The organism is Antarctobacter heliothermus, assembly GCF_900188425.1.
GTDB lineage: Bacteria > Pseudomonadota > Alphaproteobacteria > Rhodobacterales > Rhodobacteraceae > Antarctobacter > Antarctobacter heliothermus.
In genome coordinates this window covers 1-52,372 of record NZ_FZON01000035.1, presented here as the reverse complement: position 1 = coordinate 52,372, position 52,372 = coordinate 1, and the positions used below count along the sequence as shown (strand labels likewise).

Annotated in this window: 53 protein-coding genes and 4 tRNA genes; 22 read left to right on the top strand and 35 right to left on the bottom strand. The window is 60.5% G+C overall.

Annotated features, from left to right (window positions below; translation table 11 throughout):
• On the bottom strand, positions 1–273 hold a 273-nt coding region (locus tag CHB90_RS16630), incomplete at its 3' end, for a transposase (protein ID WP_212591612.1).
• A gap of 9 nt (positions 274–282) precedes the next feature.
• On the opposite strand from CHB90_RS16630, the gene CHB90_RS16625 reads away from it, so the two are divergent.
• Positions 283–936: an HNH endonuclease family protein gene (locus CHB90_RS16625; RefSeq protein WP_245823277.1), complete on the top strand. Its 654-nt coding sequence runs from the start codon at positions 283–285 to the stop codon at positions 934–936.
• A gap of 166 nt (positions 937–1,102) precedes the next feature.
• On the opposite strand, the gene CHB90_RS16620 is transcribed toward CHB90_RS16625, so the two are convergent.
• A tRNA-Phe gene (locus CHB90_RS16620) sits at positions 1,103–1,177 on the bottom strand.
• A gap of 135 nt (positions 1,178–1,312) precedes the next feature.
• Between CHB90_RS16620 and mnmH the strand changes: the two genes are divergently transcribed.
• Positions 1,313–2,371 carry a tRNA 2-selenouridine(34) synthase MnmH gene (gene mnmH, locus CHB90_RS16615; RefSeq protein ID WP_089278983.1) on the top strand — a complete coding sequence of 353 codons (1,059 nt, stop codon included), beginning with the start codon at positions 1,313–1,315 and terminating at the stop codon, positions 2,369–2,371.
• Here the strand turns inward: mnmH and selD are convergent.
• The 21 genes from selD to CHB90_RS16510 all read right to left on the bottom strand — a co-directional run bounded on the left by selD (position 2,353) and on the right by CHB90_RS16510 (position 21,981).
• Positions 2,353–4,479, bottom strand: coding sequence for a selenide, water dikinase SelD (gene selD, locus CHB90_RS16610; protein ID WP_089278982.1), 2,127 nt, complete (start codon positions 4,477–4,479; stop codon positions 2,353–2,355). The two genes, mnmH and selD, sit on opposite strands and share 19 nt — an antisense overlap.
• Positions 4,480–4,544: 65 nt before the next feature.
• Positions 4,545–5,078 (bottom strand): chemotaxis protein CheD, encoded by a 534-nt coding sequence (locus CHB90_RS16605; RefSeq protein ID WP_089278981.1) that lies wholly within the window; start codon positions 5,076–5,078, stop codon positions 4,545–4,547.
• Positions 5,075–6,328 carry a CheB methylesterase domain-containing protein gene (locus tag CHB90_RS16600; RefSeq protein WP_245823276.1) on the bottom strand — a complete coding sequence of 418 codons (1,254 nt, stop codon included), beginning with the start codon at positions 6,326–6,328 and terminating at the stop codon, positions 5,075–5,077. Before CHB90_RS16600 ends, CHB90_RS16605 begins: the two co-directional genes overlap by 4 nt.
• A gap of 56 nt (positions 6,329–6,384) precedes the next feature.
• Positions 6,385–6,744: a hypothetical protein gene (locus CHB90_RS16595; RefSeq protein WP_089278980.1), complete on the bottom strand. Its 360-nt coding sequence runs from the start codon at positions 6,742–6,744 to the stop codon at positions 6,385–6,387.
• A complete protein-coding gene (locus CHB90_RS16590) occupies positions 6,741–7,127 on the bottom strand; it encodes a response regulator (RefSeq protein ID WP_089278979.1) in 387 nt (128 codons plus the stop codon). The genes CHB90_RS16595 and CHB90_RS16590 overlap by 4 nt, the downstream gene beginning before the upstream one ends.
• 9 nt (positions 7,128–7,136) lie before the next feature.
• Entirely contained in the window at positions 7,137–8,018 is an 882-nt protein-coding gene (locus CHB90_RS16585) for a CheR family methyltransferase (protein WP_089278978.1), read from the bottom strand.
• The gene (locus CHB90_RS16580; RefSeq protein WP_089278977.1) at positions 8,015–8,482 is read right to left on the bottom strand and encodes a chemotaxis protein CheW; all 468 of its coding nucleotides are present in this window, start codon (positions 8,480–8,482) and stop codon (positions 8,015–8,017) included. Before CHB90_RS16580 ends, CHB90_RS16585 begins: the two co-directional genes overlap by 4 nt.
• Positions 8,475–10,646 carry a chemotaxis protein CheA gene (locus CHB90_RS16575; protein ID WP_089278976.1) on the bottom strand — a complete coding sequence of 724 codons (2,172 nt, stop codon included), beginning with the start codon at positions 10,644–10,646 and terminating at the stop codon, positions 8,475–8,477. Before CHB90_RS16575 ends, CHB90_RS16580 begins: the two co-directional genes overlap by 8 nt.
• A 1-nt stretch (position 10,647) precedes the next feature.
• Positions 10,648–11,022, bottom strand: a complete 375-nt coding sequence (locus CHB90_RS16570) for a response regulator (RefSeq protein ID WP_089278975.1) — start codon at positions 11,020–11,022, stop codon at positions 10,648–10,650.
• Positions 11,019–11,303 (bottom strand): STAS domain-containing protein, encoded by a 285-nt coding sequence (locus CHB90_RS16565; RefSeq protein ID WP_089278974.1) that lies wholly within the window; start codon positions 11,301–11,303, stop codon positions 11,019–11,021. Before CHB90_RS16565 ends, CHB90_RS16570 begins: the two co-directional genes overlap by 4 nt.
• Before the next feature lie 480 nt (positions 11,304–11,783).
• Positions 11,784–13,985 (bottom strand): 3-hydroxyacyl-CoA dehydrogenase NAD-binding domain-containing protein, encoded by a 2,202-nt coding sequence (locus CHB90_RS16560; protein ID WP_089278973.1) that lies wholly within the window; start codon positions 13,983–13,985, stop codon positions 11,784–11,786.
• Positions 13,986–13,987: 2 nt separating this feature from the next.
• Positions 13,988–14,422, bottom strand: coding sequence for a hypothetical protein (locus tag CHB90_RS16555; protein WP_089278972.1), 435 nt, complete (start codon positions 14,420–14,422; stop codon positions 13,988–13,990).
• Positions 14,419–14,886: a cupin domain-containing protein gene (locus CHB90_RS16550; protein ID WP_089278971.1), complete on the bottom strand. Its 468-nt coding sequence runs from the start codon at positions 14,884–14,886 to the stop codon at positions 14,419–14,421. The genes CHB90_RS16555 and CHB90_RS16550 overlap by 4 nt, the downstream gene beginning before the upstream one ends.
• Complete coding sequence (locus CHB90_RS16545) at positions 14,886–15,347, bottom strand: hypothetical protein (protein WP_089278970.1); 462 nt, start codon at positions 15,345–15,347, stop codon at positions 14,886–14,888. Before CHB90_RS16545 ends, CHB90_RS16550 begins: the two co-directional genes overlap by 1 nt.
• Positions 15,348–15,529: 182 nt before the next feature.
• Positions 15,530–16,741: an acetyl-CoA C-acetyltransferase gene (locus CHB90_RS16540; protein ID WP_089278969.1), complete on the bottom strand. Its 1,212-nt coding sequence runs from the start codon at positions 16,739–16,741 to the stop codon at positions 15,530–15,532.
• Positions 16,742–16,757: 16 nt separating this feature from the next.
• On the bottom strand, positions 16,758–17,396 hold the full coding sequence (locus CHB90_RS16535; protein WP_089278968.1) for a glutathione S-transferase family protein: 639 nt from the start codon (positions 17,394–17,396) through the stop codon (positions 16,758–16,760).
• A 322-nt stretch (positions 17,397–17,718) separates the two neighbouring features.
• On the bottom strand, positions 17,719–18,843 hold the full coding sequence (locus tag CHB90_RS16530) for an acyl-CoA dehydrogenase family protein (RefSeq protein WP_170941093.1): 1,125 nt from the start codon (positions 18,841–18,843) through the stop codon (positions 17,719–17,721).
• 25 nt (positions 18,844–18,868) lie between these two features.
• On the bottom strand, positions 18,869–19,081 hold the full coding sequence (locus tag CHB90_RS16525) for a hypothetical protein (protein WP_089278966.1): 213 nt from the start codon (positions 19,079–19,081) through the stop codon (positions 18,869–18,871).
• 55 nt (positions 19,082–19,136) lie between these two features.
• The gene (locus tag CHB90_RS16520) at positions 19,137–20,918 is read right to left on the bottom strand and encodes an acyl-CoA dehydrogenase C-terminal domain-containing protein (protein ID WP_089278965.1); all 1,782 of its coding nucleotides are present in this window, start codon (positions 20,916–20,918) and stop codon (positions 19,137–19,139) included.
• Between the two features lie 34 nt (positions 20,919–20,952).
• Positions 20,953–21,354 carry a MerR family transcriptional regulator gene (locus tag CHB90_RS16515; RefSeq protein WP_089278989.1) on the bottom strand — a complete coding sequence of 134 codons (402 nt, stop codon included), beginning with the start codon at positions 21,352–21,354 and terminating at the stop codon, positions 20,953–20,955.
• Positions 21,355–21,603: 249 nt separating this feature from the next.
• The gene (locus CHB90_RS16510; protein WP_089278964.1) at positions 21,604–21,981 is read right to left on the bottom strand and encodes a MerR family transcriptional regulator; all 378 of its coding nucleotides are present in this window, start codon (positions 21,979–21,981) and stop codon (positions 21,604–21,606) included.
• Positions 21,982–22,117: 136 nt separating this feature from the next.
• Between CHB90_RS16510 and CHB90_RS16505 the strand changes: the two genes are divergently transcribed.
• The 7 genes from CHB90_RS16505 (at position 22,118) to CHB90_RS16475 (ending at position 28,034) form a co-directional block, all read left to right on the top strand.
• Positions 22,118–22,540, top strand: a complete 423-nt coding sequence (locus CHB90_RS16505) for a PaaI family thioesterase (RefSeq protein WP_089278963.1) — start codon at positions 22,118–22,120, stop codon at positions 22,538–22,540.
• The gene (locus tag CHB90_RS16500; protein ID WP_089278962.1) at positions 22,540–23,049 is read left to right on the top strand and encodes a PaaI family thioesterase; all 510 of its coding nucleotides are present in this window, start codon (positions 22,540–22,542) and stop codon (positions 23,047–23,049) included. The genes CHB90_RS16505 and CHB90_RS16500 overlap by 1 nt, the downstream gene beginning before the upstream one ends.
• A 90-nt stretch (positions 23,050–23,139) precedes the next feature.
• On the top strand, positions 23,140–24,483 hold the full coding sequence (locus tag CHB90_RS16495) for an MATE family efflux transporter (RefSeq protein ID WP_245823275.1): 1,344 nt from the start codon (positions 23,140–23,142) through the stop codon (positions 24,481–24,483).
• A gap of 223 nt (positions 24,484–24,706) precedes the next feature.
• Positions 24,707–25,951 (top strand): tryptophan synthase subunit beta, encoded by a 1,245-nt coding sequence (gene trpB / locus CHB90_RS16490; protein ID WP_089278961.1) that lies wholly within the window; start codon positions 24,707–24,709, stop codon positions 25,949–25,951.
• A gap of 402 nt (positions 25,952–26,353) precedes the next feature.
• Positions 26,354–26,428 (top strand) — tRNA-Met (locus CHB90_RS16485).
• Positions 26,427–26,499 (top strand) — tRNA-Ser (locus CHB90_RS16480). The genes CHB90_RS16485 and CHB90_RS16480 overlap by 2 nt, the downstream gene beginning before the upstream one ends.
• A gap of 386 nt (positions 26,500–26,885) precedes the next feature.
• Positions 26,886–28,034, top strand: coding sequence for a slipin family protein (locus CHB90_RS16475; protein ID WP_212591611.1), 1,149 nt, complete (start codon positions 26,886–26,888; stop codon positions 28,032–28,034).
• Between the two features lie 165 nt (positions 28,035–28,199).
• Here CHB90_RS16475 and CHB90_RS16470 read toward each other — a convergent pair whose 3' ends face one another.
• Genes CHB90_RS16470 through pth form a run of 3 tightly spaced genes read right to left on the bottom strand, consistent with a single transcriptional unit; the run spans position 28,200 to position 30,437 of the window.
• Positions 28,200–28,583 (bottom strand): DUF2237 family protein, encoded by a 384-nt coding sequence (locus tag CHB90_RS16470; protein WP_089278960.1) that lies wholly within the window; start codon positions 28,581–28,583, stop codon positions 28,200–28,202.
• A 13-nt stretch (positions 28,584–28,596) separates the two neighbouring features.
• Positions 28,597–29,748 (bottom strand): serine hydrolase domain-containing protein, encoded by a 1,152-nt coding sequence (locus tag CHB90_RS16465; RefSeq protein WP_089278959.1) that lies wholly within the window; start codon positions 29,746–29,748, stop codon positions 28,597–28,599.
• Positions 29,745–30,437: an aminoacyl-tRNA hydrolase gene (pth, locus tag CHB90_RS16460; protein ID WP_089278958.1), complete on the bottom strand. Its 693-nt coding sequence runs from the start codon at positions 30,435–30,437 to the stop codon at positions 29,745–29,747. Before pth ends, CHB90_RS16465 begins: the two co-directional genes overlap by 4 nt.
• 70 nt (positions 30,438–30,507) lie before the next feature.
• Here pth and hmuQ point away from each other — a divergent pair, with 70 nt between their 5' ends.
• Positions 30,508–30,822: a heme-degrading protein HmuQ gene (gene hmuQ, locus CHB90_RS16455; protein WP_089278957.1), complete on the top strand. Its 315-nt coding sequence runs from the start codon at positions 30,508–30,510 to the stop codon at positions 30,820–30,822.
• A gap of 142 nt (positions 30,823–30,964) precedes the next feature.
• On the opposite strand, the gene CHB90_RS16450 is transcribed toward hmuQ, so the two are convergent.
• A complete protein-coding gene (locus CHB90_RS16450) occupies positions 30,965–31,603 on the bottom strand; it encodes a 50S ribosomal protein L25/general stress protein Ctc (RefSeq protein ID WP_089278956.1) in 639 nt (212 codons plus the stop codon).
• A gap of 98 nt (positions 31,604–31,701) precedes the next feature.
• Between CHB90_RS16450 and CHB90_RS16445 the strand changes: the two genes are divergently transcribed.
• Positions 31,702–32,925 carry an MFS transporter gene (locus CHB90_RS16445; RefSeq protein ID WP_245823274.1) on the top strand — a complete coding sequence of 408 codons (1,224 nt, stop codon included), beginning with the start codon at positions 31,702–31,704 and terminating at the stop codon, positions 32,923–32,925.
• A 96-nt stretch (positions 32,926–33,021) separates the two neighbouring features.
• Here the strand turns inward: CHB90_RS16445 and CHB90_RS16440 are convergent, their stop codons facing one another.
• Both CHB90_RS16440 and trpA read right to left on the bottom strand, forming a co-directional pair.
• Entirely contained in the window at positions 33,022–34,185 is a 1,164-nt protein-coding gene (locus CHB90_RS16440; protein ID WP_089278955.1) for an alpha-hydroxy acid oxidase, read from the bottom strand.
• Between the two features lie 265 nt (positions 34,186–34,450).
• Positions 34,451–35,242, bottom strand: a complete 792-nt coding sequence (gene trpA / locus CHB90_RS16435) for a tryptophan synthase subunit alpha (RefSeq protein WP_089278954.1) — start codon at positions 35,240–35,242, stop codon at positions 34,451–34,453.
• 168 nt (positions 35,243–35,410) lie between these two features.
• Here trpA and ppk2 point away from each other — a divergent pair, with 168 nt between their 5' ends.
• Positions 35,411–36,406 carry a polyphosphate kinase 2 gene (ppk2, locus tag CHB90_RS16430; RefSeq protein ID WP_089278953.1) on the top strand — a complete coding sequence of 332 codons (996 nt, stop codon included), beginning with the start codon at positions 35,411–35,413 and terminating at the stop codon, positions 36,404–36,406.
• 3 nt (positions 36,407–36,409) lie between these two features.
• Here ppk2 and CHB90_RS16425 read toward each other — a convergent pair whose 3' ends face one another.
• Positions 36,410–37,054: a TIGR02453 family protein gene (locus CHB90_RS16425; protein ID WP_089278952.1), complete on the bottom strand. Its 645-nt coding sequence runs from the start codon at positions 37,052–37,054 to the stop codon at positions 36,410–36,412.
• A gap of 100 nt (positions 37,055–37,154) precedes the next feature.
• Between CHB90_RS16425 and CHB90_RS16420 the strand changes: the two genes are divergently transcribed.
• The 4 genes from CHB90_RS16420 to CHB90_RS16405 all read left to right on the top strand — a co-directional run bounded on the left by CHB90_RS16420 (position 37,155) and on the right by CHB90_RS16405 (position 41,478).
• Positions 37,155–38,525, top strand: a complete 1,371-nt coding sequence (locus tag CHB90_RS16420) for an MATE family efflux transporter (RefSeq protein ID WP_089278951.1) — start codon at positions 37,155–37,157, stop codon at positions 38,523–38,525.
• A 138-nt stretch (positions 38,526–38,663) separates the two neighbouring features.
• Entirely contained in the window at positions 38,664–39,038 is a 375-nt protein-coding gene (locus tag CHB90_RS16415; RefSeq protein WP_245823273.1) for a DUF805 domain-containing protein, read from the top strand.
• Positions 39,039–39,181: 143 nt separating this feature from the next.
• Complete coding sequence (ychF, locus tag CHB90_RS16410; RefSeq protein ID WP_089278950.1) at positions 39,182–40,279, top strand: redox-regulated ATPase YchF; 1,098 nt, start codon at positions 39,182–39,184, stop codon at positions 40,277–40,279.
• 209 nt (positions 40,280–40,488) lie between these two features.
• The gene (locus CHB90_RS16405; protein WP_089278949.1) at positions 40,489–41,478 is read left to right on the top strand and encodes an SLAC1 anion channel family protein; all 990 of its coding nucleotides are present in this window, start codon (positions 40,489–40,491) and stop codon (positions 41,476–41,478) included.
• A gap of 193 nt (positions 41,479–41,671) precedes the next feature.
• On the opposite strand, the gene CHB90_RS16400 is transcribed toward CHB90_RS16405, so the two are convergent.
• A complete protein-coding gene (locus CHB90_RS16400) occupies positions 41,672–42,586 on the bottom strand; it encodes an SPOR domain-containing protein (protein ID WP_089278948.1) in 915 nt (304 codons plus the stop codon).
• Between the two features lie 212 nt (positions 42,587–42,798).
• On the opposite strand from CHB90_RS16400, the gene CHB90_RS16395 reads away from it, so the two are divergent.
• The 6 genes from CHB90_RS16395 to CHB90_RS16370 all read left to right on the top strand — a co-directional run bounded on the left by CHB90_RS16395 (position 42,799) and on the right by CHB90_RS16370 (position 49,839).
• Positions 42,799–42,888, top strand: a tRNA-Ser gene (locus CHB90_RS16395).
• A gap of 719 nt (positions 42,889–43,607) precedes the next feature.
• Positions 43,608–44,651: a DNA adenine methylase gene (locus tag CHB90_RS16390; RefSeq protein WP_089278947.1), complete on the top strand. Its 1,044-nt coding sequence runs from the start codon at positions 43,608–43,610 to the stop codon at positions 44,649–44,651.
• A complete protein-coding gene (locus CHB90_RS26230; RefSeq protein ID WP_141135909.1) occupies positions 44,648–46,870 on the top strand; it encodes an Eco57I restriction-modification methylase domain-containing protein in 2,223 nt (740 codons plus the stop codon). The genes CHB90_RS16390 and CHB90_RS26230 overlap by 4 nt, the downstream gene beginning before the upstream one ends.
• Positions 46,867–47,433, top strand: a complete 567-nt coding sequence (locus tag CHB90_RS26225) for a hypothetical protein (RefSeq protein ID WP_141135908.1) — start codon at positions 46,867–46,869, stop codon at positions 47,431–47,433. Before CHB90_RS26230 ends, CHB90_RS26225 begins: the two co-directional genes overlap by 4 nt.
• Positions 47,426–48,544: an AAA family ATPase gene (locus CHB90_RS16375; protein WP_089278944.1), complete on the top strand. Its 1,119-nt coding sequence runs from the start codon at positions 47,426–47,428 to the stop codon at positions 48,542–48,544. Before CHB90_RS26225 ends, CHB90_RS16375 begins: the two co-directional genes overlap by 8 nt.
• Before the next feature lie 5 nt (positions 48,545–48,549).
• The gene (locus CHB90_RS16370) at positions 48,550–49,839 is read left to right on the top strand and encodes a 5-methylcytosine restriction system specificity protein McrC (protein ID WP_089278943.1); all 1,290 of its coding nucleotides are present in this window, start codon (positions 48,550–48,552) and stop codon (positions 49,837–49,839) included.
• Positions 49,840–50,015: 176 nt separating this feature from the next.
• On the opposite strand, the gene CHB90_RS16365 is transcribed toward CHB90_RS16370, so the two are convergent.
• The 4 genes from CHB90_RS16365 to CHB90_RS26805 form a co-directional block, all read right to left on the bottom strand.
• Positions 50,016–50,408 (bottom strand): hypothetical protein, encoded by a 393-nt coding sequence (locus CHB90_RS16365; protein WP_089278942.1) that lies wholly within the window; start codon positions 50,406–50,408, stop codon positions 50,016–50,018.
• Entirely contained in the window at positions 50,405–51,712 is a 1,308-nt protein-coding gene (locus CHB90_RS16360) for a recombinase family protein (protein WP_089278941.1), read from the bottom strand. Before CHB90_RS16360 ends, CHB90_RS16365 begins: the two co-directional genes overlap by 4 nt.
• The gene (locus tag CHB90_RS16355; protein WP_089278940.1) at positions 51,709–52,161 is read right to left on the bottom strand and encodes a DUF2924 domain-containing protein; all 453 of its coding nucleotides are present in this window, start codon (positions 52,159–52,161) and stop codon (positions 51,709–51,711) included. The genes CHB90_RS16360 and CHB90_RS16355 overlap by 4 nt, the downstream gene beginning before the upstream one ends.
• A partial coding sequence (locus CHB90_RS26805; protein WP_342744970.1) for a hypothetical protein occupies positions 52,158–52,372 on the bottom strand: 215 nt, incomplete at its 5' end. The genes CHB90_RS26805 and CHB90_RS16355, both read right to left, overlap by 4 nt.

Sequence of the window (52,372 nt, the reverse complement as noted above, 5' to 3'; positions counted from 1 at the left end):
CGCGACCGGAATATCCAACGGGTAGAAAAGTGCCCCGGCATCGGGCGACCACAAACCTTTCTTCTTCAACTCATGCCGCCAGGCGTAAATCTGTTGCCGCGTAATCTCGTGGCGCTGCGCCACTTGCGTCACCGTTTCCCCACCAACACCAGCCGACATGACAATTTCGAGCTTGTCCTCATCGCGCCAGAAACGCCGCCGCTCCACCCCAAGAATTTCACCACGCATCGATGACCCCGCATAAGACACGTCGTTAACGACGTCGTTAAACACGTGTCCTAGATGATCGCACCAGCGTCAGGCAGGCGGTGCCAATGGCGCGGTTACGTTACGCCTCAGGTGCGAGTTCCGCAACAACGCCCGTCCATCGCCGCCGAGTTCCTTGAAAACGGGGTATCGGTTGCAAGCTTCAAGGGCTACTTCTCGAAGAAGGCAGGGGTCAGCAGCCGGTTTCCCACCAACCGCGACGTTCGGCACGGCATCTTGAACGAGAACGCTTATGCGATTTCGACGCGCCCACGACTGACGGACATCCTGTGGGAACTGGAACTCGCAAGCAGGTCGAAACTCGCCGAGCAGTCCGACCAGCCCCCTAACCTGTGGGTCGAGCATGTCATGCCGCAGTCATGGGGCGATGACTGGCCCTATGAGGACGGATCGAGTGGACACCCCTCGGATGACGACTGCAAGGCCATCGCACGAAATGCCATCCTGCACACCTTGGGCAACCTTACGCTGCTCACTGGCGGTCTGAACATCTCATCGGGGAACAAGGGTTTTGATGAGAAGAAGGCGAAATTCGCCGAGCACACGGGCTTGTTCTTGAACAAGTGGTTCACCGGGAAAACGCAGTGGACCGAAGATGAAATACGAGAACGAGGCGAGCGGTTCGCAGACGCCGCCGTTTCCCGATGGATCGGTTTGGACGGAAGTTAGCTGTTTCCATCACACCGCCATACTAGCGTTGGCCTGCCACGCTGATCGGCAACGAGTGCCTGATATTCGGGTTCTGACATGCTACCCAAATGATACCCACAGCGTAATACGCGCTTATTAGGCGGCAACAAAATCGCGCCAAGCCATTGCTTTTATTTAGTAAAAGTGGTGCCCGGGGGCGGAATCGAACCACCGACACGAGGATTTTCAATCCACTGCTCTACCCCTGAGCTACCCGGGCACGGGTGAAGGACAACCTTCGGGTGGACGCGGTTTAGCCGAGGTCTGAGCCGGTGTCCAGCGGGTATTGCAACTGTTTTTTCATCCAGGGAAACCACCTCTTTCAAAGCCTGACGGCGCAGGCTACATCCACCGAATGACTTACATTGTGGACAGCCTCGAAACCTTTTTCACACATGGTTTCGACTGCGTGATCGACGTTCGGAGCCCGGCGGAATTCGCCGAAGATTGCGTTCCAGGGGCCATCAATCTGCCAGTGCTCGACAATGAAGAGCGTGCGCAGGTCGGAACGATCTACAAGCAGGACAGCCCGTTCAAAGCGCGCAAGATCGGGGCCGCTATGGTGTTTCGCAATGCCGCAGCACATGTCGCGGGGCCGTTGGCACACCATCATGGGGGGTGGCGTCCGCTGGTCTATTGTTGGCGGGGCGGGCAGCGGTCCGGCACCTTCACCTGGATGCTGCGGGAAATCGGATGGCGCGCGGAGGTGGTGCAGGGCGGGTACAAGACCTATCGCCGTCTCGTGACCCATGCCCTTTACGATTCCGCGTTGCCGCATCGCTTTGTCCAGCTCGGGGGGTATACCGGGACGGCCAAGACGGCCCTTTTGCCGCGACTGGCAGAGCGGGGGGTCCAGGTGCTGGACCTGGAAGGTTTGGCGCGACATCGCGGTTCGCTGCTGGGGGAGATGCCTGGTGGGCAGCCCGCACAGAAAGGGTTCGAATCCGATCTGATCCGGGCGCTGCAAGTGCTTGATCCAGCGTCACCGGTGGTGGTCGAGGCGGAAAGCAGCAAGATCGGCCAGATCAACCTGCCGCCCGCGCTGTGGGAGGCGATGAAAACCGCGCCCTGGATCGAACTCACCGCCCCGATCGAGGCCCGGGCACGGTATCTGGCCGAAGCCTACGCCGATATTCTTGCCGACGGTCCGCGCCTGAGCGAAATGCTCGCGCCGCTGCGGTTTTACCGGGGGCATGAACTGGTGGATCGTTGGGACGCAATGATTGCAGGGGGGGAGCGGCTGGCGCTCTGCCGGTCCCTGGCAGAGGATCACTACGACCCGGCGTACCGAACGTCCATGCGCGCGCAGTCGCCGCAGTTCATTCACCGCGAAGAGACAACCGCTTTGACGCCTCAGGCTCTGGATGCGCTTGCAGATCGGCTGGCGCTACACCTTCAGACGATCCGGATCTGACCAGTCTCATCTGTGATTCGGCCGATGTCGCACGCCTGATATCCCGCAGCGCGCAAGGCGGTCAGCCGCTTGCCCACGTCCCCTGTAACCGCCGCCAACAAACCGCCAGCAGTCTGAGGATCGATCAGCAGATCGTGTCGCGGCGTGGCGTCGAGATCAGGGAAAGGGGCGCGGTTGTCGGGATACAGGCTTGACCGGATGCCATTGGCAGACAGGTCCAGCGCGCCCGCCATCAGTGGCACTGCGCCCAGAGTCACCTCTGCACCCACGGCGGAATTCAGACAGATGTTGCGCAGGTGGCCCAGCAAACCAAAACCTGTGACGTCTGTCATGGCGTGGGCATCTAGGAGAATTTCCGATGCCTGTGCCTGCGACTGCATCATCAGATCCAGTGCCGCGGACACATCCGCGCCATGCGCGCGACCGGCCATTTCGGCAGCCATCAAAACGCCCGAGCCGAGGGGTTTGGTCAGGATCAACGCATCGCCGGGGCGCGCGCCGGCCAGTCCGACGGGCGTGTGATCGCATAGTCCGGTCACGGTAAATCCGATTGTCAGTTCCGACCCTTGGGAACTGTGTCCGCCCACAATTTCCGCGCCAGCGTTTGCCATCACCTCGCGGGCAGCGGTCATGATCTCGCGCAAGGTGCGCGTGGCCAGCGCGGGTGACATGCGCGGAAGGATGAGATTGGTCAGAACCGCGCCGGGTCGCGCGCCCATTGCCCAGACATCCCCCAAGGCATGCTGTGCTGCGATCCGGGTCATGGTCACGGGGTCGCTGACAAACTCTCGCAGATGGTCGGTGCTGATCACGGTCCGGGCGCCGCCGATGTCGATAACTGCCGCGTCGTCCCCGGGCAGTCCCCCCGGTTCCAGCGCTTGCAGCAACGCCGACTGACCCAGTTTGGCACCGCACCCGCCACACAGCACCTTGTCGCCAAGCGCCTCTGCCCCGGCGGCGCGAACGGCGGGCAGCGGCGGGAGCTGCATTTGTGGCAGATCCCTGAATTTCGACATGAATTTCTGGTCGATCCGATTTTTCCAACGCCAGACCCAGGGGCCTGAGAAGGTCAGCCCAAACCGGTCGCCAAGCGCTGATTTGCCCCCCAGAGAGAGTAGCTTCAGATAGTCGGCCTGAGGATGGTATTTTTGGGTCTGGCCGGTTTCACGCAATGCGGCGCGCAGATTGTGCGCCAGGATCGGGGCCTGCCGCACCGCATAGACGCCCGCCTTTGGGCGCGGCGCAAAGGCCATGTCGGCGCAATCGCCGACGGCAAAGACATGCCTGTCCGAGCTTTGCAATCTGGGGTCCACAGTGACAAAGCCGTCGCGATGAGACAAGCCGGTCTGAGCAAGCCATGGGTGCGGGCGTGCGCCGGCGGCACCGCAAATGAAACCGGCCTCGATTGTCCTGTCAGCCAGCCTGACACCTTCGGCGGTGACCGCGATGACCTCTGCCGCTTCGTGGATTTCAATGCCTGCTTCGATCAACGCGCGCCGCATCCGCCGGGACGCGCGCGCCGGGAGGGCAGCCAGTGCAGTGTCCCGTTCGATCAGATGCAACCGGGCAGGGCGGGCAATCCCGCCCAAGGCGTGGCTCATCGCCAACACAAGTTCGGCACCCGCGACGCCCCCCCCGATGACGGCGACAGCGGCGGGGCCGGTGGTGGACAAAAAGGCCTGCCATGCGTCTGCGAAGGTTTCCAGCGGTTTGGCGGGAACCGCATACTCGGCAAAGCCGGGCAGGTCCGCCATGTTGGTTGTGATCCCGATGTCGATGCTGGCCACGTCGTATTCAATGGGCGGACGGCCAGGAACGCAAATTTCCTTGCGGTGCAGGTCGATGGCTGTGGCGGCGCCAAGCACCAGCCGGGCATTGGCAAAACGCGCCAGCTGTACGAGGTCGATTTCCAGAGACTTGCGCTCATAGTGTCCGGCAATATGACCCGGTAGCATTCCAGAGTATGCGGCTGTCGGATTGGGGCTGATCAACGTCAGCCGCGCTCCGGGCAGAGGCTTCATCCCCCAGGATCGGAGCAGCAGCGCATGAGTATGACCTCCGCCGATCAGCACTAGATCGCGGGTGAAAGGATGGGGGGGTGATAGCATCCTTGCCTCCTTCGGCACGCCGGGCCGCTTGCTGCGACAGACCCCGCATAGCGCCGAAGCTGGCGTCAGAAAAGCGTGATCTCGTCCGCCACGGGCCTTGGGATCGGGGCAGGTTTCTCCGGTGGCAAAGAGATCGCCTCGGCAGAAACCATCAACTGCCGCACGCGTCCATTCGTCGGCCAAAAACGGATTCGCCGGGCAGCGGTGCCCGCGACGCTTTCAGCAACGCAGGGAATTCCCTCATCCGCCAGGAATTGCCGGGCAAATGCGGCGTTTGACGCGCCGATGTCACGCAGGTTGCCGATCATGCTGGCGCCGCCAAAGACCTTGGCCTGCAGTCGCGCACGTTCGGCCCCCTTTCGCAGCAGACCGTTGATCAGCAGTTCCATTGCATACGCGCCATATCGTACACTTGCCCCGCCGCCGCCCTCGCGGTTGGGCAAGAGAAAGTGGTTCAGGCCGCCAATCCGACGCGTGGTGTCGAACATGCAGACAGCTATGCAGGATCCCAGAACGGTGGTCATCACCACCGACGGATCCTCGGAAATCTCGTATTCGCCCTGGATGACGTTGACAACTTTCTCGACTGATCCTGTCATCTCTGCAACTCCCTCGATGTGCGTGGGGCGTCGCCCCTGCCGGCAAGCAGCGCCTCTGCGATCCGGTCTAGCGGCAGGATCTTGTGGACACAGCCGCTCTGGACGGCTGCGCGCGGCATCCCGTAGACGACGCAGCTTGCCTCATTCTGGGCAATGGTGAAGGCGCCGCCGTCATACAGGGCCTTCATCCCGTTGGCCCCATCGCGGCCCATTCCGGTCAAGAGCGCTGCGGATACCCGAGACGCAAGCGGAACCGCAGATGAAAAAAGCATGTCGACTGAGGGAATATGCCCAGAGACAGGCGCATCCGCCTGGCAGACCGCGCGTGTCCCGGCGCGGCCATCCATGACCAGATGGGTCCGTGTTCCCGCCCCGATCAGGATCTGACCCCGGCGGATGGGTTGCGGTCCTGTCGCCAGATGCACCGTGGGCAGGCATTGCCGATCCAGTAGTCCTGCAAGGCTCTCGCCGAACCCGGTTCCGGTATGCTGCACGACCAGCGTGGGGGGGCAGTTTTCCGGGAAACGCGATAGAATGGCAAGTAAGGCATCCACGCCCCCGGTGCTTGCCCCGATCAGGATCACGCGATCATTGCTGGTTTCTGGAATGGCCACCTGTCCGGCCGGGACAACAACACCCGGTTCGGGGCGCCGCCGACCTGCCATTGGCGGCGTCGCGGGACCAGGTGTCACACTGGCACTATTCCGGGACAGGATGGGTTGATGCAGTCGGTGCGATTGCGGTGCCGGTCTGAGCTTTGGCCGCTCGGCTGTGGAATTCGCCGCAATGGCCTTCGTTGTCGGCCTGCGATCGCCTATCTGTGCACTTGGTCCTGATCGGGGTTTCTTGGCAGGGTTGAGGTTTTGAGCGGTCCGGGTCAAGGCGCAGAGTTGCCGGACATAGATCTCTTCGGGCGCGTTGGCCGGGATCGAGAACAGATCCGATCCGGGGCTGTCGTCGCCCACAGGGGCCTGAGGCAGCCGAGTTGACCGATCTGGCATCGTGACAACCAGCCAGCGGATATCGAGCGTCGAGAACAGGGCGCGCATCACTTCGAATTCGGGCAGGTTGGCCAGAACGTCCGCGATCAAGACGGCTTTCGGCTGGCGCTCCTCCACGACGTTGTAGGTGTTCATCAAGTCCCCGGTTTGTGCGATGACCTCGAACTCGGACATTTGGTCGACCATCCGCCCAAGACGGGCTCGTTGCGCGGTGTCCGGTGTGGCGATGACGAGGGTCTTCCTGAGCACGATTTTTCTCCCGCAGAGGCACGTTCAAACCCGAACAGGGGCAAGCAGGCGACACATCAGAACAACTCTGCGTGTCCGACATCGGTCGCGGAATTGACGGTTCCGCTCAGCCTGGTTGCCATGTCGCGAAGCGGCACGTCAGACAGGGCCTGAACCACGTCCACCATGCCCGCGTCGTCCGTCCCGACCGAAATCTGTTCGAGGTAGTCCGCCAGCGCGCCAATCGACTGCCGTAGCATGTCCAACTCCTGCAACATCCCGATCGACTGGGTATCAAAGGCATGTGTTGCGTGGACGATGACAGTGTCGAGGCCGTGTTCCAACCGCTCAAGCCGAACATAGAGCCCCTCAAGTTCCGCCGACGCGCGCCGGGTGGCAACCTTCAACGGCAGCATGGTCTCCGTCTGCGCTGTCATAGACGACCGACCACGCTTTCGATGCATTGTTTCATCGCCGCCGAGGTAAACGGTTTCTTGATCATGTTGTTCAGCCCCAACTGTTTGGCTTCGGCCACGATCTCTGGCGTTGGCCTGCCGGTGACCAGGATAAACCCCATTTTCTTGAGCGCCTGATTTCCGCGAACAGCCTTCAACAGACCAAGACCATCCAGCCCGGGCATGTTGTAGTCCGACAGAACCAGGTGCACCGGACTTGCGGAGATGCGGCTCAATGCCGAACGGCCATCGTTTTCCGTGACGTAGTTTTTGATCCCGATGTCATCGAGGGCCTGAGTGATCAGACCGCGGCTTGTTGCCATGTCATCGACGACCATGATCCTCAGAGAGTCCTTCAGTCCCATAATGCTCTCCTATTGCAGCGTGGGCTGCGCGTTGGTGCGCGACTTGCAGTAACTGGTGATGCCGACGCCAGTGAGATCCTCAAGTGCCGGGCCCGTGACGCGTTCTGAATGTCCGATGAACAACAGGCCACCCGGCGACAGTTTGGCGCTCATGCGCTGCCAGAGGCGACGTTGTGTGTCGGGAGCGAAATAGATCGCAACGTTCCGGCAGAAAATGGCATCAAACGGCCCCGCGAAGGGCCAATCGTCCATCAGGTTCAGTTCGTTGAAGGTGATAAGAGATTTCAAGGCGTCCGCAACGGCGTAGGTTTTGCCGGCCGCGTCATTGGCCGTTATCCATTTCTTTCGCAACGGGGCCGGGATACCGGAGACGTCTTCGGCAGAATAGTTTCCGGCCCGGGCTTTTGCCACGATCTTGGGGTCTATATCTGTGGCCAGGATGCGCACGTCCCTTGCGGGTGCATCCGGGATTGCCTCCAACAGCGTCATTGCTACGGAAAAGGGTTCCTGACCTGACGAACATCCGGCTGACCAGATGCGCAGCCGCCCACCGGCCCGTGCTTTCCCAGCAAGGTCCTGCGACAACACCTGCTGTACTATCTCGAAGTGATGGTTTTCCCGAAAGAAACTGGTGACATTTGTTGTCAACGCCGAGATCAGTTCCAGCCTCTCGTCTTCTTCCTCCGTGCGGTTGAGCAATGCGAGGTAGTCGGAAAAGCTGCTGACCTGACGCGACTTGAGCCGTCGCGCCAACCGCGAATAGACCAATGGCTTCTTGCTTTCCGCAAGGCTGAGCCCGAAACGATCCCGCGCGAGATCGGCGATCGAACGAAAGTCGTCGTCGCTGAAGGGAATGTCGCGCGTAAAGGCGTTGGGCACCGAAGTGTTCATGCAGACAGTCCCTTTTCGCTGTCGACAACGGCGTCAAGATTGACCACCCGAACCATGGACTCATCGACCGAGATCATCCCGAGAATGCTGTTCCGGGTCGCTTCGGACTTGATGTCCGGCGTCTCCTGGATCGCGCTTTTGTCGACGGACAGGATTTCGGATACAGACTCGACCAGCAGGCCGATAGTTGCACCATCGACGGCCGCCACGATGACCACGTTCCGTTCGTTTGCAGGTGTCGCCCCCAGACCGAACCGCGCCGACAGATCGAAAATCGGGATCACTGCACCGCGGAGATTCATCACGCCCAGCACATCCTGGGGTGTATGGGGCAGGGCGGTTACCGGGGTCCATCGCCTGATTTCGCGGATTTGCGTGATCTCGAGGCAATAGCTCTGGCCGCCCGCCGAGAAGGTGATGAATTCGAACTGTGTGTCTGCAAGTGCTTCAGCGGTTTCAGCCATGACGAAGCTCCATTCTGCTGTGCTGTGCAAAGGGATCGTGGCCCGGGGCGTGGGCCAGTCTGATCAGTTCTTCGGGATCAAGGATCAGGGCAATCTTGCCGTCGCCCAGAATGGTCGCTGCCGAGACCCCGGGAATAGCGGCGTAGTTGCTTTCCAGGCTTTTGATCACGACTTGCCGCTGATCGTGGATCGCGGTGACGCGCAGCGCGGTCAAACCTTGCATTTCCGTACTGACCAGAAGCAGAATGCCGTTGCTGTTCTTGTCGTCACACTGGCCAAGGCCAAGACTGTCGGCCACATCGACTATCGGAACATAGGACCCGCGTACACTGACCACTTCACTGTCGGTGCCAACCACATGGATGTCGCGCGGGTTGGGGCGAATGGTTTCAAGGATCGACGAGATCGGAATGACCATGGTCTGGTCGGCCACGGAGATCACGAACCCATCCATCACCGCCAAGGTCAGTGGCAGCACGATGGCAAAGGTCGTGCCTTTGCCAGGGGTCGAGGTGATCGATACCCGGCCGCCCAACGCATGGACCGCGTTCTTGACCACGTCCATGCCAACACCTCGTCCCGACAGGGCCGAGACCTGACCTGCAGTTGAAAAACCGGGAAGGAACAGAAGGTTGTCAATTTCGGGATCAGAGAACTCGACGTCCGGCGGCACCAGACCTTTTTCCATGGCCTTGGCAAGGATACGTTCGCGGTTCAGCCCGGCGCCGTCGTCTGAAATCTCGATGAAGACGCTGCCGGAACGGTGGGCGGCGGACAGCCGGATTGTCCCTGTCTGGTCCTTTCCCGCCTCTGTGCGCTCTGCGGGCAATTCCAGCCCATGGTCGACGGCATTGCGCACCATGTGGGTCAGCGGATCGGCCAGCCGCTCGATGACGGTCTTGTCCACTTCGGTGGAGTCGCCGACCGTGACCATCTTAGCCTTCTTGCCCGTCGCGTCCGAAGCCTCGCGCACGATCCGTGACATGCGCTGGAACAATGGTTTGACTGGTTGCGCGCGGATCGCCATGACGCCTTCCTGGATGTCACGCGCAAGCAGCTTGTAGGCCTCCAACTCATTGGTCAAATGGGCGACGGTGGGCAGATCCAGTTCCTCAATCCGCTGCGAGATCATCGCCTGGTTGATGATCAACTCGCCAACCGTGTTGATCAGCCGGTCAACCCGGTCCAGATCGACCCGCAAGGTCGGTTTGGGCCCGCGCAACTCCTTGGTTGCCGGTGCAGTCGTCGACTTTCCCTGACCGGGGTCAGGCTTTTTTCCGGTTAGAGTCTCCGCCGATGTGACGCCGACGGGCACGTCCGTCGAGATCTGCGGAAGCGCGGTGTCTTGAGGTGTTGGCGAAACGGCCTCGTCCGGCAGGGCAGATGGTTCGGGAAGCTCGATCGCCTGCGGACCTGCCGTCTGGTCCATCTCGATTTCCAGCGCACAGAGCCCTTCCACAAATTCGAAAACCTCGTGCAGGGTGGTTTCCGGCTCGCTGGTTGTCAGCGACAATTGCCAAGACAAAACTGCATCTGCCGGGTCGAAGGAGTCAAACTCCGGCAACAGGCTGAGATCTGCCTCGACCGACAGGCTGCCAAACTCGGCAAGAGCGTCGAAGATCAGCAACGGTTCATGCCCGTTTTCATACAGCGCGCGCGACGGGGCAAAACGAATATGGAAAACGCGGGCACTGCTTACGGGATCTTCGCCGCCAAGGTCGATCTGCGGTCCGTCAAAATCCAACGTGACCGCGTCAAAGCAGAAATCCTCGACAGCGGTATCGCCGTCCAGATAGCTTTCAAGTTCGTTTACAAGCCCTGTCTCGATCTCGTCATCAAGTTCCGTTTCATCGCGCGCTGCGGCGACCAGGTCGGCCAAGTGGTCCCCGGCGCGATGGAACAGGCCCATCAGTTTTTCGTCCACGGCCAGTGCGCGGTCCCGCACCTTGTCCATGACAGTTTCAAAGCTGTGCGCAAACGACACCAGTCGGTCGAGGGCGAAAGCACCTGCGCCGCCCTTGATCGAATGCACGGAGCGGAAGACGGCATTCACGACCTCCATATCGTCGGAGGTGTCTTCCATCTGGGCCAGTCCTTCGACCAGCGCCTCCAACAGTTCTTCGCATTCTTCGAAGAAGGTATCTCTTATCGAATTTACTGACATCTCAGCTCACATGCCCTGTCAGACGACGCAGGACGGACACCAGAGAGCCATCGTCGAAGGGTTTCACGATCCATCCCGTGGCACCGGCGTTGCGCGCCCGTGATTTCAAGTCATCCGAGCTCTCCGTGGTCAGCACGAGGATAGGCACATTGGTGCGGTTGGGGCCGCTGCGCAACGTGTCGATCACCCCGAACCCGTCCATCTTGGGCATATTGATATCGGTGATCACCACATCCGGATCGACGTCGGGGAAAATGTCCACGCCTTCCTGACCATCGCAGGCGGAATGAAATTCGAACCCCGCACCTTCAAGAGAGACCCGCAAAAGGTTGCGGATCGTGCGCGAGTCGTCGATTGCCAGAACTTTTGTCGTCATTGCAGCGGTTCCTTGTCGAAATGTTCGGAAGAGAGACCCAGCCGTTCAAGCCCCTCACGAAATCCAGGCGCCATGTCGGTGACGTTGAAATCGACGCCGTCCACAGTCCATTGCCTTTGCGCCACGAGCAATAATTGCAGCCTGTGCGAGTCCAGCCGCGCAACATCGCGTGCAGAAACGGTGACCGGCATGCGCCGGGCGTTCAAAAGGAAGGCGACCAGCGGATCTTCGCCGGAGCGGGCCCGTGCGGGGCCCAGAGCGTGGAAACTGATGTCTGACATCGCGGTACTGCATCCTTCGTGGCACTGAGCGCGTCTTGGCATGACACATCTGACGAACCGAAGAGATAGGGATGCGATCTTAACAAAGGGTTCCGACGGGCACGTCCGCCAAATTTCAGACTGCCGGACCGGAGCTTTTCTGGAGGGTGTTTTGGGGAGTGTTGTCGAAAGTGATTGAAATCAAGAGATAAAAACCGCCAGATAACCGGGCAGGACCGCTGTTTCACTCACACTCGCCGAACGCCGAAAATTCGAAACATCGGTGTCGCTGGCGACGCTCTCCTCAGAGCCAGTTGCACCTCCGCGACGAGTCGGAGGCGCCCCGGGCGACAGCGGGCGAGTGCGGAAGGGGGCGCTTTCTGATGTGATCACAGTGCGGCGCCCGCCGAAGTCCTTACGCAAGCCGGGGCCGGTCCGTCTGGACCAGCCCCGGGAACAGGCGACGCGCAGCGCGCGGCGCAACACAGAATACCGCCGAATTCAGGCCGCCTCTGCGCTTTCCGGCCCGAACCGGCCGTAAAAGCTCTGCGATTTGTCGGCCATTTCCCGCAGCAACGGCGGGCAGGCAAAGCGCGGGCCATAGGCCTCGGTCAACTGGTCACAGCGTTCCGCCGCATAGGGCGCTCCGATCATGTCCAGCCAGGACAGCGGACCACCGGACCACGGCGCAAAACCCCAGCCGAGGATTGCGCCGACATCGCCTTCGCGGATGTCCATCAGCACCCCTTCTTCCAGAGCGCGAACGGCCTCCAGCGATTGCACAAACAGCAGGCGATGCTGCACCTCTGTGACCGTGGGCTGGTCCTCGGACTGCGGATACTTGTCCTGTACCAATTGGCTCAGGCCCTGACGCTTGCCTTTTTCGTCGTAGTCGTAAAAGCCCGCCTTGGTCTTGCGACCCAACCGGCCTTCGCCTTCCATCCAGAAGATGACCTCATCGACTTCTCCGTCGGGATAGGCGTCGCCCATTGCTGCGCGCGTCGCGCGCGCAATCTTGGCCCCCAGATCGATCGAGGTTTCATCGACCAGTTGCAGCGGGCCCAGCGGCATCCCGATCATCTTGGCGGAATTTTCGATCAGGGCAGGGGACACCCCCTCTTTCACCATGCGGATGCCTTCGTTGATGTAGGGGATGATGCAGCGATTGGCGTAGAAGAACCGCGCGTCGTTGACCACAATCGGCGTCTTGCGGATCTGGCGCACGAAATCCAGCGCCTTGGCCACCGCTCGGTCGCCTGTCTGCTTGCCCTTGATGATCTCGACCAGCATCATCTTCTCGACCGGAGAGAAGAAGTGGATGCCGATATATTGCTCGGGATTCTTCGATGCCTTCGCCAGTTCGGAAATCGGGAGGGTCGACGTGTTGGTCGCAAAGATGCAGTCGTCACCCGTCACGGCATCCACGGCCTTGGTCACCTCGGCCTTGATCTTGGGATCTTCAAAGACGGCCTCGACGATCAGGTCACAGCCTTTCAGATCATCGTAAGATGTGGTCGCCGTGATGCGGGCCAGCATCGCGTCGGCCTTGTCCTGCGTGATCTTTTTGCGGCTCACGCCCTTGGCGGCATAGTCGGCGCTATAGGCCTTGCCCTTGTCTGCGGCATCCTGATCGCGGTCCAGCAGAACCACCTCGATGCCCGCCTGCGCCGACACCAGCGCGATACCCGCGCCCATCATACCCGCGCCCAGAACCCCGACCTTGGTCACTTTCTGGTCGGCAACGTCGGCAGGACGCACTGCCCCCTTTTCCAACGCTTCCTTGTTGATGAAAAGCGAGCGGATCATGTTCGCGGAGGACGGGTTCATCAGGACATTGGTGAACCAGCGCGCCTCGATCTTGAGCGCGGTGTCAAACGGCACCAGTGCGCCTTCATAGACCGCCGACAACAGGGCCTTGGCCGCAGGGTAAACGCCCTTGGTCTTGCCATGCACCATGGCGCTGGCCCCGACAAAGGTCATGAAACCGGCCGGGTGATAGGGTGCGCCGCCTGGCATCTTGTACCCCTTGGCATCCCAAGGCTTCAGAATATCAGCATCTTTGGCGTTAAGAACCCACTCTTTCGCGGCGGCCAGTGGATCTTCGACGACTTCGTCGATCACTCCGGCGGCCTTGGCCTTTTTCGGGTCGTTCAGCTTACCCTCCAGCAGCAGCGGAGAGGCGGCCATCGCGCCCATCTTGCGCACAAGACGCGTGGTGCCTCCGGCGCCCGGAAAGATGCCGACCATGATCTCAGGCAAGCCAATCTTGGCCTTGGGGTTGTCGGCGGCAAAGATACGGTGAGTCGACAGCGGGATTTCCAGACCAATGCCAAGTGCTGTGCCGGGCAGGGCGGTGGCAATCGGCTTGCCGCCCTTGTTGGTCTTGGGGTCCATGCCCGCGCGCTCGATCTTGCGCATGATGCGGTGGGCGTTCATGATCCCGTCAAACAGGCCCTTGGCCGGGTCGTCTCCTGCCATTTCCTTCATCTTGGCGATGACCTTCAGGTCCATGCCACCGGCAAAGCTGTCCTTGCCAGAGGTGATCACCACCCCCTTGACCACGTCGTCCGCCAGCGCCTGATCAATCAGTGCATCAAGTTCATCCCAGGCCTCCAGCGTCATCACGTTCATGGATTTGCCGGGCACGTCCCAAGTGATCACCGCGACGCCGTCCGCGTCGGTTTGCATCGTGAAATCAGTCATACTCACTCTCCAGTGTTTTTCGGGGGGCGCCCGGTCCACGCGTGGTGGCCGCGGGCGTTGAGGATTGCCGACATCTTCCATCCCTCTGACGTGGGATGCAGAAGCGCGGTAGAGGTATAGGGTGCGGTGATGCGCTGACCTTTTCGCATCAGGTTTGTGCGGTAAGTGGCCAGAACCGTCCCGTCTTCGCAGTGCTCGAAACCCAGAGGTTCACGGTCGACAACGTCCAATCCCATGGCCTCGCATGCCTCCAGGTAGAGATCAAAGTTCCGCCTGACGTCCGCGTCGCTGGTCAGGGTGACGGGGCCGGACCCGGTCTCCATGCTGAACGGCAGCACCATGCGGGCGCGCCATTTTCCGATGTCGCCTGTGAAGAACGGTTCGGATATGTCATCTAGAAACCGCTCGAGTTCGATGTCGGTAAAGGTCAGGGTCATGGGCCTGCCACTTCTGCGCCATTCCGGCGCAAAAAGCGCATCCTGCCATCCTCGACCTCGACCCGAAGATCGACATCCGAGTACCAACCCGTCTCGCGATCGGTTCGTGACCCCACGACCACAAAGGCGCCCACGATCGCAGATCGATTGACGATATGGTGACCGTTCGGATCGCCTGCTGGAAACCCGCAGCAATCGCCGGGCACCAGCAGCGTCTCTCCAGCATTGTCGACCAGAGTAAGCGCGCCTTCGGTCACGACCAGAAACTCGTCCTGGCGTTCGTGCCAGTGCCGCAGCGACGACATTGCGCCGGGCGCAAGCCGAACGAGGTTTGCGCCGAACTGGGTCAACCCTGCGGCATCTCCCAACCGCTGCTGACTGCGCCCCTTCATGGCCGTATCATGCGGGGCCGGGTAGCTGGATCCCGTGCGGACAGGCACTGTGTTCAGATCGATCTTTGGCATCAGTTCCTCCGTTCTGGGCGCAGACGTTCACGGGTTCCTGTCCCGATCACTGTGTAGTCGCTGTTTTTCATATGACAGCGCATGAGGCAGACCCGCCACAAGGCGGCATCCTTGGTCAGGTTCATTTCACAGATGAAGGGTTCCAGAAGATAGGTCGCGCCCCGCATCACATAGGTCTTGTGGCGTCCGCTGATCTGCGTGGCTGCCGGATCCAGGAAACGTGCATCGACGCAGATGCGGTGGTATTCCGTCGTGCCCAGATTCAACAGATTGTCCCGTTGTTCAGCCAGCATGAAAACCACATCCTCCAGCCGATCAATCTGCATAGACCCATCTGCCATCTGGATCACCAACGGTACCGAGATCAGGTCCTGAAGCCGGGACATGTCGCCGGAAAAAACCATTTGCGCCACCGCGTCGAGATTGGCCTGATAGATGTCTGTCGGGCTGATCGCTGTCATCCGCGGCCTCGAGGTTTCCCGGCAGGTTGGTCCGACACTCTCGAAAGAGTGGAAACAAGGGGCTGTCCGAAAAGGGTTTTGACAACGCCGGTCATGCTGGACAATCGCGCGTGTGCAGAGACGTCCAGCAGGCTGGACGTCTCTGTTTGCGTGATATCCGACGACATTGTCATCCGCGCGGCTTACACGCGCTCGATGATGGTCGCGGCACCCATACCCGAAGCGATACACAGCGTGGCAAGACCGGTGCCCTTGCCGGTCCGCTCCAACTCATCCAGCATGGTGCCAAGGATAATCGCCCCGGTCGCGCCCAGCGGGTGACCCATGGCGATGGACCCGCCGTTCACGTTCACTTTGCTGTCATCCACGTCAAAGGCCTGCATGAAACGCAGCACGACGGACGCAAAGGCCTCATTGACCTCGAACAGGTCGATGTCGCTGATCGACATGCCGCTGTCCTTCAGGATTTTCTGGGTCGCGGGGACCGGGCCGGTCAGCATGATGGTCGGATCGGTGCCGATCTTGCAGGTCGCCCGGATACGCGCACGCGGCTTCAGCCCGTATTTCTCACCGAACTCCTTGTTGCCGATCAGCATTGCGGCAGATCCGTCCACGATGCCAGAGCTGTTGCCCGCATGGTGGATGTGGTTGATCCGCTCAAGATGCGGATACTTCATCAGCGCGATGGCATCGAAGCCGGGCATGACCTCGCCCATGTCCTTGAACGACGGCTTCAGCGCGCCCAGCGTCTGCATGTCGGTTCCCGGACGCATGTATTCATCGTGATCCAGGATCGGCAGGCCGTTCACGTCGCGAACCGTGACGATGGATTTCTCGAACCGCTTGTCCGCCCAGGCGGCGGCGGCGCGCTTTTGGCTTTCGACAGCCAGTCCATCCGCATCATCGCGCGAAAATCCATATTCGGTGGCGATGATATCGGCAGAGATGCCCTGCGGTACAAAATAGCTGTCCATGGCAATGGTCGGATCCACGGCGATCGCGGCGCCGTCGCTGCCCATGGCCACGCGGCCCATCATCTCGACCCCGCCAGCAATATAGGCCTGACCGGCGCCGCCCTTGACCTGGTTGGCCGCCAGATTCACCGCCTCAAGGCCGGAGGCGCAAAACCGGTTGATCGCCAGGCCAGGGATCGACTCGTCAAGGTCGCTTGCCAGAACGGCAGAACGCGCAAGGCAGCCACCTTGTTCGCCCACTTGTGTGACATTGCCCCAGATCACGTCCTCGACGGCGTGACCGTCCAGTCCGTTGCGTTCTTTCACGGCATTCAGAACCTGCGCCGAAAGACGCAACGAAGTGACTTCGTGCAGCGCGCCATCCTTGCGCCCCTTGCCGCGCGGCGTGCGGACAGCGTCGTAGATATATGCTTCGGTCATGTGAGATCCTTCTTCATCAGGTCCGGTCCGCAGGGGAGCCGGGCATCAGGTCATAGGGGCTCTTCCATCGGGGCATTGCCTCGATGTTCGCCATCCAACGGTCAATGGCGGGCCATCCGCCGCGCTCAAAGCCGAAGGGTTCCGGGTAAAAGAGATAGCCGCAGCAGGTCAGGTCGGCGTTGGTGGGCGCATCGCCCACGATCCAGTCACGATCTGCCAGATGCGCGTCCAATATTCCGTATGCACTCTTGAGGCGGCCCTGCATGAAGCCGATCACTTCGGCGGGCTGTTTGTCCTTGGGCAGGAAATTGATCAGGAACCGCGTCATGCCTGCTACGGACGAAAGCTTGTGGTTGTCCCACAAGATCCAGCGTAGCACCTCACGTTCTTCGGCTTTTGTCGCACCCCCGAAATGGCCGTAAGTTTCTGACAGGTATTGCTGGATCACGCCGGACTGGCTGAGCCGGATATCGCCATCTTCCAGCACTGGGCATTCGCCCATCTCATTGACGTCCTGCCGGTATGCATCTCCCCGCGTCTCGCCGTTGAAGAAATCAACCTTGACGGGCTGCCAATCAAGCCCCGCCAGCTCCAGCGCCAGTGCCGCCTTGTAGGAATGTCCTGACTCGCCAAAGCAGTAAAGTTTCATGGTCATCGCACTGCGCCTCCCTTTGCGCCTGTTGTTTCCGCCGGAGCGGGGGTTTCACACCCCCGCACCCCCGTGGGGTATTTTTACAGAGAAGAAACCGCATGTTTCCTCTCCGGGTAACCGCGCGTTAAGGTTGACGCGCCATGATTGTCCTTGCGGTACAGGCTGGGGAGCCGATGACCGCCAGAGGAGAAGCCCCGTGCCTGGCCAAGGGCGCGGGCAGAGCGGGAAGGTTGACTGCAGCCCCAGCGTGTGGGTCCGATGTGCGACCTTCCTGTTTTCTTCTCTGTCGCAAATACCCAATCCTTTCTCACCGCGCGGCACCGCCCTAGAGGGCCCGTGCAATCAGCTCTTTCATGATCTCGTTGGTTCCGCCGTAGATGCGCTGAACCCGCGCATCGGTCCACATCTCGGCCACCGCGTATTCCTGCATAAAGCCGTAGCCTCCGTGCAGTTGTACGCATTCGTCCAGGACCTCTCCTTGCGTATCGCTCAGCCAGTATTTCGCCATGGCGGCCTTTTCGACGCTCAATTTGCCGTCCAGGTGCTCTGCCATGCAGGCGTCAAGGAAGGCGCGGGCGACGGTTGTCTTGGTCTGGCATTCGGCCAGCTTGAATCGTGTGTTCTGGAACTGGGTCAGCGGGCCGCCAAAGGCCTCGCGTTCCTTGCAGTAGCGAACCGTGCGCGCCACGGCACCCTCCATCGCGCCCACTGCGCCGCAGGCGATGATCAGCCGCTCTTGCGGGAGTTGCTGCATCATCTGGTAAAAGCCCTGTCCCTCGGTCCCACCGAGCAGGTTCTCCGGCGCGACCTCGACATTGTCGAAAAACAGCTCAGACGTATCGGCGGCGTGGCAGCCGATCTTGTCGAGGTTGCGACCGCGGCTGAACCCTGTGGCACTATCGGTTTCGACCACCATAAGGGACATGCCTTTTGAACCCTCCTTGGGGTCGGTCTTGGCGGCCACGACAATCAGGTTTGCGTGCTGCCCATTGGTGATGAAGGTCTTTTGCCCGCTCAGGCGGTAGGCGTTGCCGTCTTTCACAGCTTTGGTTTTCAGCCGCTGAACGTCCGATCCGCCGGATGGTTCGGTCATTGCCAGCGCGCCGACCAATTCGCCCGTCACCATTTTGGGCAGCCAGCGCTTTTTTTGCTCTTCGGTGCCATAGGACAGGATGTAATGCGCGACGATGCCGGAATGGATGCCGTGGCCCCAGCTGGCCAGGTTGGCGCGTGAGGCTTCGATCAGGATCACGGCCTCGTGGCCGAAATCACCTCCGGCACCGCCAAATTCCTCGGGGATCGACGGGCACAGCAGACCCAATTCGCCCGCCTGCGCCCATGTTTCGCGGTCCATCTGGCCCTGTTTGCGCCATTTGTCGTAGAGCGGTTGCCACTCGGTTTCGATGAACTTGGCCGTCATCTCGGCCAGCATCGCGTGCTCTTCAGTCATCCAGTCTTGCGGCATCGTTCCCCCATTATCTCTTGCGCTCGTCCAGTTCGGCGTTGAACAGCCGCAGCCGGTGGGCCAGTGCGTCGGTGTCCGTCACGCTGTCGAAATGCTCGAAAAGGAAAGACAGGGCTTCCCCTTCGTCGAGTCCCGCCTCATGGGCGAATTTCCGCAGCTTGCGATAGCCATCCTCGGTCATGGCGACCGGGAACCGGCGAGTCAGACGGAATCGTTTCGGCATGGCATCCTCCGGGGCTGTGCGCGCGGCGGGCTATCCCGCCGCGTCTACCTTTGCCTCAGAACGCGTCGGCCTCAAGCGCCATGACCGTTTCCGCGCCGCTCTCGATCCGTTTGAGATGCGTGGCAGTCATCGGCAACTGGCGCGCCATGTAGTAGCGCCCTGTGGCGACCTTGGTTGCGTAGAAATCGGAATTTCCGTCGCCAGCGGCCAGCTTGGCCTTGGCAGTCCAGGCCATTTTCGACCACATCAGTCCCAGGCAGACATGCCCGAAGAGGTGCATGAAGTCATAAGATCCGGACAGCGCGTTGTTCGGGTTCTTCATGCCGTTCTGCATGAAATACATGCCCGCCGCTTGCAGATCCTTCGATGCCGCCTTGAGCGGTTCAAGGAACTGCGTGTCAAACTCTTCGTCCTGGCCTTTGTGCTCATCGGCAAAGCTCTTGACCATCTCGAAGAAGGCCATGACGTGCTTGCCACCGTCCTGCGCCAGTTTACGCCCCACCAGATCCAGCGCCTGAACGCCGTTTGCACCTTCGTAGATCATGGCAATGCGCGCGTCGCGAGCAAACTGCGACATGCCCCATTCTTCGATATAGCCGTGGCCGCCGTAGACCTGCTGTGCGGCGGTCGCCATGTCAAAACCCTTGTCGGTCAGGAAGCCCTTGACCACCGGCGTCAGTAGGGAAATCAGACCGTCGGCGGCGGCATCATCTGTCTTGTGCGCGCGGTCGATCATCGACGCGCCCCAAAAGACAAAGGCCCGCGCCGCTTCGACAAAGCTTTTCTGGTCCATCAGGTTGCGGCGGATGTCGGGATGCACGATCAGCGGATCGGCAGGGCCATCGGGGTTCTTGACACCCGTCACGTCGCGGCCCTGAAGGCGGTCCTTGGCGTAGTCCACGGCGTTCTGGTAGGCGACTTGGGCTTGGGCATAGCCTTGCAGCCCAACACCGATGCGCGCTTCGTTCATCATGGTGAACATGGCGCGCATGCCCTTGTGTTCATCTCCCAGCAAATAGCCGGTGGCGTCGTCGTAGTCCATGACACAGGTCGAGTTGCCGTGAATCCCCATCTTTTCCTCGATCTTGCCGACCGAGACGCCATTGCGCGCGCCGGGGTTTCCCTCGGCGTCGACAATGAACTTGGGGACGATGAACAGCGACACGCCTTTGATGCCCTCAGGTCCGCCGGGGATCTTGGCGAGCACCAAATGGATCACGTTCTGGCTCATGTCGTGGTCGCCAGCGGAAATAAAGATCTTTTGCCCGGTGATGTGATAGCTGCCGTCATCCTGCGGCACTGCCTTGGTGCGCATCAGGCCCAGATCCGTGCCGCAATGCGGCTCGGTCAGGTTCATGGTGCCGGTCCACTCACAGCTCACCATCTTGGGGAGATACATGGCCTTTTGGTCGTCAGAGCCGTGCGCGTGGATCGCCGAATAGGCACCGTGGGTCAGGCCCGGATACATGTTGAAGGCCATGTTCGCGGCAGAAAACTGTTCGCCCACAGCGGTGGCCAGAACGTAGGGAAGGCCCTGACCGCCATAGTCCGGGTCGCAGTCCAGAGCGGTCCAGCCGCCCTCGCGCATCTGGTCAAAGGCCTCAAGGAAGCCCTTCGGCGTGCGCACCACGCCGTTTTCCAGCACACAGCCCTCTGTGTCGCCAACCTGGTTCAGCGGCGCCAGCACGTTTTCGGCCAGCTTGGCCGCTTCGCCAAGGATCGCCTCCAGTGTGTCACGGTCCAGATCCTCGTATCCGGGGATGTTTTGCGTGCTGATCTTCAGCACGTCGTCGAGGATAAACACCTGGTCTTGGGTTGGCGCTGTGTAGCTGGGCATGTCTCTCTCCCTAAAGTCCTGCCCGCGTCCCGGTCTACTGGGCCGCGCGCTTTTGCTCCATCGAGGCCAGCATCCGCTCGCCCCATTTCATCTGGTCCTGCAACTCTTCGATCGCGGTGTTCAGGTCTTCGCGCTGCCGGATCAGGTCCGCCAGTCGGTCCTTGGCCACACCATAGGCGGCTTCCAGTTGCGTATGCTGCTGGTCCCCCACATGGTACAGGTCCAACAGTTGCCGGATTTCCTCCAGGCTGAACCCAAACCGCTTGCCGCGCAGGATCAGTTTTAGCCGTGCCCGGTCACGCCGGGTAAACAGCCTCTTCTGGCCTTCGCGGATCGGGAAGAGCAGCTCCTTCTGCTCATAAAAGCGCAGGGTCCGAGGGGTTACCTCAAACGCTGAGCACATTTCCCGAATCGTCATCAGTTGCTCGTCTGTCATATCTCGCATCCCCGGCTCTCCGTTTTCGTCACAGTCGTGTCACAATGAGGAGGTGCAAGTTGTGCCGCTTTCATACAATGGGAATTCTCGTTGACGTAACTCATACGCTACGTCACTTTTATCTTGACGTAAGATAAGGCAAGGTCAAGCCGCCCAATGCGCAACAATTTTACCAAAGGGTAAAATTGTTGCCTGTGGAATGGCTTCGTTCGGGATGATGTCTGCAGGGCAGGCGGCGGGGCCAGATGCTCAACCAGCGCTGTTCAGAGTTTCGGCTGTCTCGTCGCGCAGCGATTTCAGTTCACCCATCGCCTCGTCCAGCTGTCGGCGCTCATCTTCAAGCTGCGCCAGTTGCCGGTCCGCCATGGCGACCCAGGCCCGCATTTGCGCCTCTGTGCCTTCATGTTCATAGATCAGCAGCCATTGGCGGATGTCTTCAAGCTGAAACCCGAATTTGCGCCCGCGCAGAATCAGGATCATCCGGGCGATCTCACGCGGGCCATAGTGACGCGCTCGGCCATCCCGGTCGGGCGTCAGAAGTTCGATGTATTCATAGTAACGCAGGGTTCGCGGTGTGACGTCGAACTTTGCGCACATCTCCTTGAACGTCAGTCGCGTGTCGCCCATGACCTGTCTCCCCTCGTCCAGACGGAATCTAAGGCCCCGTCGACCCCGAGACAACCCGCTGTCACGGCCAGACCGGCTTCGGGCCGCTTGCAGCGCTCGGCCCGCGCGCCCATAAAGACCTCCAAGGAGATCCTCCATGAGTGCAGACAAATCCCGGATTGCCCGTCAGTTCATTGATTCCATACCGCATTGCCGGGCCTTGGGCATGGCCATCACCGAAATCGGTGATGGCTTGGCAGAGATCAAATTACCCTATGACGCGCGCTTTATCGGCGACCCCGAAACCGGCGTGATTCATGGCGGCGCTGTCTCTGCCCTGATGGACACCTGTAGCGGCGCGGCGGTCATGAGCCATCCACGGTCCCCCGCAGGCACCGCCACCATTGACCTGCGCATCGACTACATGCGCCCGGCCACGCCCGGCCAGACCATCACTGCGCGCGCCGAATGCTATCACATCACCCGCTCTGTCGCCTTTGTTCGCGCCACCGCGACAGATGACGACCCGGAGAGGCCGGTGGCCACGGCGGCGGGCACCTTTACAGTAGAGGGCAAATGATGGCGCGCACCCCCCCCGAACCCGTTCAGATCATCAAGCAGCGCCGGGACGCGGCCCTTTCGGCGCTGGTGTCGGGCGTGCCGTACATGCAGTACCTCGGCGTCAACTTTGACCGGCGTGGCGATGAACTGACCGCCGTTCTGTCGTTTGACGACAAGCTGATCGGCAACCCGTTCCTGCCCGCGATCCACGGCGGTGTAACTGCCGCCTTCCTGGAGATCACCGCCATGGTCACGCTAAGCTGGACCTATCTTTGGCAGGACATCGAATCCGGCGCGCTTGATCCCGACGACATGGCGCGGGGCGCGCTGCCGCGCCTGCCCAAGACCATCGACTTTACCGTCGACTACCTACGCACGGGATTGCCGCGCGACGCCTACGCCCGCGCCCGCGTGACCCGTTCAGGCCGACGCTATGCCAGCGTGCAGGCCGAGGCGTGGCAGGACAACCGTGATCGCCCCATCGCAGAGGCCGCAGCCCATTTCCTGATGCCGCGTCAAGACGGCTGATCCATCTCCAGGTGCGGCCCTTGCCGTCGCGCAATGCCTGCCATACTCCGAAAGCCACATTTCAGGTGACGGGATCTTGACCCTGTCACGATGTCCGACAGTCGAAGTGCCATGACCACACCAGTGCCTATCACCCACGCCCGTGTCCTGCGGATTGCCGTGCCCATCGTGCTGGCGAACATGACCGTGCCGCTGCAAGGCGTGGCCGATACGGCCGTGATCGGCCAGATCCCCGATGCCACACCGATTGCCGCCGTCGCCGTCGGCGCGGCGCTGCTATCGACACTGCTGTGGGTCTTCGGCTTTTTGCGGATGGGGACGGCGGGCATGACCGCGCAGGCGCATGGCGCCGGCAATCGGGCCGAAGTTGCGGCGTTGTTGACCCGCGCGCTGATGATCGGTGGGGCAGGGGGTCTGTTGCTGATCCCACTTATGGGACCGATTGCCGATCTGGGATTTGCCTATTCGCCCGCCACTGAGGAGGTCAAAACCCTGGCTCGCGAGTACATGGACATCCGCATCCTGTCGGCGCCCGCAGCGGTGGCGATCTTCGGGATCAATGGCTGGCTGGGCGCGCAGGAACACACACGCGCGATGCTGGTGCTGCAAATCTGGATCGTCAGCCTGAACATCGCGCTGAACCTTCTGTTCGTGGTGGGCTGGGATCTCGGGGTTCCGGGGCTGGCATGGGCTACGGTCTGCGCCGACTGGACCGGCTTTGCCCTTGGGCTGTGGCTGTGCCGCCGGGCCTTTGCCAACCCGGCGTGGCGCGACTGGCCCCGCGTCTTTGACCGCGCCCGCCTGCGGGTCATGGCGATGGTCAACAGCGACATCCTGCTGCGATCCTTGATGCTGGAGGCGGTGCTGTTGTCGTTCATCTTTTACTACAGCGCGGGGTTTGGCGTCGCGGTGTTGGCAGCCAGCCATGTACTGCTGCACTTCATCCAGATCATGGCCTACGCGCTGGACGGATTCGCCTTTGCCGCCGAGGCGATGGTGGGTCAGGCTTTTGGCGCACGCGCCTTGGATCGGCTCAGGCGCGCGGTCTGGCTCACCAGTCTTTGGGGGTTTCTGTCGAACTTTGCCTTTGCGCTGGCCTTCGCACTGTTGGGGGGGCTGATCATCGACGGAATGACCAAGGATCCCGAGGTGCAGCAGGCGGCGCGCCGGTTCCTGCCGTGGATCGTGCTGGCGCCGGTACTTGGACTGCCCGCCTGGATGCTGGACGGCATTTTCATCGGTGCGACCCGCACCCGCGACATGCGCAACATGATGGCGATTTCGGTCGGGATCTATTTTATCGCGGCCACGCTGCTGATCCCGCTTTGGGGGCCGCATGGCATGTGGGCGGCGCTGATGATTGCCTTTGTGGCGCGCGGAGTCACGCTGGGCCTGCGCTATCCGTCGCTGGAACGCGCGGTGTTGGCTGGTTGAGCCGCCCTTGATGGACCATACCCTGATCCGCTAGGAAGCGGCGGCAAAAACCGCTTGTCCGAGGCGCGTCTCAGCACCTTTGCCCGCTCTTCCAACAGGTCTGCCTTGTTGAAGCAGCGCGGGGGGCGCCACCCTTACCGAACCGGGCGGGTCTGCGCCATTTGCCTCTGGTCACCAGTGCCCCAAATGCCCTATTCAGACGCCCAGACAGAGGAGTGGCGCAATGGACGATCTCATAAACAGCTTCATGACCGGCCCGGATGAGAAAGGCCGCTTTGGCATCTTCGGGGGCCGCTTTGTGTCTGAGACACTGATGCCGCTGATCCTCTCGCTGGAAGAGGAATACGAAAAGGCCAAGACTGACGACAGCTTTTGGGCGGAAATGGATTTCCTGTGGAAACACTATGTTGGCCGCCCGTCGCCGCTGTATTTTGCCGAACGTCTGACCGAACGCCTTGGCGGCGCCAAGGTCTACATGAAGCGCGATGAGCTGAACCACACCGGCGCCCACAAGATCAACAACGTCCTTGGCCAGATCATCCTGGCCCGCCGCATGGGCAAGACCCGGATCATCGCGGAAACAGGTGCTGGACAGCACGGCGTCGCCACCGCGACCGTCTGCGCCAAGTTCGGCCTGAAATGCGTGGTCTACATGGGCGCGCACGATGTCGAACGGCAGGCCCCGAACGTTTTCCGGATGAAGCTTCTGGGCGCAGAGGTCATCCCGGTGACGTCTGGCCGTGGCACGCTCAAGGATGCGATGAACGACGCGCTGCGCGACTGGGTGACCAACGTGCGTGACACGTTCTACTGCATTGGCACCGTGGCGGGGCCGCACCCCTATCCCGCGATGGTTCGTGATTTCCAGTCGATCATCGGCAAGGAAACGCGCGAACAGATGCAAGAGGCCGAGGGTCGCCTGCCGGACACGCTGGTTGCTGCCATCGGCGGCGGGTCAAATGCCATGGGGCTGTTCTTTCCCTTCCTTGATGACAAGGACGTCGCCATCATCGGGGTCGAGGCGGGCGGCAAAGGCGTGAACGCAAAGATGGAACATTGCGCCTCTTTGACCGGCGGGCGTCCCGGCGTTCTGCATGGCAACCGCACCTATCTGTTGCAGGACGACGATGGCCAGATCCTCGAAGGCTTTTCGATCTCGGCGGGCCTCGATTATCCCGGCATCGGGCCAGAGCACAGCTGGCTGCACGACGTGGGCCGCGCACAATACGTCTCGATCACCGACAAGGAGGCGCTGGCCGCTTTCCAGCTGTGTTGTGAGACCGAAGGCATCATCCCCGCGCTGGAGCCCAGCCACGCGTTGGCCCATGTCGCCAAGATCGCGCCTGACCTGCCCAAGGATCACATCATCTGCATGAACATGTGTGGACGGGGCGACAAGGACATCTTTACCGTGGCAAAACATCTGGGCGTCGACATGTCCGCCACCGAAGGCCGCAACGCGGGCTGACCCGCCAAAGAACGCCAGACAACTGCACAGTCCCGGGCACCCGCAGGTTGTCCGGGACCCGACAGGACCGACAGCGCAGGGCCACGGACCTGTCTGGCGCTTTCACCTTTTTCAGTGTCGCAAAACCCGCAACTTTCACAATTTCGCAATCGCTTTGACCGACAGGAAAGGGCGGGTCTGTCGGTCTGCGCTTTCCATTCGTTGCGCAATGGCGAAATATTGTTGCGCTTGCGTCACGGCACACTACGGCCCGGTATTCCATACTGGAGCGACTCGGCAATACGCGGCTATCCAGCACTCCCGGCCCCGATGGACCGGACCCCAGCGGGTGGAGGTGATCACTCCCCCGGTGCAGACGGCGCTGCCGTTCCTGTATGCCGGGGCCTGTTCGGGGGGCGGGATGACATTGTAGCTCAGTGGTAGAGCGTCAGACTCATTGTCTGAGAGCCGGGGGTTCAATTCCCTCCTGTGTCTCCAAATGTAGCTCATTGGTAGAGCATTCGACTGCTAATCGAAGTGTCGCAGGTTCGACTCCTGCCATTTAACCAAAGCCCTTGATGGAGGGCACCGGCCTCAAACGCCGGTCCGCGCAAGCGGTCCAAATCATAGGGTCCGGGGTGTTCTTTGCAGGGATCACCCACGCCAACCTCTGCGCGGCAACGCAAAGGGGGCGGCACCGGTTTTGCCTGCTCCGGCTGCTGGCCGGAGCGTCGAATGACGGTTCCGCCGGGTTCCGGTCTGCCGCTCGATGCCTGCATCGAGGGCACGCCGGGGCTCCGCGCCCCTCTCGTCGGCCTCTCGTCCGCCGTCGCGGCATGGGGGCATTCCGGGCCCGCCACTTTCACACCTGTGGGGCAAGCTTGCCTCCAACCCGATCAAAACAAAGGAACATCGCTTTGCGACGACGATAGGCACGCGGATAAGGAGACAACAGATGACCAACGTGTTGACTTTTTTCATCGACATGTTCACCGGACGTGAACGTGTCACGCTCACCGAGAAAGAGCGGATGCTGGTGCTTGTGCGGGGCCGTTTCGACGCGCTGCTTGGCCCTGGTGAGCATAAGATCCGACGCAATCACAGCGCGCGTGAGACTCACACCATCGACCGTCTCCGGTTTTCCTCGGGTTTTGACCGGGCGCTGTTCCGCAGCCGTCCCGACCTGACCGAAGGCCACCTGACAGAGGTGCGCACGGACGCCGGTGAGATCGCCGTGGTCTCGCGCGACGGGCGGCCGATTGAAGTGCTCTTTCCTGAAGACCGTGCGGTCTGGTGGACCGATGCGGGGCCCTTCACGGTGGAACGGTTCGATCTTGCGACCGAACCTCGGGTCGACGCAGCGTTTGCGCGGCGTATGGACCGGGCGGGCCTCAGCCGGGCGCTGACCTCTCTGCACGTGGCAGAGGGGCTGGTCGGGATGCTCTTTCTCGACGGGGTTCTGGCCGGTCGGCTGGAGCCGGGGGTCCATACCTTTTGGGCGGCGGGCCCGCGCGCCACGGTCAAGTTGGTGGATACCCGCCAGCGCGCGCATGAGGTTTCGGGGCAGGAGATCCTGACCAAGGACCGCGTGACGATCCGGGTCAACCTGACGGCTGTGTTCCGGGTGACGGATCCTGAGCGGGCCGTGACCGTGGTGACCGACTTCCTGGAGGCACTGCACCGCGCGGTGCAACTGGTCTTTCGCCGCCGCCTTGGGGCGCTGACGCTGGACCAGCTTCTGGCCGAAAAGGGGGCCATCGACGTCGAAGCAGGGGAGACCCTGCGGGCCGAGATGGCAAAGATCGGGATCGACCTGCAGGAGATCGCCCTCAAGGACGTGATCCTGCCCGGTGAGATCCGTGAGATCCTCAACCGTGTGGTCGAGGCCGAGAAAAGGGCCGAGGCCAACGTGATCCAGCGGCGCGAAGAAACGAACGCGATGCGCTCGCTTCTGAACACCGCAAAGGTCATGGAGGACAACCCCGTGATGCTGCGGCTGAAAGAGCTTGAGGCATTGGAGGCGATCGCCGGAAAGGTTGATCACCTCACCGTCCACAACGGGACGCAGGGCCTTATGCAGGACATCACGCGCCTGCGCGACTGACCGGCACGAAAAAGGCCGCTCCAGGAGACCGGGGCGGCCATTTGCGCAGGTCTATCCGGCGGGCTGGGTGGGCTTTGTGCATGTTGCATGACTGAGATAATGCGGTGAATTCAGGCAGAAATACTGGTTACTTTGGTCGGCATTTTGAAATATTCTCGCCAACCGTCAGGTCTTTGCGTCAAAGGCATTCTGTTCCAGGACAGGCAGGCGCACGATGTCCAGCGCAGAACGATGCGTCGCCGCCAGATTGACCTTGGGCGCGCACCCTTCATCATGTGCCTGCAAGAAACGCGCCGCACAAAGGCACCATTGATCCCCCGGTTTAAGGCCCGCAAAACCGAACTCTGGCCGCGGTGTCGACAAGTCGTTGCCGACGTATTTCGAATAAGCGAGAAACTCGGCCGTCATGACCGCACAGACCGTGTGGCTGCCCTGATCCTCGGCGCAGGTGTTACAGTGACCGTCCCGAAAGAACCCGGTCAGCGGCTCATGAGAACACGACTCAAGAGCACTGCCCAATACGTTGAAGGATGGTTCTTTTTTCAACATGTCTGACTTTCCTTCATTGGCCCGCAAGACGGCGCAGCATCTGCAACGCGTCGTCAAAGGCTCCGGCTTCGCGAAAACTGCGGTCCGCCGAGGTGACCGCGACCACCGTACCGCTCTGGCGGTCAATATAGACGTATTGGCCGTAAATACCACGCGCCATGAACTCACCCTCGCGGGCATCCGCGGGCATCCACCATTGGTAGCCATATTTCAACGCGCCCGGCGCGGTCTTGGCCGATGGAGTGGTGCTTTCCATCACCCATGCCTCGGGGAGAATCTGCTTGCCGATCAAGCGACCGCCATCGCGAAACATCTCACCCAGACGTGCATAGTCGCGGAGCGTCATGTTGAGACCGCCAAGTGCAAAGGCCACGCCGTAACCGTCTGACAGGTAATAAGGTTCTTTTTCGACGCCCATCGGTTCCAGCACGTTTTCTGCCAGTAGATCGGGCAGGCTGCGCCCGGTCGCGCCCCGCGCCACCATCGACAGAACATGTGTGTCAATGGACACATAGCGCCAGGCCTCTCCTGGCTGCTGATCGCGCATGTCAAGTCCCGCAGCAAACCCGTCCATCGATCCGCCAAGCGCAAGGACGCGCCCCATCTTGTTGATGTCACTCCAGAAATCCAGATAGTCTTCGTCAAAAACGACACCGGTGGACATCTGCAGGACGTTGCGGATGGTCGCGCCCTCGTAGGCGCTGCCCGCAAGGTCGGGGGCGTATTTGGTCACCGGGTCGTCCAGGGACATTACATGACCTTGCGCCAGCAAGATGCCGAAAAGAGAGGACAAATACGATTTTGCGATCGACCATGAGATGCGCAGATCGTCCGGGCCAGTACCCAGATAATAGCTCTCGTGTGCCAGAACGCCGTTCTTCAGGACAATCACCCCGGTGACAGAGCGACGTGTCAGCCAATCCTGCCACTCTGCAGGCATGGCCATCCGGGGTCCGTCCACGAGGGGCGCGGCGCGGACCTGGACAGGGATCGGAACCGTCTCGAACAGACGGTCCATGTGGCTGAAGTTCTCCACGATTTCGCTCTCGTCAAAGAGCGTCATGGTTGCGCGCAGACGTTGCACTTCTTCGCGATAGCCATAGCCCAGGGCGGCGACCCCGATCAGCAGGATCAGTCCCAGTCGGGCCGCGCGTCGCCCGATCATCGGAACTTGTCCGCCAGACGTTGCAGCGGATTGCGGGTGTCGTTCCCGCCCGCGCTGTCGTCAGGTGCCACCTTGGGGACCGCATCGGTCTTTGGTTTCGCGGGCGTTCTTGAGGGCCGGGGCGGCGACATGCGCAGCCCGACCGCATTCATGAACTTGCCCGGATCCCCCTCGGCCAGATACGCGGCACCGTCGGACATGCCACGCAGCAGGTCATCCAGCCAGTCCTGGTCGGCCTTGTGGAAATCATGCAGCACGTAGGCTGCCACCAGCTCCTTGCGTCCCGGGTGGCCGATGCCCAGCCGCACCCGCCGATACGCCTCGCCGACATGGGCGTGGATCGAACGCAACCCGTTGTGACCCGCGTGACCACCGCCGGTCTTTACCTTGCATTTGCCCGGCGCCAGATCCAGTTCGTCGTGGAACACGGTGACGTCTCCGGGCGCGAGTTTGTAAAAGCGCATCGCCTCGCCCACGGATTGCCCAGACAGGTTCATGAAGGTTTCCGGTTTCAGCAGCAGCACCTTTTCTCGGCCCAGCATCCCCTCTGCCAACTGGCCCTGGAACTTGGCTTTCCACGGGCCAAACCCATGATCCGCCGCGATCCGGTCCAGCGCCATAAAGCCGATGTTGTGCCGGTTGCCGGCGTATTTCGCGCCGGGATTGCCGAGACCTACGAATATCTGCACTCTGCCCTCCAAGACCGTAACTGCGCCCTATGTAGGCCAGAGCGGGTAGAGATCACAACGGGAGAGCAGGATGTACCTGACCATGAACCGCTTCAAGGTCGTCACGTCACAGACGCAGGCGTTCGAGGACATCTGGACGCGCCGCGACAGCCATCTGAAAACCGTCCCGGGCTTTGTCAGCTTTGCGCTGATGAAGGGGCCAGAGCGTGCCGACCACGTTTTGTATGCCTCGCATACGGTCTGGAAAGACGAGCAAAGCTTTGCCAACTGGACAAAGTCGGCGTCATTTCGGGCCGCGCATTCCGGGGCCAAAAGCTCTAACCACATGTATCTGGATCCGCCAGAGCTCGAAATCTTTCAGGCGGTCCAGGTTCTCACCGCCTGAGTCTTGCGCACGTCGCGGCTTCTTCTGGCCCAAAATATCCCGGGGGTGAGGCCGCAGGCCGAGGGGGCAGCGCCCCCTTGTACGCAACAAAAAAAACCCCGCGCAGTGGCGGGGGTTTTCCGAATTCACGCTGCAAAGGATCTCAGTCCTCTGCGGCCTCGGTCTCGACTTCTTCGGCGTCGGCGTCATCTTCATCGCCTGCCGCCGTCAGACCCGACGGAGCAGAGATGTTGCAAATGACAAAGTCGCGGTCGATCGTCGGCTTGGAACCCTCGGGCAGGGTCACGTCCGAGATGTGGACGATGTCGCCGATTTCCATGCCGGTCAGGTCAATGGTGACCTTCTCGGGGATGTCGCCGGCGGTCACGATCAGTTCGATCTCGGGGCGCACAACAGTCAGCATGCCGCCGCGCTTCAGGCCGGGGGTCTCTTCTTCGCCGATGAACTCGACCGGGATGAAGAGGTTGATCTTCGAGGTGCGGCGCAGGCGCATGAAATCGACATGCGTCGGCAGGTCCTTGACCACGTCACGCTGCACGTCGCGGCAGATGACGCGCACGTCCTCATGTCCATCGACCTTCAGGTTGAACAGGGTCGACTTGAACCGTCCGGCCTTCAGCCGGTGGAACAGCTTGTTGAACGGAAGGTTGATCGGCAGCGGGTCTTTCTCGCCACCAAAAACGATCCCCGGAACCATGCCGTCGCGACGTGCCTGACGAGCGGCGCCCTTGCCTGTCCCCGTCCGTTCCAGAGCTTCGAGATCAGGAATCTCACCAGCCATATTAATTCTCCATCTATAAGTGCAGGGTGCCTCCAAGGCTGTCACCCCGCGTGAAGCCGTGCCGGTAAACCGGATCGCCCCGCAAGGCAAGCGGTTTCATGCCACGCGGGGTCGGTTTCGCGCTGGACGAGGCGGGCGCGGCATGGCACCCGCAAGGCATGTTGAGAGACTTGTACATCAGCCGTGGCCCGGCGGCAGCCTTTGTTGCCGTGGGCCTGTATTGGGGCGCATTTGCGGCTTTGGTGCCGGACCTGAAGCCGCAGGTGGGCTTGTCGGATGGCGGGTTCGGGCTGGCCATGCTGGTGTCAGCCACCGGGGCGGTCATGGCAATGTGGCTGGCGCCCTGGGTGCAGCGGCGGTTGGGGACCGTGGATCTGCCAGTGCTGGGTGTCGTCATGGCGGCGGCCTTTCTCTTGCCGGGCCTGTCGGGAACAGGTGCGGGGTTTGCCCTGGCGATGATGGCGGGGGCGATGGCCTCTGGCACGCTGGACGTGTCGATGAACGCGCGGCTTTCCCTGCTTGAGGGCCAGTCGCGGCGGTCGCTGATGAACCTCAACCACGGGCTGTATTCGTTGTCTTACGCGGTCGCCGCCCTTTCGACCGGGCTGGCCCGAGAGGCGGGCTGGTCGCCCTTGGCGGTGTTTTCGGCGCTGGCGCTGCCGGTTCTGGCGCTTTGTGTCCAGATGGCCCGCGCCCCGGTGCGCGAAACCCCGCGTGCCGCCAATGCGCCCGAGTCGGCGCCATTGTCCTGGGCCTTGCTGGGGCCGCTGGGGGTGATCGTGCTGCTGGGCTTTATGGCAGAGCAGGGGACAGAGGGCTGGTCAGCGCTGCATCTCGAACGGGGGTTGGGCGCAGGGGCGGCCATGGGCGCGCTGGGGCCTGCGATCCTGGGGCTGACCATGGCGGTCGGGCGGTTTGGTGGTCAGGTGGTGGCGCAGCGGGTGTCAGAGGCGTCTGTGATCCGGCTGGCGGCGCTGCTGACGGCGGTGGGCGCTGTCTGTGCCGCCTGGGCGCCCAACCTGCCGGTGGCCTATCTGGGCTTTGCCATTCTGGGGTTCGGCGTCTCCGTGGTCGCACCGATGGCCTTTTCCTGGTGCGGTCGGTTGGTCGCATCCGAGTACAAGGCGCTGGCCATCAGCCGGGTGGCGGTCCTGGGCTATGCCGGCTTTTTCATCGGACCGCCGCTGATGGGCGGCCTGTCCGAAGCCTTTGGCCTGGCCGCCTCTTTCAGCATGGTGGGCGGTCTGATGCTGGTGATCCCGCTGGTTCTGGTGCCGCTGGCGATGCGGTTTGAGGGACGTGAGGCGCGCCCAGCAGAGTGATGCGCGCGCCCAGAGTGTTTCGCGCGCGAAACATTCGTTTTGTTAACAACAGGTTAACATGTTTCTGGCCCGGCGTTGAGCCGGGCCGGTTCTGCCTTAGCTCCAGTCGCCGGCAAAGCCTTTGGGCACCATCAGGATGTCACGGTCTACGGTGTTGATATCCGTATGCCCGCACAGCGCCATGGAGTGGTCCAGCTCTTTGTGGATCACCTGCAACGCCTCAGTCACACCCTGTTCGCCGCGCGCGCCCAATCCGTAGACAAAGGCCCGCCCGATCCAGGCCGCCTTGGCGCCAAGCGCCCGCGCCTTGAGCACGTCCTGCCCGGACCGCACGCCGCTGTCCATGTGGACCTCGATCTTGTCGCCCACGGCGTCCACAATCGGCTCCAGCGCGCGGATCGAGGACAGCGCCCCGTCCAATTGCCGCCCGCCGTGGTTGGACACGACAATGGCATCCGCACCGACATTGCAGGCCTCCAGCGCATCGCGCGGGTCCATGATCCCCTTGATGATCAGCGGCCCGTCCCACATCTTGCGGAACTGCCGGATGCGGTCCCAGTTCAGCGACTGGTCAAAGCTCTCGGCGGTCCATGTCGCCAACGAGGACGGATCGGTGACGCCGCTTGCGTGACCGACGATATTGCCAAAGAACCGCCGCTTGGTCTGCAGCATCCCCAGACCCCAACCAACCTTGGTCATCATGTTGGCGACCGATTTCGGCGTCAGCTTGGGCGGGGCGGACAGGCCGTTCTTGAGATCCTTGTGCCGTTGCCCCAGCAATTGCAGGTCGACGGTGATCACCGCAGCCGAACAGTTTGCCGCCTTGGCCCGGTCAAAGAGGTTCTGCATGAACGCATCGTCCTTGAGCGTGTAGACCTGCAGCCAGAACGGATTGCTGGTGTTTTCGGCCACATCCTCGATCGAGCAGATCGACATGGTGGACAGGCAGAAGGGCACGCCGAATTTCTCGGCGGCGCGGGCGGCCAGAATTTCGCCGTCGGCGTGCTGCATCCCGGTCAGGCCCACCGGCGCAAGCGCGACGGGCATCGCCGCGTCCTGTCCGATGATCTGAGACTTCGTCGACCGGCCCGCCATGTCGATGGCCACCCGTTGCCGAAGATAGATGTCGTCGAAGTCGGAAGAGTTTTCCCGAAAGGTCTGTTCCGTCCAGCTGCCGGATTCGCAGTAGTCAAAGAACATCTTGGGGACGCGGCGGCGGTAGAGGCGTTTGAGGTCCTCGATTTCGGTAATCACGGGCATGACACGGCGCTTTCATTGAAATTGGTAAGGTGCGATTACCAATGTAACGGTTTTCTGGCAATGCGACTCTTGGGACAGGTGTCCCCAATGCGCTACTGCAACGCCGCCAAGGTCAAGGCGCGGAGGCCGTGACGGCCCGTGTTTTGGGAAAATCAGCCAAAGTTGCCGGACCAGGCGGCTGCTGCCGCCCGACACTTGGCGCCGGTCCTGCGGACCGGCACCCCGCAAGTCGTGTCAGCGCGAAACCACGCCGACCTTCGGGTGATCAGGCAGAATGCGCGCCTTCCGCCAGACTGGCGACAAACGACAGGATGTCCTCGACCGGCTTGCCCGCCGCAATTTCGGACACGATGGCCGACCCTACAACACAGCCATCGGCAACAGAGGCAATGGCGCGGCTGGTGTCCGGCGTGCGGATGCCAAAGCCTACGATCACCGGCAGATCGGTCTTGGCCTTGATCCGGGCCACTTCGGGGGCGACATCGGCGGCCTGTGCTGCCGCAGCTCCCGTGATCCCGGTGATCGAGACGTAATAGACAAACCCGGACGTGTTTTGCAGCACCTTGGGCAGCCGCTTGTCATCCGTGGTCGGCGTGGCGAGGCGGATAAAATTCAGCCCGGCGGCCTGCGCGGGGATGCACAGTTCCTCATCCTCTTCGGGCGGCAGATCGACAATGATCAGCCCGTCGATGCCGGCCTCGTTCGCCTGCGCCAGAAAGGTGTCCACGCCGCGCGAATAGATCGGGTTGTAGTAGCCCATCAAAACGATCGGCGTGTCGTTGTCGTCCTTGCGGAAATCGCGGACCATTTGCAGGGTGCGGTCCAGCGTCATGCCGCCCTCAAGCGCGCGCTGTCCGGCCAGCTGGATAGTCTCGCCGTCGGCCATGGGATCGGTAAAGGGCAGGCCCAGTTCGATCACGTCCACGCCCGCGCCGGGAAGACCCTTCATTACCGCCAGAGAGGTGTCCACATCGGGATCCCCGGCCATGATGTAGGAGACAAAGGCTTTCCGTCCCTCGGCTTGCAACCGGGCGAAGGTGGATTCGATGCGTGTCATGGCTCACTCCCTGCAAGGCTTTCGCGTCTTGCCGGATGCGCGCGGGAAAAGCAATGGCGGGCGCGACCGGCACAAAAGATGTGGGGTTTGTGACGGTTTCTTGACGTACCGCAAGGCGGGGGTGGCGCGGATCTGCGAAAATGAACGGGAGAGACAAAAGGAAGCCCAATGCCGTCAGAAAATTCCGCCCCCGTCGCCTTTGATCCAGTAAGTTCTGCCGACCCGGTCGCCCATGCGGCAGCGGTGCCGACACCCGAAAGCGCGCCTGCCAATCCGCCAGTGGCCGCTCGTGCCCCGGTTGATCGGCGCCACCCGTCACCGGATGAGATCCGCCGCGCGTTTGAGACCGGCGAATACCCCTATGACACCAAAGTGTCGCGCCGCGCGTATGAACGCGAAAAGGCGCGGCTGCAGGCCGAATTGCTGAAGGTCCAGCACTGGGCGCAGGAGACAGGGCAGAAATTCGTTCTGCTGTTCGAGGGGCGCGACGCCGCCGGCAAGGGCGGCACGATCAAACGCTTTACCGAACACCTCAACCCCCGGACGGCCCGCGTGGTGGCCTTGAACAAACCCACCGATGAAGAGCGCGGCCAATGGTATTTCCAGCGCTACATCCAGCATCTGCCGACCAGCGGTGAAATCGTGCTGTATGACCGGTCGTGGTACAACCGCGCGGGGGTCGAACGGGTGATGGGGTTCTGTGAGCCCACCGATTACCTTGAGTTCATGCGCCAGACCCCCGATTTCGAACGGATGCTCGCGCGGTCTGGTATCCATCTGTACAAATATTGGTTCTCGGTCACACAGGACGAGCAGCGCGCGCGCTTTGCCAGCCGTGAGACTGACCCGCTGAAACAGTGGAAACTGTCGCCCATCGACCTTGCCAGCCTGAACAAGTGGGAAGACTACACAGAGGCCAAGGAGGCGATGTTCTTTTACACCGATACCGCCGATGCGCCCTGGACAGTGATCAAATCCGACGACAAGAAACGCGCCCGCCTGAACTGTATGCGGCACTTTCTGTCGACGCTGGATTACCCGGACAAGGACCCCAAGATCGCGCGCGCGCCCGATCCACTGATCGTCGGCGGGGCGGGGCATGTGATCCATCGGTCGGATCACATCCTGGGCAAGGCGCTGCATCCCGACACGCGGCGGGTCTGAGTGTCAGGCGACCTCGTCGCCCAACCAGTCCGTGAGCGGCGCGAAATCGGTGATGGCCTGCCGAAGGGTTTCCTCAGGGTTCTGGGTCAGCCCATCGTCCAGACCATCCCGCCATGCGACAAACCCCTTGTACCGCAAAAGCGCCTCACGCGGGTGGTCCGCCGGGTAGGGGGGCGGCACCCGTTGCAGGGCAGGCGGGTCCACCCGCCATCCTGTGGCGGCGATCATATCCGCAAGTGTGCGGCCCTGGTCCGAGTCCACGGCCACGCGCCAGCGGTCCAGTTGCGCGGACTCGAACCCCATGACGCCCGCGCCCAGAGTTGCGTAGTCGGGGGACAGGCCCAGCATCCACGCCCGCCCGTCGGGCAGCGACCACATCATGTGCAGATGGATGTGATAGGGGGTCTTGTCCTCGGCAAAGCGCACATCGCGGTGCGGGCGGAACAGTTTGGTGCGCGGGGTCATGCCCTGCGCCTCCTGCATCCAGTTGGCGATTTGCGTCAAAAGCTTTTCCGATGGCCGCTTCAGTTCACTGTCGTAGCGCGACTTGTTGGTCTTGAACCAGTCGCGCTCATTGTTTTCGGCCAGTTCGGTCAGGAATGCACGAGCGTCCGGCAAGAGCCGGTTGAGATCGACAGGTTCGGCCATGAAACGGCTCCATGCTGGAGGGTAGACCCAACGTAGCACAGGATTGCGCATGGTGCACCTGGCCCTTGCCACGAACAGGTCCGATGCGTAAGGGCTGGCCATGACCCGCCCAGACAGCCATTCAACCCATACGCGGTCCATTCTGCGCCTGGGCCTGCCGTTGATCGGCGGGCATCTGGCGCAGTTTGCCATCGGCCTGACCGACACCATCATGATGGGATGGTACGGAGTGCCGGAACTGGCCGCACTGACACTGGCGGGGTCGTTCTTTTTCACGCTGTTCCTGTTTGGCTCGGGGTTTGCCTGGGCGATCATGCCCATGGTTGCGCGCTATGCCGCGCTGAACGATGAGGTTCTGGTGCGCCGGGCCACGCGCATGGCGCTATGGCTGTCGATCATCTACGCCGTGCTGGTCCTGCCGCTGATGTGGTTCTCTGGTGCGATACTGACGGCCATCGGTCAGACAGAGACGATTGCTCAGATGGCGCAGGACTATCTGCGAATACTCGCCTTTGGCATGTTGCCCGCGCTGGGCGTCATGGTGATGAAAAGCTATCTTGCCGGGCTGGAGCATACCCGCGTCGTGTTGTGGATCACCATTGTCGCGGCAGGGGCCAACGCGCTGGTCAACTACATGCTGATCTTTGGCAACTGGGGCGCCCCCGAAATGGGGATTGCAGGGGCGGCGGTGGCCTCTGTCACGGTGCAACTGGTCTCCATGGCGCTGATCGTTGTCTACGCCCTGCGCATCCTGCCGGAACATGAGCTGTTCGTGCGGTTCTGGAAACCGGACTGGGACATGTTCGGGCGGGTGTTCCAGCTGGGCTGGCCCATCGGCCTGACCACGCTGGCGGAGGTGGCGCTGTTTGCCGCCTCGGCGGTTCTGATGGGCTGGCTGGGCACGATCCCGCTGGCCGCGCACGGGGTGGCGATCCAGATCGCCACGGGGGCCTTTATGGTGCAGATCGGACTGTCCAATGCGGCGACCGTGCGGGCCGGCGCGGCACTGGGCCGTGGCGATACGCCCAACCTGCTGCGCGGGGCAGAGGTGGTCATCTTGCTGGGGGCGATTGCTGTTGTTGCAACGGTGGCGATTTTCCTGATCTTTCCCGTGGCGTTGATGGGGTTCTTTATTGATCCGACGGATCCGGACCGCGATGCGATCATCGAGACGGGACGCGGCCTGTTGGCGATGGCGGCATTGTTCCAGGTTGTCGACGCCGCGCAGGTCATCCATCTGGGTCTGCTGCGCGGATTGCAGGACACCCGCGTGCCGATGATCGTGGCGGGCGTTGCCTATTGGGGCGTCGGGATGCCCTGCGCCTGGCTGTTCGGCATCCATCTTGGCTGGGGCGGCGAGGGGGTCTGGCTGGGCCTTGTGCTGGGTCTTGCCGTAGCGGCGGTTCTCTTGATGCAGAGGTTCTGGCGGCGCAGCGCGACAATCGTTGCGCGGCAAATGACACTTGGCTGACAACTTCGACCTGCAATCGGCGACTGGAGGTATTCCGCCATTGAGCGCGCACAGGACCAGTGATTAAGTATGTCCATCGGGCTGGGAACGCGGCCTGACCACTCATGGATCACAGGACAGTTTTCAGGAGACACCCATATGGCACACACCACGGACGCGGGCGGATACACCCGCCAAGTCGGCATGGTCGAGGCATTCAAGCTATTTTTCGCGAACTACATCAACTTCGAGGGCCGTTCCAACCGCGGTGAATACTGGTGGGCCTTCCTTGCCATCATCCTCATCTCGGTTGTTTTGTCGGTAGTTGACGGAATGATCGGTTTGCCGCTGTTCGCCAGCATCTTTTCGCTAGCCACGCTGGTTCCGGGCATAGCCATCGGCATTCGTCGCCTGCATGACATCGACAAGTCAGGTTGGTTCCTGCTGATCGGTCTGATCCCGATCATCGGCGCGCTGATCCTGCTGTATTTCTTTGTACAGAAGCCGACACCGGGCCCGAACCGCTTCGGCTGATCTGATCTTCGGTCTTGACGGATGCAGCCCCCCCTCTTCCTTGCCGGAAGAGGGGGGTTTTGCGTTTGCAGGGTGTGTCGCGCCTTGCGCCGCTGCCATCCCCCAACTAGAAGCGGCGCGTCACGCAATATGGAGGGTGTCGCATGGGCTTTCGGATGGGAATCGTGGGGCTGCCGAACGTGGGCAAGTCGACGTTGTTCAACGCGCTGACCAGAACCGCTGCGGCGCAGGCGGCAAACTTTCCGTTCTGCACAATCGAGCCGAACGTGGGCGACGTGGCCGTCCCCGATCCTCGGCTGGATCAATTGGCCGGGATTGCACAATCCAAGCAGACCATCCCGACACGGATCACCTTTGTCGACATTGCCGGTCTGGTCAAAGGCGCCTCCAAGGGCGAGGGGCTGGGCAACCAGTTTCTGGCCAACATCCGTGAGGTCGATGCCATCGCCCATGTGGTGCGCTGTTTCGAGGATGAGGACGTGACCCATGTGGACGGACGGGTGGACCCGGTTTCCGATGCGGACACCATCGAGACAGAGCTGATCATCGCCGACATGGAATCGCTGGAAAAGCGGTTGCAGAACATCGTGCGCAAGGTGCGTGGCGGAGACAAGGAGGCGGTCCAACAGGAGCGCCTGATGAAGCTGGCCCTGACGGCCCTTGAAGAGGGCAAGCCCGCGCGCGTCGTCGAGGTGGATGAGGACGACCTCAAGGCGTGGCGGATGCTGCAACTGCTGACCTCCAAGCCGGTGCTGTATGTCTGCAACGTCGATGAAGGCGACGCCGCCGAGGGCAACGACCTGTCGCGCAAGGTGGGGGAGATGGCCGCCGCGCAGGGCAACGCCCACGTCGTGATCAGCGCCAAGATCGAGGAAGAGATCAGCCAGCTGGACGCCGAAGAGGCGACCGAATTCCTTTCCGAACTGGGGTTGGAAGAGGCGGGTCTGGATCGTCTGATCAAGGCGGGCTACGAACTGTTGGGCCTGCAGACCTATTTTACCGTCGGCCCCAAAGAGGCCCGCGCTTGGACAATCCTTGAGGGCACGAACGCACCGCAGGCGGCAGGGGTGATCCACGGCGATTTCGAACGCGGCTTTATCCGTGCCGAAACGATTGCCTTTAGTGACTACGTCACCTGCAACGGTGAGACGGGCGCCAAGGATGCGGGCAAGATGCGCGCCGAGGGCAAGAGCTATGTGGTCAAGGACGGCGACGTCCTGCATTTCCTCTTCAACACCTGATCTATGCGGTCCGGCTTGCGCTGGACCGCATATCGCACACCCCCGGCCTGGCTGTTCAGTTCGGCAACAAGGGCGTGCGCGTGCGCCGCAATAGCCTGGTTGCCGACGTTGCTTCCAACTGCGCGGACCGCCCGCAGCGGTGCTTGATCCAAGTCAACGCAACTCGCCGGAATACATTCCAATAGAAAGATGTAATTTCGGAGGTTCTGATGACAGACCAAACAACCCATGCCCCTTTGGCACCGCCCGAGGACCGTCTGGAGCATTTCCCGATCACCCTGTTTGCCAGCGTCATGGGGTTGGCAGGGCTGGCGCTGGCCCTGCACGCCGGTGGCACATACCTTGGATGGGGGCCGGTCTTTGCCCGGTTCGGTCTGGCCCTGGCGGTGGTCGATCTGGTGGCGGTGACGCTGTTCTACCTCTGGAAGCTGCTCCGGTTCCCGCAGGCCATTGCCGCAGAATGGCGGCACCCGGTCAAGCTCAACTTCTTTCCGGCCATCCCGATCTCTTTCTTGCTGGTGGCAGCCGCGCTTCGCTTTGAGGCCCCGCTGGTGGCGGCGCCGCTTTGGGCGGTGGGTGCGGCCGGGCAGGCGGCGCTGACGCTGGCGGTGATCTCGGCCTGGATCGGGCCGCGCGGATTTGGGTTGGCGCAGGTCAATCCGGCTTGGTTCATACCGGCGGTCGGCAATGTCGTGGTGCCGATTGCGGGTGTGCCGCTGGGATTTGTCGAAGTGTCGTGGCTCTTTCTTGCGGCTGGCCTTGTCTTTTGGCTCGCACTCTTGCCGATCCTGCTGCTGCGCCTGATCGCAGAGCCGCCGATGCCGACCAAGCTGCAACCGACGCTGGCCATCCTGATTGCCCCGCCTGCGGTCGGTTTTCTGTCTTTGCTGCTGCTGAATGGCGGCGTGCTGGACGCTGGTGCGCGGGTGCTGTTTTATGCCGCCTTGGTTTTCGGGGCCCTGGCCGCTGCGCAACTGGCCCAAACCTTGCGCGGGGCGTTTGCATTGTCCTGGTGGGCGCTGAGCTTTCCAGTCGCCGCTTTGACGATTTCCTGCTTTCGGTTCGCGGGCATCGCCGGGTCAGACGGTCACGGCGCGCTGGGTGTTGCGCTGTTGGTCCTGCTGATCGGGATCATCTCGGGCTTGGTCGCGCGGACGCTGACCGGCATGGTACGCGGAGAGATCTGTAGACCAGAGTGAACAGGGCACGCAGTGGTGGCGCATCCGGGGGGGGCAGACGATAGGCGCGCCGCCTGATACCGCGCCTTGCGGGGACGGAAGTGGCAAGTTGATTTTCCCGCCGATCCAAAGTGGCTGGACAACAGCGGCAGAGGTGCCGTGCAGCCGCAAGGGCGACTGTTCTTGGGATCGTGCCCTGAGCGGGCGAGGGGATTTAATCCGTCACGGCGTAGGCGTCAGTAAAGCCATTGCCCTTGATGGTTTTCAGCAGGGTCGCCATTTCTGTCTTGGATTGGGCCGGGCCGACAACGACACGCCAGAAGGTCTTGCCCTTCGACGAGTGGGTCTTGATCGTCGGCACCATACCAGCCTGCCGCATCGAGGTTGCGGTGTTCTTGGCGTTCTGTTCGACGCTGAAAATGCCAATCTGGATATAGGGCTTGCCCAGTTTCGACGGGTCCGCGACAGGCTTTGCCGGGGCAGCGGCGCGCTTGATGGCGGCCTCGGGGCCGACTTTGGGCGGCGTTGGCGTGGTTCCGTCGATCACCGCGGCAGCGCCGCCGAGAACGGGATCAAGTGCTGTCGCGCTTACGTCCGGGGCAGGGGGCATGGCTCCGGGCGCCAGTGCCGCAGTATCTGCCAGAGGATCTGCCGTCTCGGGTTCGGGGGCTTCCTCGCGGCGCAGGGCCACAACGTCCAGATTGGTCGGTTGACCGGCCAGAAGGCCAAGCGCGGCAGCGGCATCGGATGAGACTTGCAGGCGCGGCCCCGGGGTCTCGCGTTCCTTGCGGAACAGCGCACCGATCACGAACTTGCCGTTCTGCTGGTTGCGGACAATGACGCGTTCGGGGTCCTTGGCATCAGGATGCGCGACCCAGACACCGCCCAGCGAGGGGCGTCCATCCCAAAGACCGGCTTCTTTCGCCTCAAAGACCTCTGGCGCCTCGACATCGCGCGGCGTCCCGCGTGTGTCGGCGGTGCTGGCGCGCGAAACGACCTCTTCGCCACCGGTCTTGGGTTTGAGAAATCCGGGCATCTGACCGTCGGCACAGCCGGAAGCCAGTAAAAGCGCCATGCCCGCTGTGGACAGACGAATCGTCCGGGAAGGATGGAAGAAGATACCGCTCATGTCTTGCCTCTTGCCCTTGTGGTGTCACGGGCGAACCCGGACGAGCGCCGGGTTTTCCCGGTCGCGCACTGCCTCATGCGGGCTCTGACGGCCCGATTGTGGACAAAGATACCTTGTCGGGCGCCACATGGAAAGCCTGCAATGCGAGATGGCAGGGATTTTCAGCGAAGTGCTTTTAGAATCGCACGCGGGGGGATATCGGTCTTCGCGACGGAGGTTTGGCAGAGTGGTCGAATGCGGCGGTCTTGAAAACCGTTGGGCGTGAGAGCGTCCCCAGGGTTCGAATCCCTGAGCCTCCGCCACTTGCCCTTGAGAAACGTTTCTCCCGATTCGGCTGTGGCCGGATTTTTCCGTTATATTCAAAGGTTATGCCGGAGGGGCTGTTAACCGGCACCTGGGGCAGCATGCCCAAATGTGTTCTCTCCAGGCCGATATTCTCCGGACCTGTTGACTGCGCCGATTTGGTGCAGAGTCGGTAAAGCACTGATCCTTCGGATTTTTTTTCATGGAGATATCGCACTTCGACGCCAGTGTCGTTCGGTCAAATGGACCTGAAATCGGAACTCCTTGCGGCAATTGCTAAGGTGTGGCCTGCTTGCGGAGATGGGGTGCCCCCACGACCATTTCATGGAAACCAGAAAGGGCGCGCTTCGCCGCTACAACTGCCTTGGAAACATCCTGCCGACTGGCGGGATGTTCCTGACCCACTCGACGCTTGAGCAATAGACGACTGTTGGGATGCCGCCCGCGCATCTGCGCGCGAGTCCAAGCAGATACTCTGCACAAGAAGCAGCACTGCTGTCTCTTGTGCCTACAAGATATTGCTACGTCCCGCCTGTTCGTGCCATGTTGGCGGCGATTTACAAACCACGCCGCGAGGACCACGCCACCATTTTCGGCAATCATTCCACCAAACCTTAACGCCTGAGAAGGTCGCGGGGATTATACGCCAAACATGCCACTTCCGCTCACGCCCGGCATGATAACAAAAAAATTGAACAAGGCAGGGAGAACGGCACACATGTCATTCCGGTATATTGGCTCCAAGGCGCGCATCGTGGAGGCCATCATTGAACATGTTGGCCAACCTGATGGAGGCGTGTTCGTGGATGCATTCGCCGGAACTGGTGCCGTTGCGCAAGCCGCTTCGCGCGCAGGTTGGAAGGTGCACGTGAATGACCACTTGGCATCATCGGCCATCATGTCTTTTGCGCGGCTGAGCTCACAAGCGGACATACCTTTCGCGGGTCTTTCCAGCTACAGTGACGCCATTGCGGCCCTTAATGAAACGCGGCCCCTTCAAGGCTTCATCTGGCGTCAGTACAGCCCAGCTTCATCTAATCACTGCGCAGTGTCGCGGATGTATTTCACCGAAGACAATGCACAAAAGATCGATGGCATGCGCCATCAGATTCGCCAATGGCGTGAGCAAGGCGTCATTACACTACATGAGCAGCAAGTTCTTATTGCTGATTTGATGCGTGCCGCAAATCGTATCGCAAATACGGCTGGAACCTACGGATGCTTTTTATCTAAATGGCAAAGGCAATCGCTTGATCCTCTGGTTATCGAGCCAGCTAAATTGCCCGAAAGCGCTCCACGCGCAACGTTGGGCTCTCAGGACGTGAATAAGGTACGATGCAAGCCTGAAGATACTGTCTATCTCGATCCGCCTTACACAAAGCGCCAGTACGCAGCCTATTATCACATCCTTGAAACTATTGCCCTTGGAGATGAGCCCGAGGTCGAGGGTGTTTGTGGCATTCGACCATGGCGCGAGAAAGCCTCTGATTTTTGCTATAAAGGTAGAGCTGCCAAGGCAATTGAACGCCTTGTCTCTAGCCTTCCGGCACAGCGAATATTCCTGTCTTATAGTACTGAGGGCCACGTTCCGATTGAGACACTCTCTGAAAACCTGGCAGGAATCGGAGACGTTAGCCTTCATTCACTCCAAAATATTGGGCGTTATCGCCCCAACAAGGCAGCAAGCAAAGCCGCCTCGGATGTTGGCGAGCTGCTTTTCTGCATCGACAAGACCAAACAAGCAAAGTGCGTCGCCGCATGAAACCATCGAGTACAGTTGAAGGTAAACGCCTCGCTAAGGCTGATGCTTACATCACCCAATGTATCGCACGCCACACGGGCAATAACGATGAGCTGCGCTTCCAACTACTGGAAGCAGCATCCTCTCGGCTTGGTGGCTTCGCATTCGAAGGGTTTTGCGCAAGATTTGGGATCAAGCCCTTGGTTGCGTCAGAGCAATTGCTCGATGACGCAAGAGACCTTGTTCAGCTTTTAGATGATACAGGCATCCATCCGTCCCTATGTTTAAGTGCGCTTGCACGCGAGGCGCTAGACCATACTGAACAACGCAAAAGCGGCGCATACCACACGGATTTCCGCCTCGCTTTGCATCTTGCCCAGAGCGTGGAGATACACCTCAAAGAAGGGGCCAAGGTTATTGATCCAGCCTGCGGCGCTGGAATACTGCTTACAGCCGTGTCCATTGTTGCTTGCGGACCGGATAGAATTCTGGCCAGCGAATGGCTGAGGCACTCGGTTTATGCCGCTGATCTATCGCCCATGGCTTTGCGCGGCACCCGGCTTTCACTTGCATCTCTCACAGACGATCTGGACGCTATTTTTGCCATGTATGCACATTGGCGCGCACAGGATAGCCTACTTGCCTCAGACGCCTCATGGCTTGATCTAAGCCCAGTCGGCTTTGATGTTGTGATCGCGAACCCCCCTTGGGAAAAGGTCAAACTCACACGGCACGAATACATCAAAGCCAACGGACAAACCCGTGAATACGGGACCAGTTATAGTCTTCAATCTCTTGCTGGGTATGATGCGGCAAAAACCCAGAGGGCTGCTATGGCTAGTTCCCTAGTTGAGCGCTACCCCGTTCTGGCAAAAGGCGAACCTGATCTGTATGTCGCTTTCACCGAGCTTTTGTACAAGCTCACGCTTGCAGGTGGGCACGGCGCACTCCTCGTTCCGGCAGGATTGATACGCTCCCTCAATACAGAATCACTCAGGCGAGCACTCGCGCAGGGCTGTGATGATCTCACCTTCACGGTATTAGAGAACCGCGCGCGGCATTTTGCCATTGACACAAGATTTAAATTCCTGGTTGTGAATTACCGCCGCAGTTCAGTATCCAGTAAACCGCTTGCGGCTATTGGGGTCGGTCATGCCTTCGCCGACAACGAACGCGTAACGGCTGCCACACCAGTCCGCTTACCCTTAAAAGACCTCAACCGCCTGCGCTCCGATCTTACTGTTCCCGAGGTGCGCTCAGCCGAAGAATGGCGACTATTCAAGAAAATGCAGATGAATGGATCGCTTCTATCATTAGCAGATTCGCCATGGCATCCTGAATTTTGCCGCGAAATCGATATGACCCATGGCCGTCGTCACTTCGTCAAGCAGCCACAAGATGGATGCTTGCCCGTCATAGAAGGCCGAATGGTGCAGCCGCACCGTTTGGGTTGTAAGGCCTACATCTCAGGTGAAGGACGCAGCGCTGTTTGGCGCAATCTCGCTTTGGGTGAGAGCCGGATTGCCCCCCAATTCTGGCTGCCCATGAGAGTGGCATCTGCACAAGCCAAGGGGCGCTCACAGCGCATGCGCGCCGGTTTTTGTGACATTACTGGCCAAACCAACGAACGCTCCATGATGGCAGCGTTAATCCCACCTGGCGTTGTTTGTGGAAACAAGGTCCCGACGCTCACTTTCCCCAATGATCCATCTGAAGAACGGATATTCCTGTGGCTCGCCATTGTGAATTCAATCCCCTTCGACTGGCTGCTCCGCCGGATCGTCACAACAACAGTGAACTATTTCGTTCTTCGCTCACTTCGTCTGCCAAAGATCGACATCAAGTCTCTTCCTGCGCAGCGTCTCATTGGTATTGCACGTAAATTGCAGCAGCTCGATCAAGGTAGGAATTCGAACGCGGAGACGCTCTGGCGCATTGCTGAACTTCGCGCCGAGGCTGATGTTCTGGTGGCAAGGGCCTATAGTTGCTCACATGATGATCTACGGCTCATGCTGGGCGACTTCCCCTTATTAGATCGTGGCCAGCCCGCACTGCCAAGCGAGCTTTCCTCCACGATTACCGAAGATTTTTTGCTGTCAACTTGGCTCAAAAAGACCCGTGGAGACGACCAGTATAATGCTAAGCGTGTAGAATCCGCGCTCCAACTTGGAGCCATGCCTTATGTCAGCTCCGAGTTTTCCGACAGTATAAAAGAAAAGCTTAATGAGGCCGCCCAGTGAATAGTAGTTCGCAAGTCATTGAGAGAGTTCTTCTCCAAAATATTGAGGATGGCGACCGGCGCAAGTTCATAGCCAAGTCAAACGACGCTGCCAGCGGTGGCGGCGCTCGTGATCTACGCTTCAGGCCTGAAACCGAGTTTTTTCCATTTTTTCGGCGCATGTTCCCGAACAAGACATTCAAAACGCGAAAAGCAAAAGGTGTTGCGTCTCAAATAGAAGTGCTGAGCGGCACAGTGATTTGGCAGGAACCGACCGGTGACAAAAGCGCCATGATGGAAATCTGGCCCTCGACCGATGCGCGCCCCAACGAATGCAGAATCGCGCGGATTTCCGAGTTTGCTCTTGATAGCTTGATACAAACAGATCCCAATGGTGGACGCTCTGTATTCATGATGTTTCAACAAGCCAACGGCGATATCCGCCTCTACTTCACAACAGAGACCAGCCTACGCACACAGAATTGGGACCCTAGAATCAAGAAATTTGCCCAAGATTGGTTTGCAGATGGATGCAAATCTGCGTTTCTCGATTTGATAACCAAAGGGCAGTACCCCCATGGCTGATGCGAACAACATCCTGGCGCTGCTAGAAGCCCGCCGAAACGTATTGCTTGCGGGACCGCCAGGCACGGGGAAGTCTATGCTGCTCAGCGAGGTAGCCAGTCTTTTTGAAGCCAAAGGCAATGTCAGCACGCCCACGTACCAGCCAAACGCACCAGTCCCCATCCCGCCGACACCGACGAGCACACTTCCGGGTAATATTGGTAAGGCATCCAACCGAAAAGTCTTTCGCTGTGTTCTGCACCAATCCAGCAAATATCGTGATTTCCTGACTGGCATGATGCCAGATGTCCGAAGCGGCAAAGCGCCCGGATCGTTCAGGATCACCGAAGGTATCCTCTACAAGGCAAGTGAATACGCCAAGCAAAAAGACAGTGCAGCACTGCTTATCATCGATGAAATCAACCGAGGCCCGACCGTGCAGGTATTTGGCGGAGCAATCGTCGCCATCGAAGCAGACAAGCGCCTTGCCCCTGACGGCAAACCAACACCAGCCACGCAGTTCTTTGATATTATCAATCCCGTAGATGGTGATCTGATCGAGTACGCGTTTCCGCCTACACTCTATATCCTTGGAGCAATGAATCAGGCCGACGTCTCGGTAGAGCCGCTTGACGTCGCTTTCCTGAGACGGTGGGCTCCGGTCAACCTAGAGCCTTCTTCCTCTGTGCTGCGCGCACATTTTGGTTCCGCTTCGAGCCCCGTATCCACATTACCGCCGACGCCTGGCTCCGCAGGCGAAGTGATAGAGGCGGCTATCCAGGCATTTGATGCCGTCAATAACAGGATTGCGCTTGGCCGTGGTCCGGAATTCAGGATTGGTCATGGCGTTCTGATGGGCAATAGCGCCAAGCTTTCAAGCGTATCAGACGCCCTTGCGCATTTTGCGATTGCTTGGGGATCAATCAAGAACCACATAGATGAAGCATTTTTCGGGGATGTTCGCGGAACTGCGATCATCCTGAATGCAGACCGCGGCATTGCCGGAAACCCATTTGTCCTTGAGGAAACATCCTTTGGCGATGCCCCCCGTGCCATGATAAACGGCCCGTTGAGTGTGGATGCGTCAAAGGTCTACGATTTGTTCGTTTCCTTGTCACAAAAGGCTGTCTGAGTGTTATGCGCCCGTGGCAGCGCTTCACAGCAATCGAATACGCCAAGCCATCCGCACTGCACGAAGAAATTGCGCGTCGTAGCAATGTTTCTGTTGCCACAGCTCGCGAGCTTTTGCTCCGAGCCGGAGACCGCGTTCGAGGCACGCTCGGGCTAGAAAGCATTCCACTCTCTTTCAATGCCGACCGCCTCCAATTTCAAAATGTGGCGGGTCTGCTTGTTTTAGCCTCGGGTATAGAGCTTGAGATTGCTCCGAAATTCCTTGGCAGCGCGCCCGGCTGGCGCGAGGATTTCTTTCTGTTGGCCATGCTTTCCCACCATGGCCGACTACTCGATAATGAAGGTCTCAAATCATCTGCGCGGGCGAATTCTGATCTCGCGTCCTTGATTGGTCGCTCGCTTATAGAGATGTACTGGAAAAACCAGCGCCGACCTTTGCGCACCTATCGACGTTTGCACCACGAAGATTTTGCCCTCGAAGGGGATTTCGATCCAGAAGATTTATCCGTGCCATCTGAAGAAGGTTTTCCACAATCGGTAACATCGTTCACGCGCGAGAACCCTTACAACGCTATCATCAGGGCCGCCGCAGCTGGACTAGCGCCGGTCGTGCCCGATGTTGAAACCCGGTTGCGCCTTGAGCGTCTTGCACAACATCTACCCCATCAGCCAAGGCCGCTGCGCCTCCAGGATCGGAGGTTACCAAGCCGCTCTAAAGCTTGGCAGCCAACATTCGATCTTTCTCTAGATATTTTGCGTGGTTTGGGAGGTGCTTATGATCCCAAAAACGCACTTGCTCCCGGCTATGTTATGCAAACATGGCAAGTTTGGGAGCAACTCATTTCATTATCTTTACGCAATGCCTTTTCACCCAAGAACGTCCAACTCCAATCGTCAAACAAGTTGGGAACCAGAACACAAGATAGTGTCATCAGAGATCTGAACGTTTTTCCTGATGCTATCGTGTCCATAGCCGGTACGGCAGGAGTCCGCCGTATAATCGTAGATGCCAAATATAAAGGACATGTGGATCGTTCCTCCAAATCGATCTCGAATGCAGACATCTATGAATCTCTTGCTTTTGCGCGCGCGACGGGAATTTCTGAGGTCGCTCTTGTTTATCCAAGGCCAGTTGAAGGGGCTTTAACCTCAAGTGATGAGGTTGGGTATGCCGCAGAATTTGCCGGAGCCGTTGCGGACGGCGTTCAAATCCGCGCAATCGAGCTCGGTGTTTGTGGAATTTCAGGCCGACGTGGTTTGAAGCGCTTCGCTGATGCGCTTGCAAAAACTCTTTAATTTCTTTTATGAAGCACCCCGCCGAGGCGGGCTGGGCGGTCGTAAACAGAGCCTGCAGTCCCTGGCCCTGAAAGCCTTCGCGGTGAGATCTTTCTCAAAATCAGGAGGTTGCCACTAAAGTGGTTGAAATAAATCAAGAGGGATGGTCTCGGGAGAAGCGGCTCATAACCCGAGAGTCAGCTAAGATCAGCAAGAAGCCATGGCTGCGCCACCCATTCCACTGGAAACGGCTCCAGAAAGTCTGCCAGCTTCGCGTCAGGCGGCTGCTGCCCTTCGACGATTGCCTCGACAGTCTCCGGCGCAAGTAGCGTCAGCCGCATGACGCGGGTCATGTAGGACGGCGCGATCCCCTCGTGCTCCGCTAACTCGGCGATGGTCGCGAACTCGCCGGATTCCAGCATCCTTTTCCAGCGAAAAGCACGCGCCAGCGCCTTGATCAACGTGTTGTCCATCTTGCGTTGGCAGGATGCCCCATCCGGCATCTGCATCTCCTTGCGCCCGCCGCGCTTAACGAGGCGAAACGGGACATGCACTGTCACCGTTTCCGGTGCTGGCGTCGCGCGGGTCATGCGGCCGTTCCTAGATCCGCCATCATTTCCCGCGCCAGCCCGGTCAGACCGTCCATGCGCAGGCGTACATCGAGGCCATCGATGCCGATATCGACCCGCTCGACCAACAGTGTCGCGATGCGCGCCTGCTCTGCGGGGAAGAGTTCATCCCAGAGCAGATCGAGTCGGGCCAGTGCGTCACGGGCGTCGGCCTCAGTGATATCGCCGTCCTGTGCGCGTGCAGCTTTCCATGTGCCCGCTACGATTTCGGGTTGGCGGAACACGGCGCGGAGCTGGTCGATGACGGCGGTTTCGATTCCGCCCGCGGGAACGCGGCCGACCGGACATGATCCTGCACCGTGTTTCAAAACAGTCTGGCTGACATAGTAGCGGTAAAGCTTGCCCTTCTTGCGGGTGTGGGTCGGAGAGAACGCCGCGCCATCGGGGCCATAGAGCAACCCTTTCAGCAATGCGGGCGTGTCCGCGCGGGTGCGCGCAGCACGTTTGCGCGGGCTTTCGGTCAGGATGGCATGGACCTTGTCCCAGACCGTGCGGTCGATGATGCCGTCATGCTCGCCAGGATAGCTGTCGCCCTTGTGGACAGCTTCTCCGATGTAGGCGCGGTTGTTCAGCAGGCGATACAGGTATTTCTTGTCGATCCGGTTGCCACGGCTGGTCCGGATGCCGCGCGCCGCCAGTTCCCGCGCCAGCTCCGTGCCCGATCCGATCTCGATGAACCGGGCGAAGATCCAGCGGACATTGGCGGCATCGACCTCCTTGATGATCAGTTTCCGGTCTTTCACCACGTAGCCCAATGGAGGCACGCCGCCCATCCACATGCCCTTCATCCGGCTGGCGCGGACCTTGTCGCGGATCCGCTCGGCCGTCACCTCGCGCTCGAATTGGGCAAAGGACAGAAGAATGTTCAGCGTCAGCCGCCCCATGGAAGTTGTCGTGTTGAACGATTGCGTCACCGAGACGAATGTCACACCATTCCGGTCAAACACCTCGACCAATTTTGAAAAATCCATCAGCGACCGCGACAAGCGGTCTATCTTGTACACGACGACCACGTCGACCAAGCCATCCTCGACGTCCGCCAGCAGGCGTTTCAGGCCGGGGCGTTCCAGCGTGCCACCGGAGACGCCACCGTCATCATACTGGTCGCGGACCAGCACCCAGCCCTCGGAGCGCTGGCTGGCGATGTAGGCTTCACATGACTCCCGCTGGGCGTGGAGGCTGTTGAATTCTTGCTCAAGACCTTCCTCCGATGACTTTCGAGTATAGACGGCGCAACGCAGTTTTCTGATGATGGGTTTGGTCATGCGCCCCTCCTGTGATTTTTCAGGCCGAAGAACACCCAGCCGTTCCAGCGCGTGCCGGTGATGGCGCGGGCAACGGCGGACAACGATTTGTAAGGTCGGCCCTGCCAGTCGAAACCGTCAGACGTGACGGTGACGAGATGTTCAATGCCCTGCCATTCACGGATCAGCCGTGTACCTACGATGGGCTTCAGGTCAGCGCGGATGCGGCTCTTCTTGCGGTCGCCACCGTCCAGCTGTTCGCCGAGAGCTTCCAGCCGTTTGACGGTTTCCGGCTTCAGGCCGCCATAGGCCAGTTCCTGGATGCGGTACGCGAGGCGGCTCTCGAGGTAGCGACGATTGAACGGTGGCGGCTCGCTGTCGAACAGCTCACGCCATTGCGTCTTCAGGTCTGGCGTTGCCGTTGTCTTCAGCGCGGCCAGGCGGGCGGGAATGGGATCCTGTTTGGTCATGGGTTTCTCCAGTGAGTTGGAGTTGCATGACGCCATTCGTCGGCCGGATAGTGTAGGAAACTTTCTCCTGTATTGTCAGATACTTTCGCCTGATCCCGCATCCGCAGGCGAACCAACCCGAGCGCCAGCAACCCGCACAGTTCGGCGCGGCGTTCAGCCGGTGTCATCTGGTCCGCTGGGAGTGGGTTGGGTCGTTTCATGTCTTTAGCAG

Excerpts from the sequence above, each read along its gene's own strand:
- CHB90_RS16625 (WP_245823277.1), top strand. The coding sequence starts at position 283 with ATGATCGCACCAGCGTCAGGCAGGCGGTGCCAATGGCGCGGTTACGTT.
- mnmH (WP_089278983.1), top strand. The coding sequence starts at position 1,313 with ATGACTTACATTGTGGACAGCCTCGAAACCTTTTTCACACATGGTTTC.
- selD (WP_089278982.1), bottom strand. The coding sequence starts at position 4,479 with ATGCTATCACCCCCCCATCCTTTCACCCGCGATCTAGTGCTGATCGGC.
- CHB90_RS16605 (WP_089278981.1), bottom strand. The coding sequence starts at position 5,078 with ATGACAGGATCAGTCGAGAAAGTTGTCAACGTCATCCAGGGCGAATAC.
- CHB90_RS16595 (WP_089278980.1), bottom strand. The coding sequence starts at position 6,744 with ATGACAGCGCAGACGGAGACCATGCTGCCGTTGAAGGTTGCCACCCGG.
- CHB90_RS16590 (WP_089278979.1), bottom strand. The coding sequence starts at position 7,127 with ATGGGACTGAAGGACTCTCTGAGGATCATGGTCGTCGATGACATGGCA.
- CHB90_RS16585 (WP_089278978.1), bottom strand. The coding sequence starts at position 8,018 with ATGAACACTTCGGTGCCCAACGCCTTTACGCGCGACATTCCCTTCAGC.
- CHB90_RS16580 (WP_089278977.1), bottom strand. The coding sequence starts at position 8,482 with ATGGCTGAAACCGCTGAAGCACTTGCAGACACACAGTTCGAATTCATC.
- CHB90_RS16575 (WP_089278976.1), bottom strand. The coding sequence starts at position 10,646 with ATGTCAGTAAATTCGATAAGAGATACCTTCTTCGAAGAATGCGAAGAA.
- CHB90_RS16570 (WP_089278975.1), bottom strand. The coding sequence starts at position 11,022 with ATGACGACAAAAGTTCTGGCAATCGACGACTCGCGCACGATCCGCAAC.
- CHB90_RS16565 (WP_089278974.1), bottom strand. The coding sequence starts at position 11,303 with ATGTCAGACATCAGTTTCCACGCTCTGGGCCCCGCACGGGCCCGCTCC.
- CHB90_RS16560 (WP_089278973.1), bottom strand. The coding sequence starts at position 13,985 with ATGACTGATTTCACGATGCAAACCGACGCGGACGGCGTCGCGGTGATC.
- CHB90_RS16555 (WP_089278972.1), bottom strand. The coding sequence starts at position 14,422 with ATGACCCTGACCTTTACCGACATCGAACTCGAGCGGTTTCTAGATGAC.
- CHB90_RS16550 (WP_089278971.1), bottom strand. The coding sequence starts at position 14,886 with ATGCCAAAGATCGATCTGAACACAGTGCCTGTCCGCACGGGATCCAGC.
- CHB90_RS16545 (WP_089278970.1), bottom strand. The coding sequence starts at position 15,347 with ATGACAGCGATCAGCCCGACAGACATCTATCAGGCCAATCTCGACGCG.
- CHB90_RS16540 (WP_089278969.1), bottom strand. The coding sequence starts at position 16,741 with ATGACCGAAGCATATATCTACGACGCTGTCCGCACGCCGCGCGGCAAG.
- CHB90_RS16535 (WP_089278968.1), bottom strand. The coding sequence starts at position 17,396 with ATGACCATGAAACTTTACTGCTTTGGCGAGTCAGGACATTCCTACAAG.
- CHB90_RS16530 (WP_170941093.1), bottom strand. The coding sequence starts at position 18,843 with ATGACTGAAGAGCACGCGATGCTGGCCGAGATGACGGCCAAGTTCATC.
- CHB90_RS16525 (WP_089278966.1), bottom strand. The coding sequence starts at position 19,081 with ATGCCGAAACGATTCCGTCTGACTCGCCGGTTCCCGGTCGCCATGACC.
- CHB90_RS16520 (WP_089278965.1), bottom strand. The coding sequence starts at position 20,918 with ATGCCCAGCTACACAGCGCCAACCCAAGACCAGGTGTTTATCCTCGAC.
- CHB90_RS16515 (WP_089278989.1), bottom strand. The coding sequence starts at position 21,354 with ATGACAGACGAGCAACTGATGACGATTCGGGAAATGTGCTCAGCGTTT.
- CHB90_RS16510 (WP_089278964.1), bottom strand. The coding sequence starts at position 21,981 with ATGGGCGACACGCGACTGACGTTCAAGGAGATGTGCGCAAAGTTCGAC.
- CHB90_RS16505 (WP_089278963.1), top strand. The coding sequence starts at position 22,118 with ATGAGTGCAGACAAATCCCGGATTGCCCGTCAGTTCATTGATTCCATA.
- CHB90_RS16500 (WP_089278962.1), top strand. The coding sequence starts at position 22,540 with ATGGCGCGCACCCCCCCCGAACCCGTTCAGATCATCAAGCAGCGCCGG.
- CHB90_RS16495 (WP_245823275.1), top strand. The coding sequence starts at position 23,140 with ATGTCCGACAGTCGAAGTGCCATGACCACACCAGTGCCTATCACCCAC.
- trpB (WP_089278961.1), top strand. The coding sequence starts at position 24,707 with ATGGACGATCTCATAAACAGCTTCATGACCGGCCCGGATGAGAAAGGC.
- CHB90_RS16475 (WP_212591611.1), top strand. The coding sequence starts at position 26,886 with ATGACCAACGTGTTGACTTTTTTCATCGACATGTTCACCGGACGTGAA.
- CHB90_RS16470 (WP_089278960.1), bottom strand. The coding sequence starts at position 28,583 with ATGTTGAAAAAAGAACCATCCTTCAACGTATTGGGCAGTGCTCTTGAG.
- CHB90_RS16465 (WP_089278959.1), bottom strand. The coding sequence starts at position 29,748 with ATGATCGGGCGACGCGCGGCCCGACTGGGACTGATCCTGCTGATCGGG.
- hmuQ (WP_089278957.1), top strand. The coding sequence starts at position 30,508 with ATGTACCTGACCATGAACCGCTTCAAGGTCGTCACGTCACAGACGCAG.
- CHB90_RS16450 (WP_089278956.1), bottom strand. The coding sequence starts at position 31,603 with ATGGCTGGTGAGATTCCTGATCTCGAAGCTCTGGAACGGACGGGGACA.
- CHB90_RS16445 (WP_245823274.1), top strand. The coding sequence starts at position 31,702 with ATGCCACGCGGGGTCGGTTTCGCGCTGGACGAGGCGGGCGCGGCATGG.
- CHB90_RS16440 (WP_089278955.1), bottom strand. The coding sequence starts at position 34,185 with ATGCCCGTGATTACCGAAATCGAGGACCTCAAACGCCTCTACCGCCGC.
- trpA (WP_089278954.1), bottom strand. The coding sequence starts at position 35,242 with ATGACACGCATCGAATCCACCTTCGCCCGGTTGCAAGCCGAGGGACGG.
- ppk2 (WP_089278953.1), top strand. The coding sequence starts at position 35,411 with ATGCCGTCAGAAAATTCCGCCCCCGTCGCCTTTGATCCAGTAAGTTCT.
- CHB90_RS16425 (WP_089278952.1), bottom strand. The coding sequence starts at position 37,054 with ATGGCCGAACCTGTCGATCTCAACCGGCTCTTGCCGGACGCTCGTGCA.
- CHB90_RS16420 (WP_089278951.1), top strand. The coding sequence starts at position 37,155 with ATGACCCGCCCAGACAGCCATTCAACCCATACGCGGTCCATTCTGCGC.
- CHB90_RS16415 (WP_245823273.1), top strand. The coding sequence starts at position 38,664 with ATGGCACACACCACGGACGCGGGCGGATACACCCGCCAAGTCGGCATG.
- ychF (WP_089278950.1), top strand. The coding sequence starts at position 39,182 with ATGGGCTTTCGGATGGGAATCGTGGGGCTGCCGAACGTGGGCAAGTCG.
- CHB90_RS16405 (WP_089278949.1), top strand. The coding sequence starts at position 40,489 with ATGACAGACCAAACAACCCATGCCCCTTTGGCACCGCCCGAGGACCGT.
- CHB90_RS16400 (WP_089278948.1), bottom strand. The coding sequence starts at position 42,586 with ATGAGCGGTATCTTCTTCCATCCTTCCCGGACGATTCGTCTGTCCACA.
- CHB90_RS16390 (WP_089278947.1), top strand. The coding sequence starts at position 43,608 with ATGTCATTCCGGTATATTGGCTCCAAGGCGCGCATCGTGGAGGCCATC.
- CHB90_RS26230 (WP_141135909.1), top strand. The coding sequence starts at position 44,648 with ATGAAACCATCGAGTACAGTTGAAGGTAAACGCCTCGCTAAGGCTGAT.
- CHB90_RS16375 (WP_089278944.1), top strand. The coding sequence starts at position 47,426 with ATGGCTGATGCGAACAACATCCTGGCGCTGCTAGAAGCCCGCCGAAAC.
- CHB90_RS16370 (WP_089278943.1), top strand. The coding sequence starts at position 48,550 with ATGCGCCCGTGGCAGCGCTTCACAGCAATCGAATACGCCAAGCCATCC.
- CHB90_RS16365 (WP_089278942.1), bottom strand. The coding sequence starts at position 50,408 with ATGACCCGCGCGACGCCAGCACCGGAAACGGTGACAGTGCATGTCCCG.
- CHB90_RS16360 (WP_089278941.1), bottom strand. The coding sequence starts at position 51,712 with ATGACCAAACCCATCATCAGAAAACTGCGTTGCGCCGTCTATACTCGA.
- CHB90_RS16355 (WP_089278940.1), bottom strand. The coding sequence starts at position 52,161 with ATGACCAAACAGGATCCCATTCCCGCCCGCCTGGCCGCGCTGAAGACA.